Source organism: Pseudoxanthomonas sp. SGT-18, assembly GCF_003931645.1.
Classification (GTDB): domain Bacteria; phylum Pseudomonadota; class Gammaproteobacteria; order Xanthomonadales; family Xanthomonadaceae; genus Pseudoxanthomonas.
In genome coordinates this window covers 1-53,413 of the sequence record NZ_RRYJ01000011.1, presented here as the reverse complement: position 1 = coordinate 53,413, position 53,413 = coordinate 1, and the positions used below count along the sequence as shown (strand labels likewise).

56 protein-coding genes and 1 riboswitch (1 of these 57 cut by a window edge) are annotated in these 53,413 nt (G+C 71.5%); of the genes, 25 read left to right on the top strand and 31 right to left on the bottom strand.

From position 1 onward, the window contains the following. Nucleotides 1-605, bottom strand: the 5' portion of a protein-coding gene (locus EIM47_RS13860) for a spermine synthase (protein ID WP_028914894.1). The gene continues 157 nt to the left of window position 1, outside the view; the window shows 605 of its 762 coding nt (coding positions 1-605); it begins with the start codon at nt 603-605; the stop codon falls past the left edge of the window. 391 nt (nt 606-996) lie between these two features. Between EIM47_RS13860 and mgtE the strand changes: the two genes are divergently transcribed. From mgtE to EIM47_RS13840, 4 genes are all read left to right on the top strand, one after another. After that, the gene (mgtE, locus tag EIM47_RS13855; RefSeq protein WP_125077240.1) at nt 997-2,370 is read left to right on the top strand and encodes a magnesium transporter; all 1,374 of its coding nucleotides are present in this window, start codon (nt 997-999) and stop codon (nt 2,368-2,370) included. 216 nt (nt 2,371-2,586) lie between these two features. Next, nucleotides 2,587-3,933, top strand: coding sequence for an MATE family efflux transporter (locus EIM47_RS13850; protein WP_125077239.1), 1,347 nt, complete (start codon nt 2,587-2,589; stop codon nt 3,931-3,933). 428 nt (nt 3,934-4,361) lie between these two features. Next, nucleotides 4,362-4,595, top strand: a complete 234-nt coding sequence (locus EIM47_RS13845; protein WP_028914891.1) for a hypothetical protein — start codon at nt 4,362-4,364, stop codon at nt 4,593-4,595. Beyond that, nucleotides 4,592-6,109 carry an MFS transporter gene (locus EIM47_RS13840; protein WP_276312196.1) on the top strand — a complete coding sequence of 506 codons (1,518 nt, stop codon included), beginning with the start codon at nt 4,592-4,594 and terminating at the stop codon, nt 6,107-6,109. The genes EIM47_RS13845 and EIM47_RS13840 overlap by 4 nt, the downstream gene beginning before the upstream one ends. Before the next feature lie 63 nt (nt 6,110-6,172). Here EIM47_RS13840 and EIM47_RS13835 read toward each other — a convergent pair whose 3' ends face one another. Next, the gene (locus EIM47_RS13835; protein WP_125077237.1) at nt 6,173-7,054 is read right to left on the bottom strand and encodes an MBL fold metallo-hydrolase; all 882 of its coding nucleotides are present in this window, start codon (nt 7,052-7,054) and stop codon (nt 6,173-6,175) included. 178 nt (nt 7,055-7,232) lie between these two features. Here EIM47_RS13835 and EIM47_RS15840 point away from each other — a divergent pair, with 178 nt between their 5' ends. Next, nucleotides 7,233-7,541 carry a hypothetical protein gene (locus EIM47_RS15840; RefSeq protein WP_199728406.1) on the top strand — a complete coding sequence of 103 codons (309 nt, stop codon included), beginning with the start codon at nt 7,233-7,235 and terminating at the stop codon, nt 7,539-7,541. 395 nt (nt 7,542-7,936) lie between these two features. Here the strand turns inward: EIM47_RS15840 and EIM47_RS13825 are convergent, their stop codons facing one another. Together EIM47_RS13825 and EIM47_RS13820 are read right to left on the bottom strand one after the other, a co-directional pair. Beyond that, a complete protein-coding gene (locus EIM47_RS13825) occupies nt 7,937-8,563 on the bottom strand; it encodes a DUF4142 domain-containing protein (protein ID WP_125077236.1) in 627 nt (208 codons plus the stop codon). A gap of 107 nt (nt 8,564-8,670) precedes the next feature. After that, on the bottom strand, nt 8,671-9,174 hold the full coding sequence (locus EIM47_RS13820; protein WP_019398622.1) for a ferritin-like domain-containing protein: 504 nt from the start codon (nt 9,172-9,174) through the stop codon (nt 8,671-8,673). A 251-nt stretch (nt 9,175-9,425) separates the two neighbouring features. Between EIM47_RS13820 and EIM47_RS13815 the strand changes: the two genes are divergently transcribed. Continuing rightward, the gene (locus EIM47_RS13815; protein WP_240626246.1) at nt 9,426-9,944 is read left to right on the top strand and encodes a hypothetical protein; all 519 of its coding nucleotides are present in this window, start codon (nt 9,426-9,428) and stop codon (nt 9,942-9,944) included. Nucleotides 9,945-10,032: 88 nt separating this feature from the next. Here EIM47_RS13815 and EIM47_RS15705 read toward each other — a convergent pair whose 3' ends face one another. Then, nucleotides 10,033-10,191, bottom strand: a complete 159-nt coding sequence (locus EIM47_RS15705; protein ID WP_156810452.1) for a hypothetical protein — start codon at nt 10,189-10,191, stop codon at nt 10,033-10,035. Nucleotides 10,192-10,464: 273 nt separating this feature from the next. Here EIM47_RS15705 and lexA point away from each other — a divergent pair, with 273 nt between their 5' ends. From lexA to EIM47_RS13785, 6 genes are all read left to right on the top strand, one after another. Then, nucleotides 10,465-11,103, top strand: a complete 639-nt coding sequence (gene lexA, locus EIM47_RS13810) for a transcriptional repressor LexA (RefSeq protein ID WP_037034608.1) — start codon at nt 10,465-10,467, stop codon at nt 11,101-11,103. A 1-nt stretch (nt 11,104) separates the two neighbouring features. After that, nucleotides 11,105-11,713: a translesion DNA synthesis-associated protein ImuA gene (imuA, locus tag EIM47_RS13805; RefSeq protein ID WP_019398626.1), complete on the top strand. Its 609-nt coding sequence runs from the start codon at nt 11,105-11,107 to the stop codon at nt 11,711-11,713. A gap of 81 nt (nt 11,714-11,794) precedes the next feature. Continuing rightward, nucleotides 11,795-13,216: a DNA polymerase Y family protein gene (locus tag EIM47_RS13800; protein ID WP_125077234.1), complete on the top strand. Its 1,422-nt coding sequence runs from the start codon at nt 11,795-11,797 to the stop codon at nt 13,214-13,216. Beyond that, complete coding sequence (locus tag EIM47_RS13795) at nt 13,213-16,494, top strand: error-prone DNA polymerase (RefSeq protein ID WP_164514619.1); 3,282 nt, start codon at nt 13,213-13,215, stop codon at nt 16,492-16,494. Before EIM47_RS13800 ends, EIM47_RS13795 begins: the two co-directional genes overlap by 4 nt. Before the next feature lie 29 nt (nt 16,495-16,523). Further along, nucleotides 16,524-17,225, top strand: a complete 702-nt coding sequence (locus EIM47_RS13790) for an alpha-ketoglutarate-dependent dioxygenase AlkB (RefSeq protein ID WP_240626245.1) — start codon at nt 16,524-16,526, stop codon at nt 17,223-17,225. Nucleotides 17,226-17,254: 29 nt separating this feature from the next. After that, complete coding sequence (locus EIM47_RS13785) at nt 17,255-17,893, top strand: GIY-YIG nuclease family protein (RefSeq protein WP_125077271.1); 639 nt, start codon at nt 17,255-17,257, stop codon at nt 17,891-17,893. A 328-nt stretch (nt 17,894-18,221) separates the two neighbouring features. On the opposite strand, the gene EIM47_RS13780 is transcribed toward EIM47_RS13785, so the two are convergent. Beyond that, entirely contained in the window at nt 18,222-18,854 is a 633-nt protein-coding gene (locus EIM47_RS13780; protein WP_125077233.1) for a HupB, read from the bottom strand. Between the two features lie 213 nt (nt 18,855-19,067). Further along, nucleotides 19,068-19,622, bottom strand: a complete 555-nt coding sequence (locus tag EIM47_RS13775; protein ID WP_125077232.1) for an outer membrane beta-barrel protein — start codon at nt 19,620-19,622, stop codon at nt 19,068-19,070. Nucleotides 19,623-19,907: 285 nt separating this feature from the next. Between EIM47_RS13775 and EIM47_RS13770 the strand changes: the two genes are divergently transcribed. Further along, nucleotides 19,908-20,120: a hypothetical protein gene (locus EIM47_RS13770; protein ID WP_019399438.1), complete on the top strand. Its 213-nt coding sequence runs from the start codon at nt 19,908-19,910 to the stop codon at nt 20,118-20,120. Nucleotides 20,121-20,181: 61 nt separating this feature from the next. Here EIM47_RS13770 and gcvP read toward each other — a convergent pair whose 3' ends face one another. Then, nucleotides 20,182-23,046, bottom strand: a complete 2,865-nt coding sequence (gcvP, locus tag EIM47_RS13765) for an aminomethyl-transferring glycine dehydrogenase (RefSeq protein ID WP_125077231.1) — start codon at nt 23,044-23,046, stop codon at nt 20,182-20,184. A gap of 50 nt (nt 23,047-23,096) precedes the next feature. Continuing rightward, nucleotides 23,097-23,218: riboswitch (glycine riboswitch) on the bottom strand. A gap of 233 nt (nt 23,219-23,451) precedes the next feature. Here gcvP and EIM47_RS13760 point away from each other — a divergent pair. The 3 genes from EIM47_RS13760 to EIM47_RS13750 are packed head-to-tail and all read left to right on the top strand — an operon-like array spanning nt 23,452 to nt 26,064. Next, entirely contained in the window at nt 23,452-24,339 is an 888-nt protein-coding gene (locus tag EIM47_RS13760; protein ID WP_125077230.1) for a hypothetical protein, read from the top strand. Next, nucleotides 24,336-25,586, top strand: a complete 1,251-nt coding sequence (locus EIM47_RS13755) for a multidrug effflux MFS transporter (RefSeq protein ID WP_125077229.1) — start codon at nt 24,336-24,338, stop codon at nt 25,584-25,586. The genes EIM47_RS13760 and EIM47_RS13755 overlap by 4 nt, the downstream gene beginning before the upstream one ends. Nucleotides 25,587-25,614: 28 nt before the next feature. Further along, on the top strand, nt 25,615-26,064 hold the full coding sequence (locus tag EIM47_RS13750) for a hypothetical protein (protein ID WP_125077228.1): 450 nt from the start codon (nt 25,615-25,617) through the stop codon (nt 26,062-26,064). Nucleotides 26,065-26,135: 71 nt separating this feature from the next. On the opposite strand, the gene EIM47_RS13745 is transcribed toward EIM47_RS13750, so the two are convergent. The 4 genes from EIM47_RS13745 to EIM47_RS13730 form a co-directional block, all read right to left on the bottom strand. Next, complete coding sequence (locus EIM47_RS13745) at nt 26,136-28,145, bottom strand: M2 family metallopeptidase (protein ID WP_019399443.1); 2,010 nt, start codon at nt 28,143-28,145, stop codon at nt 26,136-26,138. Nucleotides 28,146-28,328: 183 nt separating this feature from the next. Then, entirely contained in the window at nt 28,329-29,990 is a 1,662-nt protein-coding gene (locus EIM47_RS13740; RefSeq protein ID WP_125077227.1) for a phosphoethanolamine--lipid A transferase, read from the bottom strand. Continuing rightward, complete coding sequence (locus EIM47_RS13735) at nt 29,987-30,745, bottom strand: phosphatase PAP2 family protein (protein WP_125077226.1); 759 nt, start codon at nt 30,743-30,745, stop codon at nt 29,987-29,989. Before EIM47_RS13735 ends, EIM47_RS13740 begins: the two co-directional genes overlap by 4 nt. Nucleotides 30,746-30,865: 120 nt before the next feature. Further along, on the bottom strand, nt 30,866-32,587 hold the full coding sequence (locus EIM47_RS13730; protein WP_125077225.1) for a glycosyltransferase family 39 protein: 1,722 nt from the start codon (nt 32,585-32,587) through the stop codon (nt 30,866-30,868). 133 nt (nt 32,588-32,720) lie between these two features. Here EIM47_RS13730 and EIM47_RS13725 point away from each other — a divergent pair, with 133 nt between their 5' ends. Both EIM47_RS13725 and EIM47_RS13720 read left to right on the top strand, forming a co-directional pair. After that, entirely contained in the window at nt 32,721-33,422 is a 702-nt protein-coding gene (locus tag EIM47_RS13725) for a response regulator transcription factor (protein WP_125077224.1), read from the top strand. Between the two features lie 75 nt (nt 33,423-33,497). Next, complete coding sequence (locus tag EIM47_RS13720) at nt 33,498-34,808, top strand: HAMP domain-containing sensor histidine kinase (RefSeq protein WP_125077223.1); 1,311 nt, start codon at nt 33,498-33,500, stop codon at nt 34,806-34,808. A gap of 85 nt (nt 34,809-34,893) precedes the next feature. On the opposite strand, the gene EIM47_RS13715 is transcribed toward EIM47_RS13720, so the two are convergent. The 5 genes from EIM47_RS13715 to EIM47_RS13695 all read right to left on the bottom strand — a co-directional run bounded on the left by EIM47_RS13715 (nt 34,894) and on the right by EIM47_RS13695 (nt 37,921). Continuing rightward, nucleotides 34,894-35,367 carry a hypothetical protein gene (locus EIM47_RS13715; RefSeq protein WP_125077222.1) on the bottom strand — a complete coding sequence of 158 codons (474 nt, stop codon included), beginning with the start codon at nt 35,365-35,367 and terminating at the stop codon, nt 34,894-34,896. A gap of 47 nt (nt 35,368-35,414) precedes the next feature. Continuing rightward, nucleotides 35,415-35,672 carry a cell division topological specificity factor MinE gene (minE, locus tag EIM47_RS13710; protein ID WP_019399450.1) on the bottom strand — a complete coding sequence of 86 codons (258 nt, stop codon included), beginning with the start codon at nt 35,670-35,672 and terminating at the stop codon, nt 35,415-35,417. Between the two features lie 2 nt (nt 35,673-35,674). Next, nucleotides 35,675-36,484 carry a septum site-determining protein MinD gene (minD, locus tag EIM47_RS13705; RefSeq protein ID WP_019399451.1) on the bottom strand — a complete coding sequence of 270 codons (810 nt, stop codon included), beginning with the start codon at nt 36,482-36,484 and terminating at the stop codon, nt 35,675-35,677. Between the two features lie 71 nt (nt 36,485-36,555). After that, entirely contained in the window at nt 36,556-37,320 is a 765-nt protein-coding gene (gene minC, locus EIM47_RS13700; protein WP_205948729.1) for a septum site-determining protein MinC, read from the bottom strand. A 7-nt stretch (nt 37,321-37,327) separates the two neighbouring features. Beyond that, nucleotides 37,328-37,921, bottom strand: a complete 594-nt coding sequence (locus tag EIM47_RS13695; protein WP_019399453.1) for a GNAT family N-acetyltransferase — start codon at nt 37,919-37,921, stop codon at nt 37,328-37,330. 136 nt (nt 37,922-38,057) lie between these two features. Between EIM47_RS13695 and EIM47_RS13690 the strand changes: the two genes are divergently transcribed. The 5 genes from EIM47_RS13690 to EIM47_RS13670 all read left to right on the top strand — a co-directional run bounded on the left by EIM47_RS13690 (nt 38,058) and on the right by EIM47_RS13670 (nt 42,537). After that, entirely contained in the window at nt 38,058-39,257 is a 1,200-nt protein-coding gene (locus EIM47_RS13690; protein ID WP_019399454.1) for a sensor histidine kinase, read from the top strand. Beyond that, nucleotides 39,254-39,895: a response regulator transcription factor gene (locus EIM47_RS13685; protein ID WP_019399455.1), complete on the top strand. Its 642-nt coding sequence runs from the start codon at nt 39,254-39,256 to the stop codon at nt 39,893-39,895. Before EIM47_RS13690 ends, EIM47_RS13685 begins: the two co-directional genes overlap by 4 nt. A gap of 335 nt (nt 39,896-40,230) precedes the next feature. Further along, on the top strand, nt 40,231-41,400 hold the full coding sequence (locus tag EIM47_RS13680) for a polyketide cyclase (RefSeq protein ID WP_026010699.1): 1,170 nt from the start codon (nt 40,231-40,233) through the stop codon (nt 41,398-41,400). Between the two features lie 80 nt (nt 41,401-41,480). Further along, a complete protein-coding gene (locus EIM47_RS13675; protein ID WP_051403659.1) occupies nt 41,481-41,852 on the top strand; it encodes a DUF423 domain-containing protein in 372 nt (123 codons plus the stop codon). Nucleotides 41,853-41,856: 4 nt separating this feature from the next. Continuing rightward, complete coding sequence (locus tag EIM47_RS13670) at nt 41,857-42,537, top strand: DNA-3-methyladenine glycosylase (protein ID WP_125077220.1); 681 nt, start codon at nt 41,857-41,859, stop codon at nt 42,535-42,537. Nucleotides 42,538-42,541: 4 nt separating this feature from the next. On the opposite strand, the gene EIM47_RS13665 is transcribed toward EIM47_RS13670, so the two are convergent. The 7 genes from EIM47_RS13665 to EIM47_RS13635 all read right to left on the bottom strand — a co-directional run bounded on the left by EIM47_RS13665 (nt 42,542) and on the right by EIM47_RS13635 (nt 46,370). Next, nucleotides 42,542-43,081, bottom strand: coding sequence for a cytochrome b/b6 domain-containing protein (locus EIM47_RS13665; protein WP_050992215.1), 540 nt, complete (start codon nt 43,079-43,081; stop codon nt 42,542-42,544). Nucleotides 43,082-43,166: 85 nt separating this feature from the next. Further along, nucleotides 43,167-43,988 (bottom strand): M15 family metallopeptidase, encoded by an 822-nt coding sequence (locus EIM47_RS13660; protein ID WP_125077219.1) that lies wholly within the window; start codon nt 43,986-43,988, stop codon nt 43,167-43,169. A 49-nt stretch (nt 43,989-44,037) separates the two neighbouring features. Next, entirely contained in the window at nt 44,038-44,610 is a 573-nt protein-coding gene (locus EIM47_RS13655) for a hypothetical protein (protein WP_125077218.1), read from the bottom strand. Nucleotides 44,611-44,841: 231 nt separating this feature from the next. Beyond that, the gene (locus EIM47_RS13650; RefSeq protein ID WP_019399463.1) at nt 44,842-45,027 is read right to left on the bottom strand and encodes a DUF4177 domain-containing protein; all 186 of its coding nucleotides are present in this window, start codon (nt 45,025-45,027) and stop codon (nt 44,842-44,844) included. Next, nucleotides 45,024-45,212 (bottom strand): Arc family DNA-binding protein, encoded by a 189-nt coding sequence (locus EIM47_RS13645; RefSeq protein WP_125077217.1) that lies wholly within the window; start codon nt 45,210-45,212, stop codon nt 45,024-45,026. Before EIM47_RS13645 ends, EIM47_RS13650 begins: the two co-directional genes overlap by 4 nt. After that, the gene (locus tag EIM47_RS13640) at nt 45,209-45,484 is read right to left on the bottom strand and encodes a hypothetical protein (RefSeq protein WP_019399465.1); all 276 of its coding nucleotides are present in this window, start codon (nt 45,482-45,484) and stop codon (nt 45,209-45,211) included. Before EIM47_RS13640 ends, EIM47_RS13645 begins: the two co-directional genes overlap by 4 nt. Before the next feature lie 10 nt (nt 45,485-45,494). Beyond that, the gene (locus EIM47_RS13635) at nt 45,495-46,370 is read right to left on the bottom strand and encodes an SPFH domain-containing protein (RefSeq protein WP_019399466.1); all 876 of its coding nucleotides are present in this window, start codon (nt 46,368-46,370) and stop codon (nt 45,495-45,497) included. Between the two features lie 128 nt (nt 46,371-46,498). Between EIM47_RS13635 and purT the strand changes: the two genes are divergently transcribed. Continuing rightward, complete coding sequence (purT, locus tag EIM47_RS13630) at nt 46,499-47,683, top strand: formate-dependent phosphoribosylglycinamide formyltransferase (protein ID WP_125077216.1); 1,185 nt, start codon at nt 46,499-46,501, stop codon at nt 47,681-47,683. 15 nt (nt 47,684-47,698) lie between these two features. On the opposite strand, the gene EIM47_RS13625 is transcribed toward purT, so the two are convergent. Genes EIM47_RS13625 through EIM47_RS13595 form a run of 7 tightly spaced genes read right to left on the bottom strand, consistent with a single transcriptional unit; the run spans nt 47,699 to nt 52,689 of the window. After that, a complete protein-coding gene (locus EIM47_RS13625; RefSeq protein ID WP_125077215.1) occupies nt 47,699-48,349 on the bottom strand; it encodes a hypothetical protein in 651 nt (216 codons plus the stop codon). Further along, nucleotides 48,346-48,969, bottom strand: a complete 624-nt coding sequence (locus tag EIM47_RS13620) for a hypothetical protein (protein WP_125077214.1) — start codon at nt 48,967-48,969, stop codon at nt 48,346-48,348. Before EIM47_RS13620 ends, EIM47_RS13625 begins: the two co-directional genes overlap by 4 nt. A 2-nt stretch (nt 48,970-48,971) precedes the next feature. Next, nucleotides 48,972-49,724: a PhnD/SsuA/transferrin family substrate-binding protein gene (locus EIM47_RS13615; RefSeq protein ID WP_019399470.1), complete on the bottom strand. Its 753-nt coding sequence runs from the start codon at nt 49,722-49,724 to the stop codon at nt 48,972-48,974. Further along, entirely contained in the window at nt 49,721-50,224 is a 504-nt protein-coding gene (locus EIM47_RS13610; protein ID WP_240626244.1) for a PAS domain-containing protein, read from the bottom strand. The genes EIM47_RS13615 and EIM47_RS13610 overlap by 4 nt, the downstream gene beginning before the upstream one ends. Before the next feature lie 9 nt (nt 50,225-50,233). After that, nucleotides 50,234-50,623: a roadblock/LC7 domain-containing protein gene (locus EIM47_RS13605; RefSeq protein WP_051403657.1), complete on the bottom strand. Its 390-nt coding sequence runs from the start codon at nt 50,621-50,623 to the stop codon at nt 50,234-50,236. 46 nt (nt 50,624-50,669) lie between these two features. Then, nucleotides 50,670-51,884 carry an endonuclease/exonuclease/phosphatase family protein gene (locus tag EIM47_RS13600; protein ID WP_125077213.1) on the bottom strand — a complete coding sequence of 405 codons (1,215 nt, stop codon included), beginning with the start codon at nt 51,882-51,884 and terminating at the stop codon, nt 50,670-50,672. A 28-nt stretch (nt 51,885-51,912) separates the two neighbouring features. Continuing rightward, on the bottom strand, nt 51,913-52,689 hold the full coding sequence (locus EIM47_RS13595; protein WP_205948728.1) for an arginyltransferase: 777 nt from the start codon (nt 52,687-52,689) through the stop codon (nt 51,913-51,915). A 137-nt stretch (nt 52,690-52,826) separates the two neighbouring features. Here EIM47_RS13595 and EIM47_RS13590 point away from each other — a divergent pair, with 137 nt between their 5' ends. Next, on the top strand, nt 52,827-53,399 hold the full coding sequence (locus tag EIM47_RS13590; RefSeq protein ID WP_125077212.1) for an EF-hand domain-containing protein: 573 nt from the start codon (nt 52,827-52,829) through the stop codon (nt 53,397-53,399). Nucleotides 53,400-53,413 lie beyond the last annotated feature (14 nt).

Below are 53,413 nucleotides of genomic sequence, written 5' to 3'. Positions count from 1 at the left end.
TGGCCGCAGCACTGCATGCTCAGCACGCCGCCGGGGCGCAGGGCGCGCGCGATGTGGCCGATGATGCCGGTGATGAATTCGGCGCGGGACTGGCCCTCGCGCACCGGGTCCATGGTCAGGTCGTAGACCACGGCATCCAGGTCGCGTGCCTGCGCGATCCAGGCGAAGGCATCGCCGGTGACGATGCGCGCGTGCGGGCTGTCGAAGGCGTCGCCGCACAGCGCCGGCAGGTGCTGGCGGCAGAGCTCCATGACCCGCGGGTCGATCTCGACCATGGTCAGCTCGGACGGCAGCGCGTCCAGCGGTTCGAGGGTGCGGATCAGCTCGGCAAGCACGCCGCCGTCGCCGCCGCCGAGGATGGCGACGCGTTCCAGGCGCGGATGGGCCAGCAGCGGGCTGGTCATGGCGACGCCGTAGGCGACGTCGGATTCGGAGATCTGGAGGTCGCCGTCGAGGAAGAGCTGGCCCCCGAAGCGCGGGTGGCGGGTGACGACGACGTGCTGCAGGCCGGTGTGCTCGTCGGCGAGCAGGTGGTTGGAAGCGGCCGGTGCAACCGGCGGGAGATGCAGGCGGAGACCGGCGCGGTGGCCGTTGGATGGAATCAATCCGGGTTCCTCCTGTTGCGGTGGATGGACCCCCATGCTGGTCAATCCGGGCGGAGGGTTCAAGTTCCGCTCCATCGCGGCCGCATCGCGCGGGGCGGGGCGGTAACCACGATGGCGGGACGATCCGTCGCATCCGTGGCCCGTTGACCACATCCGATGCACGGGAGCAGACTGCGCGCCGCCGGTGGCGGCACGCCGCCGGTGCGTCGTTCCGCGACGCTTTCGCGCAGGCGCCGCACGTGGCATGCAGGCGCCTTTCGGAGTCCAGATACCAATGTCCAGCGACAGTCATCCCGGCCCCGGGCCGCTGACGGTGCTGGCGACCGCCTGAGCGATCGGGACTGGTTCGCCGCCGCTGCCGCCGGCCCGTGGCCGAAACGAGGCGAACCCGATGAAGAACCCGATCCTGCTGCGGCAGCCCGGCGCGGCGGCCGTCACCCTCGCTGCACCCCTGGCCGCGCTCGACACCGCCGATGCGGTGGAGCATCCCAACAGCATGGACCGCGACGATGCGGCGGCGGTGCTCGCGGCGCTGCCGGTGCCACGCGCGGTGGAACTCCTGGAGCAGCCCGAGCTGCGCGACGCCAGCGTGCTGGTGGCGCGGCAGGACTTGGCGCTGGCGGCCGGCTGGCTCGGGCAGATGGCCCATGATCGCGCCACCGACATCTTCCAGGGCCTGGACGCGAAGCACCGCGACCAGCTGCTGTGGCGGCTGGATCCGGACACCCGCGATGCGATCCGCAAGCTGCTGCGCTACCCGCCCAACACCGCCGGTGCGCTGATGACCACCGAGTTCGCGGCAGTGCCGGCGGACTGGACCGTCGGCCGCACCCTGCAATACGTGCGCGAGGTCGAGCGCAGCCGCGAGACCGTCTACGCCATCTACCTGCTCGATCCGCGGGAACAGACCCTGGTGCAGGTGGTGACCATGCGCCGCCTGATCACCGGCGAGCCGGACGCGCCGATCCTGCAGGTGGCCCAGGCCACGCCGCCGGTCGCGGTGGACGCGCAGATGGACCAGGAGGAGGTGGCGCGCCTGATCCGGCGCCACGACCTGCTGGCGATCCCGGTGGTGGACGCGCGCGGGCACGTGCTGGGCATCGTCACCGTGGACGACGTGCTCGATGCGCTGATCGCCGAGTCCACCGAGGACGTGCACAAGTTCGGCGGCATGGAGGCGCTGGACAAGCCGTACATGCGCATCGGCTTCGGCGAGATGATCCGCAAGCGCGCCGGCTGGCTGGGCGTGCTGTTCCTGGGCGAGATGCTGACCGCCAGCGCGATGCAGCACTTCGAGGACCAGCTGGCGCGGGCGGTGGTGCTGACCCTGTTCATCCCGCTGATCATGAGCTCCGGCGGCAACTCCGGCTCGCAGGCCACCTCGCTGCTGATCCGCGCGCTGGCGTTGCGCGAATTGCGCCTGGGCGACTGGTGGAAGGTGGCCCTGCGCGAGATCCCCACCGGCGCGGTGCTGGGCGCCATCCTCGGCCTGCTGGCGATCGCGCGCATTGCCGTGTGGCAGTACGCCGGGCTGTACGACTACGGCCCGCACTGGGGGATGGTGGCGCTGACCATCGCCGCGGCGCTGGTCGGGATCGTGGGCTTCGGCTCGCTGTCCGGCTCGATGCTGCCGTTCGTGCTGCAGCGCCTGGGCTTCGACCCGGCCAGCGCCTCTGCGCCGTTCGTGGCCACGCTGGTCGACGTCACCGGGCTGGTGATCTATTTCAGCATCGCCGCGCTGATCCTGGGCGGCACGCTGCTGTAGCCCCGGCTGTCCCCGGAGCCCCGTGCCCCGCGTAGCCCTGGCAGGCCGCAGGCCGCATCCACGACCCCGCGCGCTGGAAGCCGCGCCATTGCAGCCGTCGATGGCCCGGCTTCCTGCCGCCTTGCTTGCCACCCGGAGCCACCGGGTCACGACCCAAGGACGGGACGACGCTAGGGACGCGTCCGGGCTGCGCCCGCCATCCGGCATCATTCGCGCATGTCCGCATCCGAAGCTTCCGGCTCCACGCCGCTGACCCGCGCCGCCATCGCCCGCAAGGCCTGGCCGATCATCCTGGCCAATGCCTCGGTGCCCCTGCTGGGGCTGGTCGATACCGCGGTGATCGGCCGCTACGGCAGCACTGCCGATCTCGGTGCGTTGGCGCTGGGGGCGCTGCTGTTCAATTTCGTCTACTGGAGCTTCGGGTTCCTGCGCATGGCCACCACCGGTTTCGTGGCGCAGGCCGCCGGGGCCGGGGACGAGGCCGAGGTGCGCGCGGCGCTGGCGCGGCCGCTGCTGATGGGCGCGGGCCTGGGCGTGGCGATCTGGCTGCTGCAGTGGCCGCTGGTGGCGGGCTACTTCGCGTTGATGGATGCGAGCGCGGCGGTCGCGGGTACCGGCGCGGACTACTTCGCCGCGCGGGTATGGGGCGCGCCGGCGGCGCTGGCGCTGTATGCGTTGTGCGGCGCGCTGGTGGGGCTCGGACGCAGCCGCACGCTGCTGGCGGTGCAGCTGCTGCTCAATGGGCTAAACGCCGCATTGGACGTCTACCTGGCCGGCGTGCTCGACCTCGGCGCACGCGGCATCGGTTACGGCACGGCCATCGCCGAGTGGACCACCTGCCTGGTCGCCGCGGTGGTGGTGTGGCGGATGCTGCGGGCCCGCCATCGCGACGGCGAGCCGTTCCTGCCCTGGGCACGCATCGGCGACCGCGCACGGCTGCGGCGGACGCTGGCGGCCAACGGCGACATCATGGTCCGCACCCTGTGCCTGCTGGCCGGCTTCGGCTGGTTCGCGCGCCAGGGCGCGGCGCTGGGCGATGCGACCCTGGCGGCCAACCACCTGCTGTTGCAGCTGGTGTCGTTCAGCGCGTTCTTCCTCGATGGCTTCGCCTACGTGGCCGAAGCGCAGGTGGGGCATGCGGTGGGCGCGCGCGATCGGGCCCGCTTCCGGCGGGCGGTGCGGTTGAGCAGCGAGCTGGCGGTGGCGACGGCGGCAATGCTGGCCGCGATCCTGTGGCTCGGGGGTGGGGCTATGGTGCGGCTGCTGACCACGCTGCCGGACGTGGCGGCGGTGGCGCTGGCACATCTGCCGTGGGTGGCGCTGTACGTACTGCTATCGGTGGCGGCGTTCCAGCTGGATGGGGTGTTCATCGGCGCCACGCGTACCCGGCAGATGCGCAATGCCGCGCTGCTGTCGGTGGCGGTGTTCCTGCTGGCGGCGTGGCCGGCGGCGGCATGGTGGGGTAACCACGGGCTGTGGGCGGCGTTCGTGGTGTTCGTCGTCGCGCGGGCGCTGGCGTTGGTTCCGTATTACCGGGGGCTCGATTCGGAATTGGGCGCGTAGCCCGGATAAGGCCGCAGGCCGCATCCGGGGCCGTCGCATTGGTATAGCTGCGGTAGCGGATGGCAATCCCCGGGTGCGCTTCGCTTACCCGGGCTACAAGCGTGCGTCGTTCTCGTGAGTGCGACCGGGTACGCCATCTTCGCGATGGATACAGCCTTGGTAACCGGCCCTCTCCCCCGTCCCCCTTCCCCAGTGGGAGAAGGGACGGGGCTGGGTTTGATCCGCGCCCATGGGCGCGGGTGTTTGAGGGGACTGCCAGACCGGCTCGCCGACGCCATCAGCGGCGTTCTTCGCGCCGGTGCCGGGCCAACATGCCCTCTCACCCGGTGGGGAGAGGGCGCCAGGCAGCGGCATCATCGAATGGTGATTGCACTGCGCGCCGCTCACGCGCCTGGCTGTAGCCTCGTTGCCACACACGAGGACAGACCATGAGCACGAACAACCACCAGGATCCGGCGAAGGATCCGAACGAATCCAACGACGGCGCGCAGTCCAACCGCACCACGCCGCCGGATGCGGGGCAGGGCGAGTCGCTGCCGGAGGCCCCGGCCAGCGATCCGCAGGCAGGCATCGACCGCGAGGTCGGCGACCTGGAGGACCCGGACGCGGAGGACGACGGCGCGCTGCCGGGCCGCGCCGGTGGAGGACTGGCCGGCGGCTGATCAAGCCCCTCCCCGCAGGGCCGGCCGCGTGCCATTCACGTGGCGCCGGCCACAATGACGGGCCGCTCCGATCCCGCAGGCCCGTGAGTCCGCAGCGCCGCCTACCGCTTATCGTCGCCACCGCCCTGTTCATCGAGAACATGGATTCGACGGCGATCTCCACTTCGCTGCCGCAGATCGCGGCCGACGTGGGCACCGAGCCGGTGGCGCTGAAGCTGGCCCTGACCACCTACATGCTGGCGCTGGCCGTGTTCATCCCGGTCAGCGGCTGGGTCGCCGACCGCTTCGGCGCGCGCCGCATCTTCGTCGGTGCGATCGCCGTGTTCCTGGTCGGCTCGCTGTGCTGCGCCGCCAGCGACGGGCTCGGCAGCCTGGTGGCGGGCCGCTTCGTGCAGGGCGTGGGCGGGGCGATGATGGTGCCGGTGGGCCGCCTGGTCCTGCTGCGCAGCATCGAGAAGGCCGAGCTGGTGCGCGCGCTGAGCTGGCTGACGGTGCCGGCGATGCTGGGCCCGATCCTCGGCCCGGTGCTGGGCGGCGCGATCACCACCTACGCGCACTGGCGTTTCATCTTCCTGATCAACATCCCGATGGGATTGCTGGGGATGTGGCTGGCCTGGCGCTTCGTGCCGGAGCTGCGGCAGCCGGTCGGGCCGATGGACTGGCGTGGCTTCCTGCTGTCGGCCGGCGGGCTGGGGCTGGCGATGTTCGGGCTGTCGGCGATCGGCCGCGGGCTGGTGCCGGGGGCGGCGATCGCGCTGGTGGTGCTGGTCGGCTTCGCCCTGGTGTTCGCCTACGTGCGGCATGCGCGCACCCACCCGCATCCGCTGCTGTGCCTGGACCTGCTGCGCTATCCGACCTACCGCGCCGGCGTGCTGGGCGGCTCGCTGTTCCGCATCGGCATCGGCGCCACGCCGTTCCTGCTGCCGCTGATGCTGCAGCTGGGCTTCGGCCTGGATCCGCTGCAGTCGGGCCTGATCACCTTCACTTCCACCGCCGGGGCGATGTTCATGAAGGTGGTGGCGCCGCGCATCCTGCACCAGTTCGGATTCCGCCCGGTGCTGGTGTGGAACGGCCTGCTGGCCTCGGCGCTGCTGGCCGGCTTCGGCCTGTTCCGCGCCGATACGCCGTACTGGCTGATGGTCTCGGTGCTGCTGGCCAGTGGCTGCTTCCGCTCGCTGCAGTTCACCAGCATCAATGCCATCGCCTATGCCGAGATCGGCCAGGAGCGCATGAGCCAGGCCAGCAGCCTGGCCGCGGTGGCGCAGCAGGTGTCGTTGGCGCTGGGCGTGACCATCGGCGGCTATGCGCTGAGCGTGGCCGGACGGGCCACCGGCGGCGGCGATGGCGATCCGCTGGCCTTCCTGTTCGCCTTCCTCACCGTGGGCGTGATCTCGGCGATCTCGGTGTTCGAGATGCGCAAGCTGGCGCCCGATGCGGGCGCCGAAATGGCGGGCCGCGCCGAGGCCGGCCACGAGGTTACCGAGCCGAAGGTAGAGGCGCGGCCGCAGGCCTAGTCCATCCACGCAAGGCCACGTGCGCGCCGTGCCCGGCCGCCCAGGCCTGCCCGGGGACATGCATCAGCCTGCCGCCTCGACCGGGCCGGTACCGGCGCCGACCCGCGGATCGCCCAGGCGGCGGCCGGCCAGCGCCTCGAACTGGATCGGGTCGTGCGAGCAGAACAGGGTGAGCTGCGGCTCGCGCAGCGCCAGTTCGCGCAGGCGTTCGCGGCTGTGCAGGCGTGCCCGCCGGTCCTTCTCCATCATCCACTGGTAGAAGCGCAGGCCCGGCGTGCAGCGGGGCTCGGCGTGCATCTCGCGGGCGTCGAAGTAGGCGTCGCCGGCCAGCAGCAGCCAGTCGTGGTCGCCGCGGATGGCCACGCCCGCATGGCCGTGGGTATGGCCGGGCAGGTGCACCATCAGGATCTCCGGTGGCAGGCCGCGCAGCGCGGACACGGCCTCCAGTCCCATCCACGCCTCGGTGCGCGCATCGTCATAGGCGAGCCAGCGCCCGCGCGAGCCCCACTGCTGCGGGCGGAAGCGCTGCCGGTCCAGCCAGGTGCGCTGGCGCGCGGCGGCTTCCTCCTCGATCGCGCGCAGGTGCACGGTGGCGTTGGGGAAGTCGTCCAGGCCGCCGGCATGGTCGAAGTCCAGGTGGGTAAGCACGATGTCGGTGACGTCCGCGGGGGCGTAGCCGAGCGCCTGGAGCTGGCGTGCCGCGGTCATTTCCGCGCGCAGGTCGGGGGCGAGCAGGCCCAGGAAGAACGCGCTGAGGCGGTCGCGGGGATGCGCTACGTCGCGCAGGCCCAGCCCGGTGTCCACCAGGACCAGGCGGTTGCCGGCTTCCACCAGCAGGCAATGGCAGGCCAGGGAAGCGCGGGTGAACACGCCGCGGGTGCGGCCGTCCATCAGGTGTCCGCCCAGCGGACAGGTGGAGATGCAATTGAGGTGGTGGACCTTCATGGCGACTCCGCTTGGCGTTGCAGGCTGGAAGCGTGCAACGCCGACGTGGTGGCCGTTGCGATCCGCGCCGGGGAGATGGCTGCACCAACTGCATTTGCTCATGGCCTGGCGTGATCCCGGGATCACGCGCGGGCGGTTGCCACCCGCGCAAAAGGAAAGGGCCCCGCTTGGGGGCCCCTTGGCACTGGAGAGCCGGCCGGGATCAGCGCTGCTGGCCGCGGTGCTGCTGGTCCTGCTGGTTCTGGCGACCCTGCTGGTCGTGCTGCTGCTGTTGCTGCTGGTTCTGCCGACCCCGCTGCTGGTCGTCCTGCTGCTGCTGGTTCTGGCGCTCCTGCTGGTCCTGCTGCTGTTGCTGGCCCTGCTGGTCCTGGCGGCGCTGCTGGTCCTGCTGGTTCTGGTTCTGCTGGTTGGCCATTTTTGCGCTTCCTTCTTCGAGGCCATGGCGGAGTGCCACGGTCCGACGACAGTGTCCGCATGCATGCGTTAGCAAGGCGCCCAGTGCGCGGTGAACGCTGCTTTACGAAATCCCCGATCGATCGCGCCGGAAGCTTGCAAAACAGCAGGTTGCGCGCACTGGCGCGGAGTTGCGCGTTATTGCCGTGCGTTATCGGCTTATGCGTTGGAATGTGGCTGGTGTATCCGCGTGCAGGGGGATGAACCGGACAGCGTTGCCGGTGCGTGCGCGGGTGGTTCGGGGATTCCCGGCCGACCACGCACCGGCGGTGTTGCTTGTCGCGCGCTTGGGGCGGGAGGGCCACGGGCGCTGGGGTGTCGACGGTGGTGTCGACGGACCCGGAAGCGGCCATCAGCCTGGTCCGACCACGCAAAAAAAAGCCGCGGCGCCAGGCGCCGCGGCGTGGTTTGCGAAACGGCGGGTGCTTCTTACTGGCCTGCCGTGCCCGATTGCAGGGCGCGGGCCTGCTCCAGGTGCTGGGCCACGTGGTCGCGGGTAAGGCTCAGGTGCTGGCGCACCTCCTCGCGCTCGGCGGCCGGGATCAGCTTCTGGTCCAGGGCCTCCAGCGCTTCGGTGTGGCCCTTCACCATCGCGTCGACGTAGGCCTTGCGGTAAGCCTCGCCGTCGAGGTCGTCGAGCGTGTCGCGTTCCTGTTCGCCCTTCTGGCGCTGGGCCTGGGCATCCTGCGACTGCTCGTCCGGGCCCAGGGCGCTGGTCTGGGTGCGGTTCTGGGTGTGCTGGTCGATCATCAGCCGCGCATAGTCGGCGGTGGCGCCGGTCACGCCCTTGGCCAGGGCCTGTTCGCCGGCGGCGATCTCGTGCTCGTTGATGGCGTTGAGCACCCCCAGCGCGCTGGCCTCGGCGGGGCTGGTGGCCTGGTCGTCGCCCATGGCCGGGTCGACGGTCGCGCCCGGCGGCTGCGCCGCCGGATCGGCGGCCGAGGTGTCCGGCACGCCCGCGTCCATCTCACCGTCGCGGTTGCGGTCGCCGCAGGCGGCGAGGCCGGCGATGGCGAGCGCGAGCAGGGCGGGGGTGGCGATGCGTTTGATGTTCATGCGGTCTCCGTTGCGGGGGAGGAGGGGCCGGACGCCGGCCGGGAGAGTGGCCGGCGTCCGGCTGACCACGGCGAAAGGAGCATCGCAGGCGCCGTGGCCGGGGACGGTCAGGCGGCGCGCTGCTGCGCCGCGGCCTGGTTGCCGCCCTGCTCGGCCAGCAGGGTCAGCTTCTCGTCGGTGGCCTTTTCTTCCTCGAGGGTCTCGAGGATCAGCGGCAGGGCTTCCTTGTAGCCGAGCTGCTTGGCCAGCGCGGCAAGGGTGCCGTAGGCGGCGATCTCGTAGTGCTCGACCTTCTGCGCGCCGCCGATCAGGGCTGCGTCGCGCAGCGGGCCGGCCTCGATCGAATCGATGACTTCCTTGCCTTCCTCGACCAGGCCTTCCATGGCCGCGCACTTGATGCGCTTGAGGCGGATGTCCAGCAGTTCGACGATCTGGTCGATGCGCTCGATCTGGCCCTGGGTTTCCTCCAGGTGCAGGCGGAAGCCTTCGGCCAGTTCCGGGTTGTCGGCGGCGCGCGCCAGGCGCGGCAGGGCCTTGGTCAGCTGCTTCTCGGCGCTGTAGATGTCCGACAGCTCGTGGATGAAAAGCTCTTCGATGTTCTTCACCGCCATGACGGATGCTCCTTCGTCTGCGGCCGGATGGGATGGGTGGAATGGGTGCACGCCGGCCATGCGCAACGTGGACCATGGTGGACGGGTGGGCATTGGCTGCAGGTCCAATGCCGGTGAAATCGATGTTCAGCAGGCGTGGCGTGCGTTTCATCGCGCTTGCACGCCTCCTTCATCGCGCCATGCGCGGCGCCGCGGTTCCATGGGACATGCGGCATCGGCCGCGTCGCCCAACGAGGAGGATCCACATGCGCATGCCTGTTTCCCCAGGGCCGTGGGCCATCGGCCTGCTGGCCGCGATCTCGCTGGCGGCCTGCGGCTACCAGGCCGCGGCACCGGAGGAGAACGGTGCCAACACCACCGGCGAACGCGGCGCCGGCGCGGCGCTCGAGCGCGATCCGGCGCCGGACGCTTCGCCCTCGCCGGAGGGCAGCGGCCGGGTGGTGCAGCTGGCGATCGAACAGGAGCCGGCGCCGCACCTGGTCGATGCCAGCGGTGCCTCGCTGTACTACCTGGAAGGCAACGTCGACGGCACCAAGTGCGACCAGGCCTGCGAGGGCGTGTGGCCGCCGGTGCTCGGCAAGGGCCAGCTGCAGGCGACCGACGGCGCCGGGGCCGGCACCACGGTGGGCAGCCTGCAGCGGGCCGACGGGGTTCAGGTCACCTGGCGCGGCCAGCCGCTGTACCGCTATGCCGGCGATCAGGGTGCGCAGCGCTCGGCCGGCGATGGCGTGGTCGACGAATGGGGCCACTGGCAGCTGGCCCGGCCCTGACCACGGCGGCCGGCGGGCGGGGCCTGCCGGCCGCGAGCGGGCAAGAAAAAAGCCGGCACAGGGCCGGCTTCGTGGAAAGCGCGCTGGGCTAGCCGAGGGGGAGGTGGGCCGGCTCGCCATCGCGGCGGGGGAGTGCCGGCAGCGGCGAGGGGTCGGGTACGTACTGCTGCAGCAGTTCCGGCAGATGGCGTTCGAGCCGGTCCAGGTCGAGTGCGTCAGCGTGTTCCGAAGCAAGCATCTGGGACATCTCCTTTCCGGCGGCCTTGCGGCACGCCGCTCCTGCCGTGTCGCGTCGGGGGAAGGTCCGGACATCGCCGGGAGCGCCCGCTAGCGTCCTTGCGGCGGGCGGTGTCCGGCGAGTGGACACGCGTCCGAATCTGCCTGCCCAAATGTTCAGATCGTGTGGAAAAACAGGGGGTTGGACATGACAAATGCGTAAATTGTGCTGCGCTGCACAAAAGTTCAGGGCCTCTTGGCGGCTCTCACCCCCTGAGACGCGGAAGGTGTACAAATGTACACCATGAGCCAGAACGACTTTCCCTCCCTGCCACCCCAGCGCGCCGCCGTGCTGGACTTCCTGCGTCGCGAACTGGCCGCGGGGCGGGCGCCCAGCCTGGCGGAGATCGCCGATGAGTTCGGCTTTTCCTCGCGCAATGCCGCGCAGAAGCATGTCCAGGCGCTGGTCGCCGATGGCCTGCTGGAGCAGGTACCGGGCCGCAAGCGCGGGCTGCGGCTGCCTGGCGGCGGGGCGGACCTGCTGCCGCTGCCGGTGCTGGGCCGGGTGGCGGCCGGCCTGCCGATCAGCGCCGAGGGCGTGGCCCGGCTGGGCCCGGTGGGCGAGGGCGGGGAGGCGCTGTGGCTGGACCGGCGCCTGTTCTCGCCGCGGCCGGACTACCTGCTGCGGGTGCAGGGCGATTCGATGATCGAAGACGGGATCCTCGACGGTGACCTGGTCGGCGTGCACCGCACCCCCGAGGCCCGCGACGGCCAGACCGTGGTGGCACGGGTGGATGGCGAGCTGACCATCAAGCGCCTGCAGCGCGGGGCGGACCGGATCCGCCTGCTGCCGCGCAATCCGGCCCATGCCCCGATCGAGGTGCATCCGGGCCAGGACTTCGCCATCGAAGGCGTGTACTGCGGCCTGGTGCGAAGGGGTTGAGATGGCCCAGGTCGTTGCCATCGACAGCCTGCTGGCCGCGCGCACGCTGTGGCATGCCGGGCGCAGCGCCCGGCTTCCGGCCGACGGCGAGCCGAGCGGGCACGCGGCGCTGGACGCGCGCCTGCCGCATGGCGGCTGGCCGCGGCGCGCGCTGACCGAGCTGCTGCTGCCGGCCAACGGCGTGGGCGAACTGGCGCTGCTGCTGCCGACCATCGCGCGCATGACTGCCGCCGGCGGCACCGTTGTGCTGGTCGCGCCACCGTTCATTCCCTATGCCCCGGCCTGGCAGGCCGCCGGCGTGGACCTGGCCGGGCTGCACGTGGTCGATGCCTCCCCGCGCGATGCGCTGTGGGCGCAGGAGCAGTGCCTGCGCAGCGGCGCCTGCGCGGCGGTGCTGGGCTGGCCGCCGGGTGGCGACGACCGTGCCCTGCGCCGGTTGCAGGTGGCTGCCGACAGTGGTGACTGCTGCGGCTTCGTCCTGCGCGACCGCCGCCATGCCGCCAATGCCTCGCCCGCGGCGCTGCGGCTGCTGCTGGAGGATGGCGGCTGGCGGGTACTCAAGTGCCGGGGCGGGCAGCCGCCCTCGGGGCTGGTGCAGCTGGCGCACTGACATGCCCTTGCATGTCGTCCAACTGCCGTGGAATCCGGCCGGCCTTCCCGTCCCCGGGTGCCGGCACGGGGAGGGCGGCTGATGCTCTGGGCCTGCATCCTGCTGCCGCAGCTGGCGCTGGACGCGGTGCTGCGCCGCCATCCCGAACCGGAGGCGCCGCTGGCCCTGGTCGGCGGTCCGGCGCAGCTGCGCAGCCTGCATGCGGTCAACGCCGCCGCGGCGGCAGCGGGGCTGGTGCCGGGCATGCGCCTGGCCGCCGCGCACGCGCTGCTGCCGCAGTTCGCGATGGTCGATTACGACCCCGCGGCCGAGGCGCGCGTGCACCGCTTCCTCGCCGCCTGGGCCTACCGCCACAGCTCGCTGGTCAGCGCCCAGTGGAACTCGGCCATCGTGCTGGAGGCGCGCGCCAGCTTCCGCCTGTTCGGACCCTGGCCGCGGTTCGAGCGGCGCCTGCGTGGCGAACTGGAACAGCTGGGCTTCCGCCATCGCATCGCCCTGGCCCCGACCCCGCGCGCGGCGCGGGTGCTGGCGGGCCTGCGCGATGGCATGGCGGTGATGGATGCAGCGGCCTTGCCGGCATTGCTCGACCGTGTCCCGGTGCGACGCGCGGTGCTGCCCGGTGACGCCGGCACGCGGCTGCAGCGCATGGGCATCCGCACCCTGGGCCAGCTGCGCGCGCTGCCATCGGATGCGCTGCGCCGCCGCTTCGGCCAGGCGCTGCTGGAACACCTGCAGAAGCTCTATGGCGAAGCCGACGATCCGCTGGAGTGCTACCAGCCGCCGGAGCATTTCGACGAACGCGTCGAGCTGGGCTACGAGGTCGAGACCCATACCGCGCTGCTGTTCCCGCTGCGGCGCCTGGTCGGCGACCTGTGCACCTACCTGTCGATCCGCGACGGCGGCGTGCAGCGTTTCGTGCTGCGGCTGGAACACGAGCAGGGCCATACCGACGTGGAGGTGGGCCTGCTGGCACCGGAGCGCAGCGCATCCATGCTGTTCGAGCTGGCGCGCGGGCGCCTGGAGCGGGTGGAGATCGAGCGCCCGGTGGTGGGCATGCGCCTGCTGGCGCGGCACCTGCCGCCGTTCGTGCCGGCGATGCAGGACCTGTTCGCGCAACGCGCGCAGCAGGCGCTGGACTGGCCGCAGCTGCGCGAGCGCCTGCGTGCGCGCCTGGGCGACGAGTCGGTGTACCGGGTGGCGCCGCAGGGCGATCCGCGTCCCGAGCGCGCCTGGTGCCGGGTGACCGGCGACGAGGCGAAGGTGCCTGCCGCGCCGCCGCGTCCACCACGGCCCACCTGGCTGCTGCCCGAACCGGTGCCGCTGCACGATCCGCGCCTGCAGGTGCTGTCCGGCCCGGAGCGGCTGGAAAGCGGCTGGTGGGACGGGGGCGACGTGCGCCGCGACTACTACGTGGTGCGCACCGGGCGCGGCCAGCGTGCCTGGGCGTTCCGTGCCGCCGGCGCGCGCGAGGGCGGCTGGATGCTGCACGGGTGGTTCGCATGAGCTGGGACGACGCCATCGACGGCGTGGACCGGGAAACCCCTGGCGCCCGCGTGCCGCGCTTCCGCCAGGTCGCCTGGCGCCTGGCCCGGCGCGAGGCCGGCGCGCTGGAGGCGGCCAACGACGACGCGCCGGTCGCCGAAGACGGCCTGCCGGCCTATGCCGAGCTGCACTGCCTGTCCGAGTTCTCGTTCCTGCGCGGCGCCTCCAGTGCCGAGGACCTGTTCGCGCGCGCGGCGCAGTGCGGCTACGAGGCGCTGGCGATCACCGACGAATGCTCGCTGGCCGGCATCGTCCGTGCCTGGGAGGCAGCGCGCGCCACCGGGGTGAAGCTCATCGTGGGCAGCGAGTTCGCGCTGGACTGCGGCCTGCGCTGCGTGCTGCTGGTGCAGTCGCGCGCCGGCTATACGCGCCTGTGCGAGCTGATCACCACCGGTCGGCGCAATTCGGCCAAGGGCAGCTACCGGCTCTCGCGCGCCGACGTGGAGCGGGTGGTGCGCATGCCGCCGCCGGGCGTGGAAGCCGGGGAGGTGGCAGGCGAGGGCTGCGGCCTGTTCGCGCTGTGGTTGCCGGGCGCCGAACCCGATCCGGCGCAGGGGCGCTGGCTGCGCCTGCTGTTTGGCGAGCGCGCGTACCTGGCGGTGGAGCTGCACCGCGAGCAGGACGATGCCGCGCGCCTGGCCCGGCTGCAGGAACTGGCGGCACGGCTGCAGATGACGGCGGTGGCGGCGGGCGACGTGCACATGGACGTGCGCCGGCGCCGGGTGCTGCAGGACACGCTGACCGCGATCCGCCACAACCTCACCCTGGCCGAATGCGCCGACCGGCTGTTCCGCAACGGCGAGCGCCACCTGCGCACGCGCCGCGCGCTGGCGGCGATCTATCCGGCGCCGCTGCTGCAGGCTTCGGTGGAACTGGCGCGGCGCTGCCACTTCGACCTCAAGGAAGCCGGCTACGTCTATCCGAAGGAACTGGTGCCGCCGGGGCATACCCCGACCAGCTGGCTGCGCCAGCTTACGGAAGAGGGCATGCGCCGGCGCTGGCCGGAGGGCGTGCCGCCGAAGGTGGCCGCGCAGATCGAGGAGGAACTGGCGCTGATCGCCGAGCTCAAGTACGAGGCGTTCTTCCTCACCGTGGAGGACATCGTCCGTTACGCCCGCGGCAAGGGCATCCTCTGCCAGGGCCGCGGCTCCTCGGCCAACTCGGCGGTGTGCTTTGCCCTGGGCATCACCGCGGTGGATCCGGCGCAGACCCGCCTGCTGGTCTCGCGCTTCCTGTCCAAGGCACGCGACGAGCCGCCGGACATCGACGTGGACTTCGAGCACGAGCGCCGCGAGGAAGTGCTGCAGTACGTGTATGGCAAGTACGGGCGGCGGCGCGCGGCGCTGGCGGCCACGGTGATCCGCTACCGCGGCAAGAGCGCGGTGCGCGACGTGGCCAAGGCCTTCGGCCTGCCCCCGGACCAGATCGGCCTGCTGGCCGAATGCTTCGGCTGGGGCAATGGTGCCGCGCCGATGCGCCAGCGCCTGTCCGAGGCCGGGTTCGATCCGGACAACCCGCTCATCAACAAGGTGCTGGCGCTGGCGGCGATGCTGGAAGGCATGCCGCGCCACCTGTCCCAGCACGTGGGCGGTTTCGTGATCTCCGACGCGCCGCTGTCGACCGTGGTGCCGGTGGAGAACGCGGCCATGGCCGACCGCACCATCATCCAGTGGGACAAGGATGACCTGGAGACGATGGGCATGCTCAAGGTCGACTGCCTGGCGCTGGGCATGCTCACCTGCATCCGCAAGGCCTTCGACCTGGTGGAGTGGTACCGCGGCGTGCGCCTGGACATGGCCACCCTGCCGCGCGAGGACCCGGCCACCTACGAAATGCTGCAGGCCGCCGACAGCGTGGGCGTGTTCCAGGTCGAATCGCGCGCGCAGATGGCGATGCTGCCGCGGCTGCGGCCGAAGACGTTCTACGACCTGGTGGTGCAGGTGGCGATCGTGCGCCCCGGGCCGATCCAGGGCGGCATGGTCCATCCCTACCTGCGCCGGCGCATGGGCAAGGAGCCGGTTAGCTATCCCTCCGAGGGGGTAAAGCAGATCCTCGGCAACACCCTGGGCATCCCGCTGTTCCAGGAGCAGGTGATGGAGCTGGTGATCCATGCCGGCTACACGCCGGAGGAGGCCGACCACCTGCGCCGCTCGATGGCGGCCTGGGGGCGGGGCGGCGACATGGAGCCGCACCGCCTGAAGATCCGCCGGCTGATGGAAGGCAAGGGTTACGGCAGCGGGTTCATCGACCAGCTGTTCGAGCAGATCAAGGGCTTCGGTTCCTACGGCTTCCCGCAGAGCCATGCGGCCTCGTTCGCCAAGCTGGTCTATGTCAGCGCCTGGCTCAAGCGCCACGAGCCGGCGGTCTTCGCCTGCGCCCTGCTCAACTCGCAGCCGATGGGCTTCTACTCGCCCAGCCAGATCGTGCAGGACGCGCGGCGCGGCCGCGGTGGACGCGAGGGAGTGGAGGTGCGGCCGGTGGACGTGGCCTGCAGCAGCTGGGATTCGACCCTGGAGCCGCTGGGCGAGGGCAGGCAGCCGGCGATCCGGCTGGGCCTGCGGCTGGTGGCGGGCCTGTCGGAAAGCGCGGCGCAGGCGATCGTCGATGCGCGGCGCTGGCGTCCCTTCAGCGACGTGGCCGACCTGTGCCGGCGTGCGGGACTGGATGCGAGGGCGCGCCAGGCCCTGGCCGAAGCGGGCGCGCTCGATGGCCTGGCCGGCCACCGCAATGCCGCGCGCTGGGCGGTGGCCGGGATCGAGCCGAAACGGCCGCTGCTGGATACCAGCCCGGATGAAACCCGCATCGAACTGCCGGCGCCGCGCCTGGGCGAGGAGCTGCTGGCCGATTACCGCAGCACCGGCCTGAGCCTGCGCGCGCATCCGATGGCGCTGCTGCGCGCGCAGATGGTGCAGCGGCGGATCCTGGGCGTGCGCGAGCTGCGGCAGCGCCGCCATGGCAGCGGCGTGCACGTGGCCGGCCTGGTCACCCAGCGGCAGCGGCCGGCCACGGCCAAGGGCACGATCTTCGTCACCCTCGAGGACGAGCACGGCATGGTCAACGTGATCGTGTGGCCGGACCTGGCCGTGCGCCAGCGCAAGCCGCTGCTGCAGTCGCGGCTGATGGCCGTGCGCGGACGCTGGGAACGGGTGGACGGCGTGGAGCACCTGATCGCCGCCCACCTGGAGGACCTGAGCCACCTGCTGGGCGGGATGCAGGTCGAATCCCGCGATTTCCACTGATCAACCGCGCATTGCGCAAGGAGGGCGACATGGACCTGTTCGACAACGGACCGCAGACCCTGGTGGAGGACGCCGAGGGCGGTATCCGCTACTGGGCGGAGTTCCTGCCGCCTGCGCTGGCCCGGGAATGGTTCGAGGCGCTGCGCGACGGCTGCCGCTGGCAGTCCGCGCGCAGGCCGATGTACGACCGCGTGGTCGACGTGCCGCGGTTGATGGCCTGGTATGCGCTGGACGAAGTGCCTGGAGGGCTGCCCCTGGGCCAGATGCTGGAACGGGTGAGGGCGGTGGTGCCCGGCGGCTACACCAGCGTGGGCCTGAACTTCTATCGCGACGGCAACGACAGCGTGGCCATGCACAACGACAAGCTGCACCAGCTGGTGCCGGGACAACCGCTGGCGCTGGTCTCGCTCGGCAGCGCCCGGCGCATGAACATCCGTGCCAAGGCCGGTGGCCGCGCGCTGGGCATCGACCTGGAGCCGGGCAGCCTGCTGGTGATGAGCCACGCCAGCCAGACCACCCACGAGCACGGCATCCCCAAGACCGTGCGCCCGGTGCCGCCGCGCATGAGCGTGGTGTTCCGCGCGCGGCCGCAGGTGACGCGGGCGCGGGACCCCTGGCAGATGCACGCGCCGGAAGCGGAGGGTACGCAGGCAAGCGCGGATGCGCGCGACCGCGCGCCCGGGGCGCGGCAGCCGCCGGTGCGGGGCGCGGCACCGGAGAAGATGGCATGAGCCGCCGGCGCATGGGCGAGGCGGCCGCGATGTCTCCGGCGTTTGCGGAAACCGTGGCGATCGACGGCCGCTGCTTCGCCTACGTGTTCCCCTGCGCCTGGGAGGACCACTGCAAGATCGGCTTCTCCGCCGATCCGCTGGGGCGGATCGCGGCGCTGCACCCGCGCTGGTTCGGGTTCTTCGACCTGGAAGGCGGGATGCTGGTGGAGGCCGAGTCCATCCGTGACGCGCGCGACCTTGAGCTGGAGCTGCGCGCAGGACTGGGCGGGTACAACGCGCCGGCGCCACTGGCGATCCGGGTTCCGGCTGGCGGGCATACCGAGTGGTTCCGCGGCGTGTCGGCGCTGCTGGCCGAGCGCGTGGCGACCCTGGGCGCGCGTGGCTATCGCACGTATCGACTGGGCGACTGGCTACAGGCGGCGCTGCAACAACGCGCGGACCGACTGCACGAGTGGACCCTGGTGCAGCTATCGGTGGACGAGCTGGAAGGCCTGGCCGGTCCCACGCCGGCGCAGCAGCGGGTACGTGATGCGCTGGATGCGTGCAGCGCGCTGGGCGTCGGGCTGGAGCCGCGGCTGGCTCCGTCCGTCCTGGCCTGGTATCGCGGGCCGGGTTGCGGCTCGCGCGCAGTGGCTGGCAGCCAAGCTGCCGGGGGCGGCGACATCTGATTCCCCTCACGTCACCCCGGCGGAAGCCGGAGCGACGGGTGTTCCGCTCTCCCTTCGGGTGGCAGGACATGCTCGCGCGCCTCCGGCGCGCATGTCCTCGCCGCTTCCCGTGGAGACGGCCGGGGCGCGAGCGGGGGCGGAGGAAAGGGACGGGCGCCGAGGCCGTTGCCGGGCGTAGCGAGGCTGGTGTCTTGGCGCGGGTGGTTCGGGTGTCCATCCCGGATGCGGCCTTTGGCCTTATCCGGGCTACGTGTCGTAGCCCGGGTAAGCGAAGCGCACCCGGGTTCCCTTCCCCCCACCCCTCCCCCGGAAGGGAGGGGCCTGGTGCTCAGCGGGCTGGCTTTTTCGCGGTCCGGCGCGTGGATTTCTTCGTAGCCTTCCGGGTGGGAGACTTGCGCGCGCCGGTCCTGGCTGCGGCCTTTTTCGTAGCGGACCTCTTCGCGGCCTTCTTCGCTGCCGTCTTCTTCGCGGGGCTGCTCTTGCGCGTGGTGGTCTTCTTTGTCGCCTTCTTCGCCGCGCCCTTGCGGGGGGGCAACTTCCGGGCCGCGGTCTTGCGTGCGGTCTTCTTTGCAGCGGTCTTCCGGGCGGTCTTCTTCGCGGGGCTCTTGCGCGCAGCGGCGGTCTTCTTCGCCGCTTTCTTCGTCGCCTTCCGGGCCGTGGATTTTGCTGCGCTGCTCCGGCTGGCGGTCTTCTTCGTGGCCTTCTTCGACGTCTTCCGCGCGCTACCTGTCGCCTTCTTCGCCGTTGCCTTCTTCGTCGCGGATTTCTTCGCGGACTTGCGGGCGGCGGATTTCCTGCCCGAGCCGGACTGCTTGCCGCCGCCGTCCTGCTTGTTGACGGTGGCCCAGGCGATGCGCTCGGCGGTGTCCTCGCTGCGGCCGCGCTCCTTCTCGCTGTCCTCGATGTGCTCGGCCTGGCGCTTCTGCTTGTCGGTATAGCTGGACTTGTCACCACGTGGCATTGGCTTGCTCCTGCGATGCACCGGTGCGTGCGGCCACAGGAAAACGCCATCGGGGTAAGGCATCCGTGAAATGCACGGGCTTCGTTGCAACGCATCGCCGGGCGATCGGCGGCGATGCGCCCGCCGGTCACCGCCATCCGCGCAAAGGAAAGCCCCGCATCGCGGGGCTTCCCGTGGCTGCTCCCGGCGCGCCGCGCGGCGCGCGATCCTTGCTCAGCGGAAGCGGATCTCGCCGGCGAAGGTGATGGTGTCCACGTCCACGTTGACGCCGTTGGATTCGGCGCGGCGGCGGTCGTAGTTCAGGCCCAGGCCCCAGCGGCGGCTGAAGTCGTAGCCGGCACTGATGCCGTAGTACGGCTTGGTCGAGCTCTCGTCGTCGACGATGTCGAAGCGGTCCTCGCGCAGCTGCAGGGTGACGCGCGCCAGGCCGGCGCGGGCGCCGACGAAGAAGTCGGTTTCCTGCGGGCCGAAGTGCTTCTTGGCGACGATGCCGGCGCCGACGGTGACCAGGTCCAGGTCGTAGTCGCGGCCCAGGTACTCGGTGTACAGCGAGCCGACGTGGCCCTCGACGGCGAGGTTCGGGGTGAACCAGTAGCCGCCGCCGACCAGCAGCGCGATGTCGTGGTCGCTGCCGCGGAAGTAGCGGCCGTAGCTGACTTCGATGTCGCTGTTGCCGGCTTCGGCGCGGACGAAGGGCTGGCCGGCGAGGGCCTCGGTCGACAGGGTGCCAAGGGCCAGGGCCGCAGCCAGGGCCAGGATGTTCTTCATGTATGACCTTCCAGTGGTTTTCTCGGTATGCCCGTCCGGGCGGCGCGCACTTTGGCCGGCAGGTCCAGCAGTGTCAGGAATTTGTCAAAGGTTCGGGCGCAGGGGCGCCCAAGCTGCGAAAATGAGGTGCCCAGACCAGCGCGTCGTGGCGGCAGCGGCCGCCAGCGGCTGGCACGTTCCGGAAAGGAGGTCCGGGCGGTCCTGCCAGGCGCGGGCTTCCCCCATCCGTGTTCGAGATTTGTCGTGTCAAACCCCCCGAAAGAGCGCCGCCGGTCCAACGCTCCCGTGGACCCGCAGCAGCTGGTCGCCGGCCTCACCCCCGGACAGCAGGCGACCGTGGAAACCATGCGCCATTTCCACTGGGAACTGCGCTTCGTGCGCCGCCCGCTGTTCCAGCCGCCGATCCCGTTCCTGTTCGACCGCGACGGCAAGCGCTACGTGGTCCTGCGCGAGGACGGCAGCATCGACGAGCATCCGGACCTGCCGCTGCGCGACTGAGCCGCGCAAAAAGAAGGCCCCGCCGTAGCGGGGCCTTCTGGCGGCAACGCGGGCGCCCGGATCAGGCGCCGGCTTCTTCCTTGTACGCGTCCACCGGGATGCAGGCGCAGAACACGTTCTTGTCGCCGTAGACGTTGTCCACGCGCGAGACCGGCGGCCAGTACTTCTGCTTCTTCAACGACGGCAGCGGGAACGCGGCCAGCTCGCGCGGGTAGGCGTGCTTCCACTCGCTGGCCGACACCTGCTGCGCGGTGTGCGGGGCGTGCTTGAGCGGGTTGTCCTCGCGGTCCAGGCGGCCGTCCTCGATCGCGCGGATCTCCTCGCGGATCTGGATCATGGCGTCGATGAAGCGGTCCAGCTCCTGCTTGGACTCGCTCTCGGTCGGTTCGACCATCAGCGTGCCGGCGACCGGGAAGCTCAGGGTCGGGGCGTGGAAGCCGAAGTCGACCAGGCGCTTGGCGATGTCCTCGGCGCCGATGCCGGTGGCCTTCTCCAGCGGGCGGATGTCGAGGATGCACTCGTGCGCGACCAGGCCGTTGCGGCCGGTGTAGAGCGTCCTGTAGTGCGGGGCCAGCCTCTTCGAGATGTAGTTGGCGTTGAGCAGGGCCACCTGGGTGGCCTTGCGCAGGCCGGCGGCGCCCATCATCGCGATGTACATCCAGCTGATCGGCAGGATCGAGGCGCTGCCGAAGCTGGCCGCGCTGACCATGCCGACCTTGCCGTCGCCGCCGAGCGTGCGCGGCAGGAACGGCGCCAGGTGCGCCTTCACCGCGCACGGGCCCACGCCCGGGCCGCCGCCGCCGTGCGGGATGCAGAAGGTCTTGTGCAGGTTCAGGTGGGAGACGTCCGAACCCCACTTGCCCGGCTTGGCCAGGCCGACCAGGGCGTTCATGTTGGCGCCGTCGGTGTACACCTGGCCGCCGTGGGCGTGGATGATCTGGCAGATCTCGACCACGTCCTCCTCGAACACGCCGTGGGTGGACGGGTAGGTGATCATGATCGCGGCCAGGTTGGCCGAGTGCTGTTCGGCGCGGGCGCGCAGGTCCTCCAGGTCGATGTTGCCGTTGGCGTCGCACTTGACCACCACGACCTTCATGCCGGCCATCTGCGCCGAGGCCGGGTTGGTGCCGTGCGCCGACTCGGGGATCAGGCACATGTTGCGGTGGCCCTCGCCGCGGCTGGCGTGGTAGGCGCGGATCGCCAGCAGGCCGCTGTACTCGCCCTGGGCGCCGGAGTTGGGCTGGAAGCTCACCGCGTCGTAGCCGGTGCACTCGGCCAGCATCGCCTCCAGCTCGGACACCAGCTGGGCGTAGCCCTCGGCCTGGTCGGCCGGGGCCAGCGGGTGGACCTGGCTGAACTCCGGCCAGGTGATCGGGATCATCTCCGAGGTGGCGTTGAGCTTCATGGTGCACGAACCCAGCGGGATCATCGTGCGGTCCATGGCCAGGTCCTTGTCCGACAGCGAGCGCATGTAGCGCAGCAGCTCATGCTCGCTGTGGTAGGTGTTGAACACCGGGTGCTGCAGGAACGGGCTGGTGCGCAGCAGCTCGGCCGGTAGCGCGTCCGGGGTGGCGGCGTCCAGCGCGTCGATGGCGATGCTGGCGCCGAACAGGCCGGCCAGGGCGGCCAGGTCGGCGCGGGTGGTGGTCTCGTCCAGGCTGATGCCCACCGCCTCGCTGTCGATCTGGCGCAGGTTGATGCCGGCCTCGCGGGCGCGGGCCAGGATCGCGCCGGCGTCCACGCCCTTCACGTGCAGGGTGTCGAAGAAGCGCCCGCCGACCTCGATCCCGGCATTGCGCAGGGCCGCGGCCAGGATCGCGGCCATGCGATGGGTGCGGCGGGCGATCCGGGTGAGGCCCTCGGGGCCGTGGTACACGGCGTACATCGAGGCCATCACCGCCAGCAGCACCTGCGCGGTGCAGATGTTGGAAGTGGCCTTCTCGCGGCGGATGTGCTGCTCGCGGGTCTGCAGGGTCAGGCGGTAGGCCGGGTTGCCCTCGGTGTCCACCGACACGCCGATCAGGCGGCCGGGCATGGAGCGCTTGAACGCGTCGCGGCAGGCCATGAACGCCGCGTGCGGGCCGCCGAAGCCGAACGGCACGCCGAAGCGCTGCGAGTTGCCGACCACGATGTCCGCGCCCCATTCGCCCGGGGCGGCGATCAGGGTCAGGGCCAGCAGGTCGGTGGCCACCGCGACCAGGCCGCCGCGCGCGTGCACGGCCTCGGCCAGGGCATGATGGTCGCCGATGTGGCCGAAGGTGTCCGGATACTGCAGCAGCACGCCGAAGCACTCGGCGTCCATCGCCTCCTCCGGGGTGCCCACGCGCAGGGTGATGCCCAGCGGCTCGGCGCGGGTGCGCAGCACTTCCAGGGTCTGCGGATGCACGGCGTCGTGCACGAAGAAGGTGTCCGACTTCGACTTGCCGGCGCGCTTGGCCAGGGTCATGGCCTCGGCGGCGGCGGTGGCCTCGTCCAGCAGGGAGGCGTTGGCGATCTCCATGCCGGTCAGGTCGGCGCACATCTGCTGGAAGTTCACCAGCGCTTCCATGCGGCCCTGCGAGATCTCGGCCTGGTAGGGCGTGTAGGCGGTGTACCAGGCGGGGTTCTCGAGGATGTTGCGCAGGATCACCGCCGGGGTGTGGGTGCCGTAATAGCCCTGGCCGATGAAGCTGCGGAAGACCTTGTTCTTCCTGGCGATGGCGCGGATCCGGGCCAGCGCCTCCTCCTCGGTCAGGCTGCCGCCCAGGGCCAGCGGCTCGGCGGACTTGATCCCGGCCGGGACGATGGCGTCGGTCAGGGCCTCCAGCGAGTCGTGGCCGACGGCCTGGAGCATGGTGGCGATTTCGGCGTCGTTGGGGCCGATGTGGCGGCCGACGAAGGCGTCGTGCTGCTCGAGTTCGCGCAGGGAGGAAGCGTGCTGGGACATGGAGAGCGGTCCGGACAGGGCAGGAATGGAGGCCGCGCACGGGCGCGGCGGGGTGCCCCTCTGTCCTTTTGCCTGAGAGTTTGGAAGCCGCGCGGACGAGGTCGCGTGCTTCGTGCCCCTTCGGCGCCGGCGCTGGCGCTCTCGCGTGGCCGGTCTCTCCAGAGTGTTTGCAGCGGCGGTGGTATCGGGCCTGAGCGATTACGGGCGTTTGCGCCTTCGGCAGCCGGCCGGGGCCGGCTTCTCCCACCAGGTACAGCGTGGCGATTATACCGTGGCCGCGGCGGCGGGCAGGCCGGGGGCGGCGGCACCCGGGGGCAGCCGGACAGGGCAAGCCCGCCAGCGCCGCCGGGTGCAGCGGGGATGGGCGCTTGGCTTACCATGGCCATCCTTTCGGGACCGCGGCCCATGACCTCCGATCCGGACCACGCCACTGCAGCAGCGACCATCGCCATTCCGGAGCCGGCCGCGGTAGCCGCGGCGGCGGAAACCGCGCCCGCGGGCGGTGCCATGGGGCCAGCCGCACCCAGCGCGATCGACCGCCTGGTGCGCCTGCTCAAGCGCGAGCCGGTGCTGGTGGTGTCGCTGGTCTATGCGCTGGTGTCGGCCATGGGCATGTGGTCGCACTACTGGTTCTACCGCCGCCTCGACTTCCCGATCCTGGAATACCTGCAGGGCGCCGACCTGTTCGTGATCGGCCTGCGCCGGCCGGACTACTTCCTGGTGGTGCTGGCGGTGCTGGCCTTCGTGCGGGTCAGCCTGGTCCCGGTGCGCTGGGCCGCGCGCAATCCGGAGCGCGCACGCGCGCTGGCGGCGCGCCACCCGTGGATCCGCTGGGTGTTCCTGTTCCCGGACGACAGGAAGCGCTGGCTGGTGTCCGGGCTGTCGTTCGAGACCCAGCTGGTGCTGTTCGGCCTGGTGCTATCGCTGCAGTACCTGCTGGTGTGGAGCGTGCTCAATGCCAACCGGGTGGTGGAGGGCCGCTCGGACCTGCCGCAGGTGCGCCTGACCCTGGCCGGGGCCGACGCTCCGGTCCCCGGGCAGGCGCGGCTGCTGGGCACCACCAGCGCCTACGTGCTGGTGTGGTGGCCCGGGCCGAAGCAGGTGGAAGTGTTCCCGGTGGCCAACCTGGCCCGGATCGAGCAGGTGCGCGCGCCGGAAGGCGGGCAGCCGGCGCATGATGCCGAGCTGCCCGCGGACGCGGCGCCCGGCGCCGAAGCCGCGGATGCCGGGGCGGCTGCGCCCGCGGCCGCCGATGCGATCCAGCCGGCCCGGGAAGGTGGCCCGTCCCGATGAGCGCACGCAGTACCCGGACCCTGACCCTGCTGCTGGCCGGCCTGGCGATGTTCGGGCCTTTCTCGATCGACACCATCTTCCCGGCCTTCCCGCAGATGGCCGCGCAGTTCGGCGCGGACAAGGTGGCGATCCAGCAGACCATCAGCGTCTACCTGATCTCCTACGCGCTGATGAGCGTGGTGCATGGTCCGCTGTCGGACGCACTGGGACGGCGGCGGGTGATCCTGGCCGGCCTGGTGGTGTTCACCCTGGCCTCGGCCGGCTGCGCGCTGTCGCGCGACCTGCCCACGCTGCTGGCGTTCCGCGCGCTGCAGGGGCTGTCGGCCGGAGTCGGCCTGATCGTCGGCCGCGCGGTGATCCGCGACGTGCTGCAGGGCGACGACGCGCAGCGGCTGATGAGCCAGGTCTCGGTGATCTTCGGCATCGCCCCGGCGATCGCGCCGATCATCGGCGGCTGGATGCTGGGTGCCGGGCGCTGGCCGCTGATCTTCTGGTTCCTGGCCGCGTTCGGCCTGATGCTGCTGGCGAGCGTGGGCCGCTGGCTGCCGGAGACCCATCCGCCGGAACTGCGCCTGCCGCTGCAGCCGCGGCGGCTGCTGCGCGACTACGCGGCGATCGGCGCCAACCCGCGTTTCCAGCGCCTGGCCGCGGCCGGTGCGCTGAACTTCGCCGGCATGTTCCTGTACATCGCCTCGGCGCCGGCATTCCTGATGGACCTGCTTGGCCTGGGCGAGCGCGAGTTCGCCTGGCTGTTCATCCCCACCATCGGCGGCATGACCCTGGGCGCGTTCCTGTCCGGGCGCCTGGCCGGGCGCTGGCCGCCGGGCCGGCAGGTGGGCGCGGGCTTCGCCTGCTCGGCCACCGCCGCCGCGCTCAACGTGGCCTACAACGTGCTGGCGCCGCCGATCGCGGTGCCGTGGGCGGTGCTGCCGATGAGCCTGTTCGCCTTCGGCGTGGCCCTGGTGTTCCCGGTGCTGACCCTGGCGATCCTGGACATGTACCCGCGCCAGCGCGGCGCCGCCTCCTCGCTGCAGGCGTTCTTCCAGCTGGTGCTCAACTCGCTGGTCGCCGGCCTGCTGTCGCCGCTGCTGAGCCACCACGGCCTGCACCTGGCGCTGGGCATGGCCGCGTTCGTGGCCGGCGGCTGGGCGATCTGGCGCTGGGAGTCCAGCGTCGCCCGGCGCGCGCGGCCGCCTGCCTCCCCGCCGCCCTCCGGCCCGATGATCGAGCCGGGCGAGCAGCTCTGACCTTCCTTCCTTCCCCCCGGAGATCCCGATGTCCATCCAGTCCAAGGCCCGCCGTGACGCGCGCAAGCGCAAGGCCGAACGCGAGCGCAACCGCGCCCGGGCCGGGCGCCCGCCGATCGAACCGCATGCCGAGCTGCGCGACCGCGACGGCAACCTGCTGGCCGGCGTGGTGCGGCAGGGCGGGGTCTGGGTGCTGGGCATGGACGGGCGCATCGCCGGCAGCAGCGACAGCGCCGCGCAGATGCTGATGCTCATGCGCCGCGCCCAGCGCCTGCACGAGGAGCAGGGCGTGCCGGTGAAGCTGGTGTACTCGGACGTGCTGCGCGACGAGGCGGCGCTGGAGGCGGCGGCCAACGGCAAATCGCCGGAGGAGTACGAGCAGCAGCTGGAGGCGGAGATGGCCTCGGCGCGCCCGGTCGATGGCGAGGACGAGGGCGAGCGGCAGGAACCGGATACCTCCGGCCCGGCGCTGCACTGAGTCCCGCCCGCCGCAAAGGCAAGGGCCGGCTTGCGCCGGCCCTTGCTGTTTGCAGCTTCCGTCGGCCCGCCTCAGGCGTCCTTGGCCGGGGTCGCGGCCGCGGGCGCCGCCTGCGCCGCCGGCGCCTGCCAGCCGCAGGACTTGCCCTGGTTCTGCTGCTGCAGCCATTCCTGCAGCGGGGCGAAGTACTCCAGCACCGCGCCGCCGTCGATCCGCTCGCTGCCGGTCAGCTCCTTGAGCGTGGCCTGCCACGGCTGGCTGGCGCCGCGCGCCAGCATGGCGCGGAACTTCTCGCCGGCGGCCTCGCTGCCGTGGAAGCTGCATTCGTACAGCGGGCCGGTGTGGCCGGCGGCCTCGCACAGCGACTTGTAGAACTGGAACTGCAGCAGGTGCGCCAGGAAATAGCGGGTGTACGGGGTATTGCCCGGCACGTGGTACTTGGCACCCGGGTCGAAGAACTCCTCGCCGCGCGGCTGCACCGGGGCCACGCCCTGGTAGCGCGCCTTCAGCTCCCACCAGGCCTGGTTGTAGCGGTCCGGGGTGATCGAGCCGTCGAACACGCCCCAGCGCCAGCGGTCGATCATCAGCCCGAACGGCAGGAACGAGACCTTGGCCAGGGCCATGCGCATCTGGGTGTTGATCAGCGCCTCGTGGCTCTGCGCCTGGCCCTGGACCAGGCCGATCGACTCCAGGTACTTCGGCGTCATCGCCAGCACGATGGTGTCGCCGATGGCCTCGTGGAAGCCGTCGTTGGCGCCGTTCTGGAACAGCGGCGGCTGCGGGTTGTAGGCCAGGTCGTAATAGATGTGGCCCAGCTCGTGGTAGATGGTGGTGAAGTCTTCCTCGTTGGGCTTGATGCACATCTTGGTGCGCACGTCCGGCGACTTGCCGTCAGCGCCGCCCATGTTCATGTCCCAGGCGCTGGCGTGGCAGACCACGTCGCGGTCCAGCGGCTTGATGAACTGGCTCTTCTCCCAGTAGCTCTCCGGCAGCCGGGGCATGCCCAGGGAGACGTAGAAGTCCTGGGCGCGCTCGGTCATCGCCTTGGCCATGGCCAGCTGTGCCTCGCGCTCGGCCTCGAAGCGCTCGCGCGGGCCGGGGCTGGGGCCGCGGCGGTGCAGGGCGGCGCTGAGCAGCTGCTGGTACTGGCGCTCCAGGGCGGCGGTGATGTCCAGGTCGCCCACGCCCTTGTACGGCTGCAGCATGTCCCAGAGGTTGCCCCAGTCCTGCTGCCACATGTTGCCCATCAGGTGCGCCGGCAGCAGGCCCTCGCCGACCACGCCGCGTTCCACGCCGTAGGTCTGCTGCAGCTTGTCGCGGGTGTAGCAGTGCAGCTGCTCGTACAGCGGGCGCACCTGCTCCCACAGGCGGTCGGTCTCGGCGGAGAAGGCGTCCGGCTCCATGTCGTAGCCGCTGCGCCACATCGCGCCGGTGTCGGCGTAGCCCAGTTCGCGGGCGCCCTCGTTGACCAGCTCGACGAAGCGGACGTAGTCCTCGCGCATCGGTTGGGCGATCGAGTGCCAGCCGGCCCAGGCGTCGAGCTGGGCGTCGTAGTCGCGGCTGGAGCGCAGCACGTCCTCCAGCTCGCCCAGCTGGCGGCACTTCCTGGCCGCGCCTTCGCCGCTGCAGTAGGTGCCGGCGCCGTAGGCGCCTTCCATCTTCGCCGCGATCCGGGTCAGCTCGGCCAGCTTCTCCGGGTCGCGCGGGGCGGGCATGGCGGTGGCCTGCTTGAGCAGGTTGAGGGCGCGCCGGCTGTCGTCGGACATCGGCTGGCCCTCGAACTTCTTCGCTTCCTCGATCCAGGCATTGAGCTGGGCCAGGGCGCGCTCGTTGGCCTTGGCCGCCACCAGCTGGCTGTCGTCGTTGATGTAGGTCGAGGACAGCCACTGCGCGGAAGTGAGCTCCGGATAGGCGGCCTTGAACTCGGCGTTGATGCGCGCGACGAACTGGTCGGCGGTCTCGCCGTTCTCGGCCCGGGCGGCGGGCTTTTCCTGTTCCGGGCTGGGCGTCTTGCGGCAGGCCGACAGCGACAGCAGGCCGGCGGCCACGGCGATGGCCAGCAGCAGGGGGCGATGGTTCACGAGGGGTCCCTTTGCGTGAGTGCGACCGGCGAAGGCTAGAGGCCCGGGATGGCACTGGCAAGGCGCGGCGCGGGGACCCGTCTTCTCCCCTCGGGGGAAGCGGCCCCGAAGGGACGGACGAGGGGCGGACGGGGCCCCCGGGACATCGCCGCCCTCAACCCCACTCCATGGGGCGAGGCGGGCTTACTGGCCGCTGGCGCAGCCGGCGAACAGGTCGCGCGAGCGATCGTAGACGGAGGTCCTCACCTGCATGAGGCCCAGCACCGAGTGGAACAAGTTGTCCTGGTCGGCGCGCCCGTTCGCACGCTGGCGCAGGCACTTCAGGTCGAGCCCGCGGTCCTGCGCGAATTCCGGCGAAAACCACATCACCATGGGCACGCGGGTCTGCTCGGCCGGCGCGATCGCGTAGGGCACGCCATGCAGGTAGAGGCCTTTCTCGCCGAGCGACTCGCCGTGGTCGGAGAGATAGATCATGGCGGTGTCGTAGTCGGGCAGGGCGCGCAGCGTGCCGATCGCGCGGTCCAGAAAATGGTCGGTGTACAGGACCGTGTTGTCGTAGGTGTTGACGATCTGCTCGCGGCTGCAGTTGCCCAGCTCGGCGGTGTCGCAGGTCGGCGCGAAGCGCCGGAACTGCGCCGGGTAGCGCTGGAAGTAGGCCGGGCCGTGGCTGCCGAGCTGGTGCAGCACCACCACGCGGTCGCCCGGCCTGGCGCGCACCTGCGCGGCGAGGTCGTCGAGCAGGATCTCGTCCATGCAGCGCCCGTCCTTGCACAGCCCGGGCTTCTTCGCGTCGTCGAGCTGCTGGATCTGCAGGCCTTCGCACACGCCCTTGCAGCCGGACTGGTTGTCGCGCCACAGCGTGGCGATGCCGGCGTGTTCGAGCACGTGCAGGAGCGACTGGTGGGCGCGGATCTTCGCTTCGTCGTAATCGTGGCGGCCGAACGGCGAGAACATGCACGGCACCGAGACCTCCGTGCTGGTGCCGCACGAGTGCATGTCGGGGAAGTTGATCACCCCGGTCTGCGCCAACTTGGGCGTGGTCTGGCGCGCATAGCCGTTGAGGCCCCAGTTCTGCGCGCGCATGGTCTCGCCCAGCACGATCAGCAGCAGGCGCGGGCGGCTGCCCGGCGCGCGCGGGGTCGCCATCGCATCGTGCTCGATCGGCAGCTTCGGCTTGTGCTTGATCGGCGAGTCGGTCTTGAGGACCTGCATGAGCGCGACCAGGTAGTTGACCGGCGTGGCCAGGTAGCGCACCTCGCGATGGTTGCGCATCAACGCCGACAGGCCCTGGAACGACAGCATCGAACCGGCGGCGCCGACCGCCGCGATGGCCGCCAGGAACAGCAGGCGCACGCCGAGCGCGCGGCTCCAGCTGCGGCGGCGCAGCCGCACCCGCCACAGCACGGCGATCGGGAGCGCCGCGTAGAACAGCAATGGCCACAGCAGCGCGGGCGTGAGCAGCTCGCGCGATTCCTTGTGGTCGGTGTTGAGCACGTTGCGCAGCATGTCCGCGTCCAGGTAGACGCTGTAGCTGTTCATGTAGTGCGTGGCGAACGCGGTGGTGACGAACAGCAGCGTCAGCAGCGGCTTGGCGTTCCAGCGCCACACCAGCAGGCCGAACAGCAGCGCGTGCACGGAGACCAGCAGGAAGAACAGCGACGCGGCGAAGCCGATGTCGCCGGGATGCGTCGCGAGCGACGCATGCCAGAACATGCGGTTGCAGGCGAGCGCGAAGAATACGCTGCTGCCCAGCACCAGCGTTTCCACCGACACTTCGGGTCGGTGCGTCCAGTCGAGCGCGCGCAGGCGCGAGAGCACGCCGCTGCGGGGCAACGAGAGGCTCATGCGGTTTCTCCCGCCGCGCCGGCCGCGGCGCTGCGCGCCCGCGGGCGCAACAGCCACAGGTACAAGCCGAGCGACACGCCCCAGCAGACCGCCAGGGCCCACAGGTCGTGGGAGAGGAAGTGCGCGCCGCGCAGTTGCTGGGAAACGCCGAACAGCAACCCGGCGCCGAGACCGATCGCCAGCCCGGCCTTGCGCCAGCGCGGGCGGACCGCCAGCGCGGCGAAGTACAGCGCGACCCAGGCATAGCCGCCGCTGGCATGCCCGGCCGGGAAGCAGCCCGACGCCGGAACGCCCTGGCGCGATTCGAACAGCCCGTAGAAGGCGTGGGTGCCGCCGTAGCTGGCCAGGTCCCACGGGCAGTCCATGTGCGTGGCTCCCTTCAGCAACGATACCGCCGCGGTCGAAAGCCCCACCGCCAGCACCACGTACAACGCCGGGCGCGACCAGGCGTTCCAGCGCGGCGAGCGCCGCGCATACAGGCCGAAGACCAACAGCGCCAGCGCCGCGGCGGTGCTGGCCTGCTTGCCGCCGCGATGCACGAGCTTGGCGGTGAACCAATGGTCCTTGAGCAGCCAGTGCCCGCCTTCGGCGTGATAGATCTGCGTGGCCAGCCATTGGTCGACGCCGCCGGCCGTCAGCAGCGCGCTCAGCGCCAGCACCGCCGCCAGCGGAATCCACAGGTGGGTGGCGACGAAGCGGCTGTACGGACGGAGAACGGGGAAGGCATCCGTGGCGGATGCAGGCATCAGGTTCATCGGGCGCCAACGGGCAAAAGGCCGTTTCCGGCAATGGCGGGCATGATCCGGGCCGGTTTGTCGGAAAGCGGTCGGACAACCGTTGCCCAGCGCTTAACCTCAGACAACGTCCCCGGCGGTTCAGTTGCCGTTGTCGTCGCCCGCGCCGGCCTGGTCTTTCGCGGGCGTCACGCAGCCCGGCTTCAGTGCACTGCCCGGCACCAGTTGCCAGGCATTGCGGTTGGACTCGCCGATGTCGATCGCCTGCGCGCGGTCCACGCAGGGGCTCATCGCGTCGCGCAGCACGAACAGCCAGCGCCGCTGCGGCGCCTGCGCCACCCAGTCCGCGGCGCGTGCCCATTGCACGTCCCAGGGCTGCTTGAAGCCGAAGTCCACCGCCGGCCGGTCCGCCTGCAGCAGGTTCTGCTCGCGCCAGGCGATCATCCCCAGTTCCGCGCCGGGGCCGATGCGCTCGCCCACGCGCTGCATCAGGCCGGCCGCCGAGCTGTAGGGATCGAGCGCCACCATCAGGCCCAGGCCATGGATCGTCCACAGCAGCGCCGTGGTGGCGACCACCAGCGCGCCGGCGCGTCGCAGCCGCGCCCAGGCCGCGAGCAGCAGGACAGGGATGGCGAAGGCGAGCAGCCAGGCGCCGAACACCTGCATCGCCGCCGGGTCGATAGCGCGCTTGAGCGCGCCCCGCATCGCCCATCCGGCCTGCATGCACAGGCCGGCGCCGACCGCCAGCGCGGCCAGCGCCAGCAGCCAGACATAACCGGCCAGGACCCAGCGGGTCGCGCGCCTGCGCAGCAATCCGGGCAGCAGCGGCGCGGCAGCCACGGCCAGCGCCGGCAGCATCGGGAAGATGTAGACCTCGCGCTTGCCGGGGCTCGCGCTGAAGAACGCCAGCACCAGCACGCTCCAGCCGAGCAGCAGCCAATGGCGCGGATCGCCGCGCCGCAGGCGCCGCCGCCAGGCCGGCAGCAGTTGCGGCAGCAGCAGGCAGCCCGGCAGCCACAACGTGGCGATCACCTGCAGGTAGTACCAGGCCGGCTGCACGTGGTGCCAGGCCGCGGTGTAGCGCGTGCCGGTCTGCTTGAACAGCAATTCGTGCGCATAGGCGCGCAGGCTGGGGTCGGGAGCCTGCCATAGGGCGATCGCCAATGGCAGCAGCCACACCGCCGTGCCGGCGACGAAGGCCGGGACCGCGCCCAGCCATGCCGGCCATGCGCCACGCACCGCGTCCGCGCGATGCCGGTGGCGCCAGGCCGCCCACGGCAGCAGCACCAGCAGCGGCAGGAAACCCACGCCCTTGGTCACCGTGCCCAGCCCGGCGGCGAACGCGCCCAGCGCCCAGGCCGGCCAGTCGGGGCCGCGCAGCAGGTGCCGCAACAGTCCCCACAGCGACAGCGTGGTCATCGCCACCAGCACCATGTCGATCTGCGCGCGCTTGGCCAGCACCCCGAACTGCAAGGTGGCGAACAGCGCCAGCACCGCGTAGTGCGCCACGCGCCGGTTCCAAAGCCGGCGCGCCAGGTCCCAGGTCAGCCACAGGGTCGCCAGCGCCGCGAGCAGCGAAGGCAGCAGGAAGGCGACGCGCCAGTCGCGCACCAGTTCGAACGCGCCGGCCTGCATCCACATGAACACCGGCGGCTTTTCCGCGTACAACTCGCTGCCCCGGTGCGGCAACAGCCACCGCCCGCTCTGCACCATCGCGCGCGCGGCGAGCACGAAGCGGGGTTCGTCCGGCGGGTTAGGCTGGCGCAGCCCCAGCCCGGCCAGCAGGGAGAGCACGATCGCCAGCAGCGCGGCGCGGTAGGCCCAACGCCGCCGCCGCTCCAGGGGTGTGATGGAAGTCTGCACGTTGGAATGCGGGCAAAACGGGCGCAGACTATGCCGCGGCGAGCGTGGGAAGTTTGTCGGAACCTGCCGTTTCGACGCGCTTCCGACATCGCCCGGCTACGATGCACGACCACATCTTTCCCGGAGACCGACGATGCGGCTGCTCGTCATCGAGGACAACCGCAATCTGGTGGCCAACCTGTTCGACTATTTCGAGGCGCGCGGCCATACCCTGGATGCCGCGCCGGACGGCATCACCGGCCTGCACCTGGCCACCACGCAGCCCTACGACGCCATCGTGCTGGACTGGATGATGCCGCGCATGGACGGCCCGGAAGTGCTGCGCCGGCTGCGCGAGGAACACCTGTCCGAACTGCCGGTGATCATGCTGACCGCGCGCGACGAGCTGCCCGACAAGATCGCCGGCTTCCGCGCCGGCGCCGACGACTATCTCACCAAGCCGTTCGCGCTGCCCGAGCTGGAAGTCCGGCTGGAAGCGCTGCTGGTGCGCGCGCAGGGGCGTGGCCGCAGCAAGATGCTGACGGTCGGCGACCTGAAGCTGGACCTGGCGACGCTGGAGGCCAGCCGCGCCGGCAAGCCGCTGCACCTGTATCCCGCCTGCCGCAAGCTGCTGCAGGTGCTGATGCAGGCCAGTCCGGCCGTGGTCACCCGCGAGAAGCTCGAACAGGCCCTTTGGGGCGACGAGCCGCCGGACGGCGACATGCTGCGCTCCCACATCTACGACCTGCGGCGCAGCGTGGATGGCCCGTTCGAGGAGAAGCTGATCCACACCCTGCCGCGCGTCGGCTACCGGCTCGGCCCCGCCGGGCACCAGGAACGCCTGCATGCCGAATAGCCCGCGTCGCGCCCTGAACCGCAAGCGCGGGGCCCCGCCGGCGCGGCGCCGCATCCCGGACGGCGCGCGCCTTCCATGAAGCCGGGCGGGATACGTTCCAGGCTGGGCGGGCTGCGCGCGCGCGTCACGCTGTGGCTGGTGATCTACGCCGCGCTGATCTCGCTCGCGGTGTTCATCCATGGCTTCATCGTCAACGAGCAGGCCGAGCAGCTGACCTGGCGCTCGCTGCTCAAGTCGGAGTTGGCCCACTTCGTCCAGCGCAGCGCCGAGGATCCGCACTACCACTGGACCGACACCGAGACCGTGCAGCTGTACGGCGACGACGACGACTCGCCGGCGCCGCCGGAGTTCGCCCGCTTCGGCCCGGGCATCCACGACGGCATCGGGTACCAGGGGCGCGACAAGGTGCTGATGGTGCAGGACGTCAACGGCCGGCGGCTGGTGCTGGCGCTGGACATCACCCAGTTGCAGGCGCACGAGAACAACCTGGGGTTGTGGATGCTGGTCTCCAACATCATCGCGATCGTGCTGCTCGGCATCCTCGTGGCCTGGGGCCTGGGGCGGGTGGTGCAGCCCCTGGCCGACATGGCCAAGCGCATCCACGCGCTGCGCCCGGACCGGCCCGGCCAGCACATCGACGTGGTGAAGGGCGCCAGCCACGAGCAGGTGGTGATCGCCGAGGCGCTCAACGACTACCTGCAACGCAACGACACCTTCGTCGAGCGCGAGCGCGCCTTCATCGACAGCACCAGCCACGAGCTGCGCACGCCGATCGCGGTGATCCGCGGCGCCAGCGAGCTGGCCCTGGACCAGCCGGACACGCCGCCGGCGGTGCGCCACCAGTTGCTGCGCATCCGCCAGACCGCCGAGTCGGTCGAGCAGCTGGTCACGCTGCTGCTGGTGCTGGCGAAGGACCCCAGGCGACTGGAGAAGAGCAGCGACTACGTGAACCTGGACGAGCTGCTGCCGGACATCCTCGACGACCATCGCCACCTGTGCGCGGACAAGGACCTCGGCCTGCAACTGGTCGAGCTGGCGCGCTGCGAGCTGTTCGCGCCGGTGGCGATCATGCAGGTCGCGATCGGCAACCTGCTGCGCAACGCCATCGAGAACAGCGACCGCGGCGTGATCCGCGTGTCCCTGCTGGCGCCGGCGACGGTGCGGATCGAGGATCCCGGGCACGGCATGAGCCCGGAAGAGATCGCCGCGATCTACCGCCGGATCGCGCGCGGCGACCCGCGGCAGGGCAGCGGCATCGGCCTGGACCTGCTGGGCCGCCTGTGCGAGCACCTGGGCTGGAAGCTGCAACTGGACTCGGAGACCGGGCAGGGCACCGTGGCCACGCTGGACATGAGCGGCTCGCTGGCCAAGAGCCGGGATTCGTGATTGGGGATTCGGGATTGGCAAGAGCGTAGGCCCACGCCGCTCCTACAAATCCCCAATCCCGAATCCCGAATCCCGAATCCCGGCCTTAAAGCAACAGCCCGCGCGCGGTCAGCCAGGCGCGTGCATCCTCGGCATCTTGCTCGAACCACGCCCTCGTCGACCCAAGCCGGTACGTATAACCCCACGCATCCATGTCGGCCATCAGGCGGTCGCTGCCCACGCCGGGCAGGCGTCCGGCCAGGACGATCTGCAGGTAGCAGGTGGCGTCTTCTTCCTCGACCGAGTCGGTCGCGTCGGTATGCACCGCCGCGCGCCTGTCGGGCGGCAGCACGATCAGGTGGCAGGCCTCGTGCAGCATTGAGTGCACGGGGGTATCGCCGCGCACGTACACGGTCGGGCCGATGATGCCGGCCTCCGGTTCGCCCCAGTAGCTGCCGGGGATCGGTTCGCCGTCGGGCACGGCGACCAGCTCCAGCCCGTGGCGGGCCAGCAGGGCGGCGGCATCGGCGAAGGCGACGTCGCGCAGGCGCAGGACGTCGCGGTCGGGGGAGGGTTGCATGGAATGGGGAACGGCGGCCGCCGGAGCGGCCGTCTGCCTGGGTCGGATCAGCCCTGCTGGCCTTCCGGCAGGGCCACGGAGATGTCGAGCACGTCGTGGTCGCCGTCCTTGATCAGGTCGACCTTGACGGCGTCCACGTCCACGTTGACGTACTTCTTGATGACGTCCAGCAGTTCCCGCCGCAGCAGCGGCAGGTAGTCCGGGGCGCCCCGGCTGCTGCGCTCCTGGGCAATGATGATCTGCAGGCGGTTCTTGGCCGTCTCCGCAGTGTTCTTCTTGGCCCGCAGGAAGTCGAACAGCGCCATGGTCAGCCTCCGAACAGCTTGCTGAAGAAGCCCTTCTTCTCCAGGGTGGTGAAGCGCATCGGGCGGTCTTCGCCCAGCAGGCGCGCGACGGCGTCCTCGTAGGCCTGGCCGGCCTCGGACTCGGTCTCCAGGATCACCGGCTCGCCCTTGTTGGAGGCGTTGAGCACGTCGGTGGACTCGGGGATCACGCCGATGGCCTTCAGCCCCAGCACCTCCTCCACGTCGGCGATGCTGAGCATCTCGCCGGCGCCCACGCGGGCCGGGCTGTAGCGGGTCAGCAGCAGGTGCGCCGGCAGCGGCTGGCCGGACTCGGCGCGGCGGGTCTTGGAGTCGAGCAGGCCGATGATGCGGTCGGAGTCGCGCACCGAGGACACTTCCGGGTTCACCACGACCACCGCCTTGTCGGCGAAGTACATGGCCAGGAACGCGCCCTTCTCGATGCCGGCCGGCGAGTCGCAGATGATGTATTCGAAGCCGTCGGCGGCCAGGTCCTTGAGCACCTTCTCGACGCCTTCCTTGGTCAGCGCGTCCTTGTCGCGGGTCTGCGAGGCGGCCAGCACGTAGAGGTTGTCGAAGCGCTTGTCCTTGATCAGGGCCTGCTTGAGCGTGGCCTCGCCATGGACGACGTTGACGAAGTCGTAGACCACGCGCCGCTCGCAACCCATGATCAGGTCCAGGTTGCGCAGGCCGACGTCGAAGTCGACCACGGCGGTCTTGTGCCCGCGCCGGGCCAGGCCGATGGCGATGCTGGCGCTGGAGGTGGTCTTGCCGACGCCGCCCTTGCCGGAAGTGACTACGATGATTTCAGCCAATGGAAGATCTCCTTGGAGACGCGTGCAGGGGAGGCGCTGGCGGCGGCATGGCGGCCGCCGGCCGGCGCGGATCAGTCGAGGGCGGCCAGCTTCAGCTGTCCGTCTTCAAGCCAGACCTGCACGGCCTTGCCGCGCAGGTTCTCGGGGATATCGTCCAGCACCTTGTAGTGGCCGGCAATGGCCACCAGCTCGGCCTGGAAGTCGCGGCAGAAGATGCGCGCGTCGGTGTTGCCCTTGGCGCCGGCCAGGGCGCGGCCGCGCAGGCTGCCGTAGACATGGATCGAGCCGTCGGCGATGACCTCGGCGCCGGCGCCGACCGTGGTCAGCACGGTCAGGTCGCAGTCCTCGGCGTACAGCTGCTGGCCCGAGCGCACCGCGCTCTTCTGCATGCGGCCCGGCAGGCGCGGGCGTGCCGGGGCGGCGGCGCGCGGCGGCGGGGCCGGTTCGCGTGGCGGAGGGGGCGGCGGGGGCGGGGCCGCGGCGGCGGGCGCCGAGGGCTCGTACTGGGCACGGAACTTGGCCAGCACCGGCAGGCCCAGGGCCTCGGCCAGGGCGTCGTTCTCGCGGGTGCCGTAGGCCAGCGCCACCGGCAGCACGCCGGCCTGGCGCAGGCCCTCGATCAGGGCCCGGGCGGTGTCCACGTCCGGGGTATGCACCAGCCCGCCGAAGTCGACGATCACCGCCGCGCGGCCGAACAGCTTGGGCGCGCGCTGCACGCGCTGGCGCATCTCGCCGACCAGGCGTTCCACGTCCAGGGTGCGGACCCGCAGGTTGGCGACGCCCACCTGGCCGATCTTCAGCTCGCCGGCCTGCTCGTAACTCGTCGTCGCGCTCACCGCCACCTCAGGTCCCCGTCGCACGGTTGTCGCCGGCGGGGCGGCGCGGGCGACCCACCCAGGGCAGGTCCGGCAGGTCGTCGCCATAGGTCTCGCGGACCCAGGCGTAGCTGCACAGTTCCTTGATCATCATGCTGGCGCGCACGTCCACGTCGGGCATCACGTTCTGCCCGGCCTCGTGGAAGCCGAAGCTGCCGTGGAACAGCAGGGCCGGGTCGGCGCCGTGGTCCAGGAACACCTCGCAGCACAGCAGCGGATAGCGCAGCTCGGCGTAGCTCTGCACGTCGGCGTAGAAGGCGCGGCCGACGCCACCGCCGCGGCGGCGGCTGGCCACCACGATGCGGTCGATGTAGAAGAAGTGCGGGTAGCGCTGCTTGAACCAGGCGAAGTTGCAGCTGTCGTGCTGGCTGCCGCTGCCGAACCCGACCAGGAAGCCGGCCAGGTTGCCGTCGCGCTCGGCCACCCGGAAGTACTCGGCGGTGTCGTAGAAGCTGCGTACCCGGGCCGCGTCCAGCGGCAGGATGGCCGACCCGGCGTTGTTGTTCAGGGCCAGGATCGAGTCCAGCTCGTGTTCGCGCACGTCGCGGATGACGATGGACATCAGGAATGGAACCTTGCAGATAGGCGGACCGGCCATGCCGGCAATGCGCCCGGATTATCGCATGGGGTCGCCGGGCCCGGCGAGGGCATGACTTCCGGGGCAGCGGACCGGGGGGCCCGGCCCGTAAGATGCGGCCATGTTCGGACCGATCAGCCACACCCGCCTGCTGCGCTACGCCGGCCTGTTCACCTGGGGCATGGTGGGCGTGCCGCTGGTCTATTCCCAGTACGTGCCGGCCTACGGCGCGGAGGAGCAGACCATGGGCCGGGTGGGGGCCGGCTTGCTGTTCGCCTCCTACCTGGGCTTCGGCGCCTGCTACTGGTGGCTGACCCGCGGCCTGGGCCGGGCGCGGCCGGCCTGGCACGACCGCGGCCTGCTGCTGGTGCTGACCCTGTTCGCGCTGGCGGTGAGCTACTTCAACGGCTCGGGCCTGGGCAGCATCCTGCTGATGGTCGCCGCGGGGGTGATCCCGTGGCTGCTGCCGGCCGGCTCGGGCGTGCTGTTGCTGCTGCTGAGCCAGCTGGCGGTGCTGCCGATCTACTACGGCGTGTTCCGGATGCCGCTGTTCGAGGCGCTGATGCAGTCGCTGCTGTACGGCGGCTTCTCCATGTTCATCTACGTGACCAGCCTGGTGGCGCGGCAGCAGGCCGAGGCCCGGGAGGAGCAGCGCCGGCTCAACGCCGAACTGCGCGCCACCCGCGCCCTGCTGGCCGAGAGTGCCCGGGTCAACGAACGCACCCGGATCTCGCGCGAGCTGCACGACCTGCTGGGGCACCACCTGACCGCGCTGAGCCTGAACCTGGAAGTGGCCAGCCACATGACCGAGGGCCGCGCCCAGGAGCACGTCAGGCAGGCCAATACCCTGGCCCGGCTGCTGCTGACCGACGTGCGCGAGGCGGTCAGCCAGCTGCGCGACGCCAGCGGCGGCATCGACCTGTCCGCGGCGCTGCGGCCGCTGGCCGACCACGTGCCCTCGCTGGACGTGGAGCTGGACATCCAGGCCCCGCTGCCGATCGACGATCCCGAGCGCGCCCACGTGGTCCTGCGCTGCACCCAGGAAATCATCACCAACGCGGTGCGGCACGCCGCCGGGGCGGACCGGCTGGCGATCCGGGTATGGCGCGAGGACGCCACCATCCGCCTGGAGGCGCGCGACAATGGCGAGGGCGCCGAGGGCCTGGTCCCCGGCAACGGCCTGCGCGGCATGCACGAGCGGGTGCAGCAGTGCGGCGGGACCCTCGACATCCAGACCCGGAAGGGCGCCGGCTTCGTCCTGCGCCTGTCCATCCCTGCATCAGCCCCGGCGCGGCCGGCGATCGAAGGAGCGTTGCCATGATCAGAGTGTGCCTGGTCGACGACCAGACCCTGGTGCGCCAAGGCATCAAGTCCCTGCTGGCCCTGGACGGCGGCATCGAGGTGGTCGCCGAGGCCGCCGACGGGCGCCAGGCGGTGGAGATGATCCCGAAGGTCGCCCCGGACGTGGTGCTGATGGACATGCGCATGCCGGTGATGTCCGGGCTGGAGGCGCTGCAGACCCTGTCCCAGGCCGGGCAGCTGCCACCGACCATCATCCTGACCACCTTCGACGACGACCAGCTGGTGCTGGCCGGGCTCAAGGCCGGCGCCCGCGGCTACCTGCTCAAGGACGTGTCGCTGGAGCAGCTGGTGGGGGCGATCCAGACCGTGGCCAGCGGCGGCTCGCTGGTGCAGCCGGCGGTGACCCAGCGCCTGCTCTCGGGCCTGGAGCACATGCGCAACGACTTCGTCAGCCTGGACCGCCCGGACCCGCTGACCGACCGCGAGACCGAGATCCTGCGGCTGATGGCCTCCGGCTTCTCCAACAAGGAGATCGCCAATTCGCTGGGCGTGGCCGAGGGCACGATCAAGAACCACGTGTCCAACATCCTCAGCAAGCTCGGCGTGCGCGACCGCACCCGGGCGGTGCTCAAGGCCTTCGAGCTGCAGCTGGTCTGAGCGCGCTGCCCGGCGCGTGCGTGCCTGGCAGCGCCGCGTGCGCAACCGGGTGCTGGCGCCGGTCGTCGGTGGCGCGGCCCGGCCGCCACGGTCCTGTCATCCTTCCCCACGCTGGCGTATGGGTTTTTTGCGGAGGTCCTGGAATGCCCTGCCGGCATCGCGGCCGGGAGGGCCGGAATCCTTGTGCCGTGGGCGTTTGCGCCGGGCGCTGATGTAAGAATTCCGTTCAATCGCGCTCCGGTGCATGCATTCGGCTGCGCGCACGCCAAGAACCCTGTTACGATTCGCGGCTCGCATCGCAAATACGCCGTGGAATCGGCCCCGGAGACTCCTGAATGACCCGTCTTATCGAGTTCCTGATCGCATTGGGGATCGTGGCCGGCCTGGCCCTGCTGGTCGGTGTCGTACTTCCCGACCACCGCCACATCACCGAAAGCGTGGAGACCAACCGCAAGATGACCATCGTGTACGACACGGTGAACAATCTGCGCCGCTTCAGGGACTGGAATACGCTGGTTCTGCGTGATCCGAAGATCCAGCTGAAGACCTCCGGCCCCGAGTCCGGCGTCGGCGCCCGCCTGGACTTCGTCTCCAGCGACGACCGCATCGGCACCGGCAGCTGGGAGATCGTCGAGAGCATCCCGAACGAGAAGGTCGTCATCAAGGTCGAGGACGCCACCGCCGGCCACGACAAGACCGTGCAGTTCCTGCTGGAGCCGACCGGCAAGAACAACCGCAACGTCAAGATCACCCAGACCTACGACGTCGAGTACGGCTGGAACCTGGTCGCCCGCTACGCCGGCCTGTACGTCAACCGCCACGTCGGCGACGACATGAAGATGGGCCTGGCGCGCATGTCCAACATGCTGGCCTCGGTGCCGAACTTCGACTACCGCGCCGACGGCGTCACCCTGCGCGACCTGTCCGTGGTCGAGGTCCCGGCCGAGGACCTGCTGGTGGTCAACGCCGGCAACGTCGACCGCAGCAACGACGCGATCAAGCAGTCGATCAAGAACAACCAGGAGTGGATCAAGCGCACCATGGAGGCCAACAACCTGGAGGCCGCCGGTCCCGTGCGCATCGTGACCACCGACTTCGGCCAGGAGAAGTACGCGTTCGACGTGGCCATCCCGGTCCGCCGCAAGGGTTCGGCCCCGGCCGAGGCCCCGGCCGCCGCCGAGGGCGAGGAGGTCGACGAGGCCGCCGCCAAGGCCGCCCAGGACGCCGCCTTCGCCAAGCCGGTCGCCGCCTCCGGCGAGCCGCTGCAGGTCAAGATCCCGGACGGCGCCCCGGTCGAGTACGTGCGCACCAAGGGCGGCCGCGCCGCGTTCGGCCAGTTCACCGGTTCGATGGCCGAGCTGGACGCGATCCGCAACTCGGTCCGTGCCTGGGCGACCACCCACGGCTACGAGGTCACCGACCGTCCGTACGAGGTCTGGGAGGGCGGGGTCGACAAGGCCTTCACCCTCGAGGGCGAGTACGACGTCTACTGGCACGTCAAGTAATACCGCCGCGGCCGGCCCGGCCGGCCCAGGCACCCCGGAAAGCGCCGCGAAAGCGGCGCTTTTCGTTTAGGCTGCCGCGCATGGAGGAAACCGCCATGAACCCGACTTCGCGCGCGCCGGCCGCCGCCGGCGCGCTGCTGGCGGCGCTGGCGATCGGCCTGTCGGCCTACGCCGCCCATGGCCTGGACGACGGCCACGCCCGTTCCAACCTGCAGACCGCCTGCCTGTACGCCTTCGGCCACGGCATCGCCCTGGCCGCGCTGTGGCCGCGTGCCGCCGGCCGCCTCGCCCGGGGCGCGTTGCTGGCGCTGCTGCTGGGTACGCTGCTGTTCTGCGGCAGCCTCGCCGGCGGCGCCCTGGCCGGCTGGCCGACGCGACTGGCGCCGGCCGGCGGCACGCTGATGATGCTGGGCTGGCTGGGCTGGGCGGTATCCGCCCTGCGCGGGCGCTGAGGCCATGCCGCGCCACGCCCGCGGGTTCGACGTGCAGGCCGCCTGGGACCACCTGGTCCGGCGCGACCGCAGGCTGGGCGCGTGGATGCACCGGATCGGGCCGCTGCCGCCGGAGGCCGGCTGGCGCCGCCGCTTCGACCCGGTCGATGCGCTGGCGCGGGCGATCCTCTACCAGCAGCTGTCCGGCAAGGCCGCCGCGACCATCGTCGGCCGGGTGGAGGCGGCAATCGGCAGCAAGCGCCTGCACCACGACACCCTGGGCCGGGTCGACGACGCCACCCTGCGCGCCTGCGGCGTGTCCGGCAACAAGACCCTGGCCCTGCGCGACCTGGCCGCGCGCGAGGCCCGCGGCGAGATCCCCGACCTGCGGCGCATGGCCTGGATGGACGAGGACCAGATCGTCCAGGCCCTAGTGCCGGTGCGCGGCATCGGCCGCTGGACGGTGGAGATGATGCTGATGTTCCGCCTCGGCCGGCCGGACGTGCTGCCGGTGGACGACCTGGGCGTGCGCAAGGGCGCGCAGATCGTCGATGGCCTGGAGCTGCCGCCGACGCCGCGGCAGCTGGCCGAGCGCGGCCAGGCCTGGGGCCCGTACCGCACCTACGCCAGCCTGTACCTGTGGCGGATCGCCGACGGCGCCGGCACCGACCCCGCCACGCCGCGCACCAACCGCTCCCAGGACTGAGGCCTCAGCCGCGCAGCGACATCCGCACCAGGGTGTCGTCGTGGCGCACGTGGTGGTGGTAGATCGCCGCGGCCGCGTGCAGGCCGACCAGCCAGTAGCCGGCGGTGGCGATGCCTTCGTGCCAGGCCTCCAGCTGCCCGCCCAGTTCCGGGCCCGGCTCGAACAGCACCGGCAGCGACCAGCCGCCGAGCGACGGCGCCACGCCGTGGGCGTTGAGCACCAGGTAGCCCAGCACCGGCATGGCCAGCATCAGCGCGTACAGCGCCAGCGCGACCAGCCTGGCCAGCAGCAGCTGCCACCGCGGCGGCTCGGGCAGGATCGGCGGGGTGGTGCCGGTGGCGCGCAGGCCCAGCCGCACCCAGGTCAGGCAGAACACCGCCAGGCCGAGGAAGTAGTGCGAGGTCTTCATCAGGTCGCGCGGCACGCTGCCCCTTGGGAAGAGGCCGCGCAGCTCCATGGTCGCGTAGACCGCGGCCAGCAGCACCAGGGTCAGCCAGTGCAGGGCGATGAGCGAGGGACGGTAACGGGAGCTCTGGATGGCCATGGGGTGCCTGCTGGACCGGGACAGGCGTGCAGTGTCGGCAGCTTCGCCCGCGCCGGCCTTGATCAGGCGCAAGCGCGCCGTTGCCTTAGCGGTGCGGGTGGAAGCGCCAGTGCCAGGGCTCGTAGACGATGCCGTGCGGGTTGTCGCGCGGATAGCTCATGCGGAACCCGAAGCCGCCCGCATGCGCCTGCAGCCAGGCGAAGGCGGCGGTGGCCTCGAACGACTCCTCCGCCGGCGGCTCGCCGGGCGTGCCGATGTCCAGCGCGCTGCCGGCGTGGTGCTCGCTGTAACCGGGCGCGGCGTTGACCGTGAGGACCTGCGCCACGGTCTGCCCGCGCGCCAGCTTGCGCTCGAAGATGCCCAGCTGGTAGTCGTGGCTGCGGTAGCCGGAGATGGATTCCAGCACCACGCCGTCGGCCGCGGCGGCGCGGCGCATCGCCAGCCAGGCGCGGGCCGCGTCCGGCAGCAGCCACAGCGGCCGCTGCCAGCGGTCGCGGCCGGCGAAGGCCAGCCATTCCGGTTCGGCCAGCGGTGCCAGCCCGGTGCGCGCCTCGTAGGCGGCGGCGTCGATCCCCAGCGCGGCCAGGCGTTGCTGCAGCCGCTCCAGTGGCAGCGGTTGCGGCGCCGGCAGCGGGCCGCGAGCCGGGTGCGCCTCGGCCGCGGCCAGCGCGTCCAGCGCCTCGTCGATGCCCGGCTCGCGTGCCAGCCGCGGCACCAGTGCCAGCACGCCGTCGGCGCGCACGGTGGCCAGGTAGCGGCCGTCGCGCTTGCGCCGCAGCACGGTATGGGCCTGGGCCAGGGCGCGGGCGTCGGCATTGCCGCGCGCGCGCAGCAGGCCGGCCGGCCACAGTTCGATCTGCCCGGTGTTGACCAGGCGTGTGCGCAGGGGCTGGGGAGGCAGGTGCATGGGGTGCAAGCCTAGGCCGGCAGGCGCGGTGCCGCCAGCCCGCGCGCCGCTAGCGCGGCGCCGGAATCCCGGCGGCGGCCGCCAGCTGCTCCAGCAGGTCGCGCGGCCGCTCCGGGGTCAGCAGCAGGTAGCGGCCATCGTGGCGCGGCAGCAGCAGCACCTTCTCGCGCCGGGTCAGCAGGCAGAAGGCGCGGGCGCGGTTGCGCAGCAGGTAGTGGCCGGCGCGGAAGCCGGGCAGGCCCAGGCCCCACAGGCGCACGCGCGGGCTGAAGTCCGGGTGTGCGTCCAGGTCCACGAGCCGGGCGCGCGCCAGGTCCAGCTGCGCCACCGCGACCTTGTGCGGGAACAGGCCGGCGGCGTTCACCGACAGCACGCCATCGGCCAGGCGGATGCGGCGCACGTGCAGCAGGATGAAGGGCCCGGCGAAGGCCAGGGCCATGGCGGACATCATCACCAGCCAGGCTGGCACCGGGTTGCCGGGGGTCGGGCGCAGCAGGGTCTCGTGGCGCAGGGCGAACACCAGCGCCACCATCCCCGCCCACAGCACGGGCAGCAGCCACAGCGCGGGGGCGGGCGGCGCGGGGACTTCGAATTCGTGGGCGGAAATGCCGGGACGGGCCATGCTCAGGCGTGCCTCCGAAGGCCATGCGGGACCGCGCGCCGGGGCGTGTGCGCGCGGCGTTCCAGGGGATGCAGGGTGGTGGCGGACAGCGTGGGTGCGTGCATGCGTGGCTCCTTCAGGACCGCGGCAGCGCCGGCCCGGCGCCCAGGGCCAGGCCAGGCGCGCGGCGTGGCGGCATGGCGGTGGCTGTGGCGTCCGGGCAGGCGGGCCAGGTGGGCATGGGGCTCGTCCTCAGGCCGGGCGCTTGAACACCAGGGTGGGCGAGGGCAGGCTCGGGGTGGAGTGGACCACGTTCACCAGCTCCCAGCCCAGGCGGCCGTGGCGGTCCAGTTCCTCCTGCAGTTGCTCGACCTTGTAGCTGCCCAGCAGCGAGGTCTTGACCTCGACGACCAGGTACCGCCATTGCGTGGTGCTCATTGCTCTTCCTCCTCCGCCTCCGGGCGGGTATCCGGTCTGGGCAGGCGCCCGGCCTTGCGCAGCGCCTCGCGCAGCACGTATTCGATCTGTGCGTTGAGGCTGCGCAGCTCGTCGTCGGCCCAGCGCTGGGTCGCGGCGAGCACTTCCGCGCTGATCCGCAGCTGGAAGGCCTTGCGCTCGGTCATCGGCGGGGGCGTCCGCGGCGCGCGTGCAGGATGGTGGAGATCGCCAGCGCGTTGACCGCCAGGGCCATGGCCACGGCCACCGCGGTGACCGCGCCGCGGCTGCCGCCGGCGAAGTACAGGCCGACGGCGCCGCACAGGATGGCCAGGGCGATCAGCGCCCAGCGCAGGGCCAGGCCGCGCGCGTGTTCGTCGTCGTAGCGTGCGTACCAGGTGGCCACGCCCAGCGCGGGCAGGCCGGTGATGGCGACGACCAGGGCGGCGAGCGCGTCCATTCCGTCCACCTCAGTACAGGGAGCCGGCGTTGACGATCGGCTGGGTGCCGCGGTCGCCGCACAGCACCACCAGCAGGTTGCTGACCATCTGCGCCTTGCGTTCCTCGTCCAGCTGGACGACGTCGTTCTTCTGCAGCTCGGCCAGGGCCATCTCGACCATGCCCACCGCGCCGGCCACGATCCGGGTGCGGGCGGCGATCACCGCGTTGGCCTGCTGCCGCTGCAGCATGGCCTGGGCGATCTCCGGGGCGTAGGCCAGGTGGCTGATGCGTGCCTCGATCACCTCCACGCCGGCCCGGCCCAGGCGCTCGGCGATCTGCGCCTGCAGGTGCTCGGAGATCTCCTGCGGGTGGCTGCGCAGGGCGATCTGGCCGTCGTCGTGCTGGTCGTAGGGGTAGCTGGAGGCCATCGCCCGCAGCGCCGCCTCGGACTGGATGTGGACGAAGCTCTCGTAGTCGTCGACGTTGAACACCGCCTCGGAGGCGTCGACCACCTGCCACACGATCACCGCGGCGATCTCGATCGGGCTGCCGTCCAGGTCGTTGACCTTGAGCTTGCCGCTCTCGAAGTTGCGCACGCGCTGGCTGACCTTGCGCTTGGAATAGAAGGGGTTGTTCCAGCGCAGGCCGGCTTCCTTGACCGTGCCCACGTACTTGCCGAACAGGCTCAGCACCGCGGCCTGGTTGGGCTGGATCGAATAGAGCCCGATGAACGCCAGCAGGGCCAACAGCAGGGTGGCGGCCGCGCCGGCCAGGCGCGCCACGTCCGGGGCGCCGTCGCCGGCGCCGATGCCGGTGAAGAACAGCCAGGCCGTGGCCGCGGAAAGGGCGAGGGCCGCCAGCAGGACGGGGATGCCGGGCAGGGAATGGATCGGACGCTCTTTCATGGGTGCTCTCCAGGTGACGCCTTAATCTGATATCAAAACGATATCAATCGTCAAGAGGGCTTCCGGGAGGGGGCGGCCGCCGCGGCGGCGGCTACACTGGCCGCCCTTTCACCACCTGCCGCACCGCCATGGTCCGTATCGGAACCCCGCTGACCCCCCATGCCACCCGCGTCCTGCTGCTCGGCTCGGGCGAACTGGGCAAGGAGGTGGCGATCGAGCTGCAGCGCCTGGGTGCGGAGGTGGTGGCCGCCGACCGCTACGCCGATGCGCCGGCCATGCAGGTCGCCCACCGCAGCCACGTGCTGGACATGCTCGATACCTTCGCCCTGCGCGAGCTGATCGCGAAGGAGGAGCCGGACCTGGTGGTGCCGGAGATCGAGGCGATCCACACCGAGACCCTGGTCCAGCTGGAGGCCGAGGGGCTCAAGGTGATCCCGACCGCGCGCGCGGCGCGCCTGACCATGGACCGCGAGGGCATCCGCCGCCTTGCGGCCGAGACCCTGGGCCTGCCGACCTCGCCGTACCGCTTCGTCGACACCCTGGAGGAGTACCGCGCGGCGGTGGAGGCAATCGGCCTGCCGTGCGTGGTCAAGCCGGTGATGTCGTCCTCGGGCAAGGGCCAGAGCATCGTGCGCGAGGCCGCGCAGGTGGAGGCGGCCTGGGAGTACGCGCAGACCGGTGGCCGCGCCGGCGCCGGCCGCTGCATCGTCGAGGGTTTCGTCGACTTCGACTACGAGATCACCCTGCTGACCGTGCGCCATGCCGGCGGCACCAGCTTCTGCGAGCCGATCGGCCACCTGCAGAAGGACGGCGACTACCGCGAGAGCTGGCAGCCACAGCCGATGTCGCCGCGCGCGCTGGAGCGCGCCCAGGCCATCGCCCGCGCCATCACCGACGACCTCGGCGGCTGGGGCGTGTTCGGCGTGGAGTTGTTCGTCAAGGGCGACGAGGTGTGGTTCTCGGAGGTGTCGCCGCGCCCGCACGACACCGGCCTGGTGACCCTGGTCTCGCAGGAGCTGAGCGAGTTCGCGCTGCATGCGCGCGCCATCCTCGGCCTGCCGGTGCCGGTGATCCGCCAGAACGGCCCCAGCGCCTCCTGCGCGCTGCTGGCCAGCGGCCATGGCGTGCCGGTGTTTTCCGGGATCGACGCGGCGCTGGCGGCGCCGGACACCGCGCTGCGCTTGTTCGGCAAGCCGCGGGTGGAAGGCCAGCGCCGGGTCGGCGTCACCCTGGCGCGTGGCGCCGACATCGAACAGGCACGCGCGACGGCGCGCGATGCCGCCGCGGCGATCGGGATCGAACTGCTGCCCTGAGGGGGCAGCAGCGGTTCAGAGCGGCGCGGCGAAGCGGGCGCCGGCCAGGCGGATGCTCCACACCAGCTCGACCATTGCCAGGTTGTTGAGCAGCGGCTCGCCCGCCAGCACCAGCCAGTAGCCGCTGCCGTCGATCCACAGCGGGACGAAGGACCATTCCGGCAACAGCATGTCCGGGTCGTTGTGGAACGCGACCCGCTGCGCGCCGGGCCAGCCGCGGCGGGCCTGGCGGGCGACGAACGAGGAATAGTCCGCCGCCGCCGCGCTGAGGGTCTCGGCCAGGTCCTGGTCCAGGCCGGAATGGCCCAGGCAGAAGCCGCTGTCGGACGCCAGCACCGCGCGGCGCTCGCCGGACAGCGGCGCGATCACGTGCTGGGCGAAGTCGCCCAGGCGCACGTCCGGCGCCGGCACCTGCCGGCGCAGCAGCTGCACCCACTGCTTCTCCTGCAGCTGTTGCAGCATGCGCCCGTTGCGGTCGTGCTCCTGGCGCCAGCGCGCCAGTTCCATCGCCTGCGGGGCGGACAGCAATGCCTGCACCGCGCGCTGCGCCGGGCCCGGTTCGGGCGTGGAGAAGCCGTGCAGTGCGCCGCGCGGGGTCGGCAGCAGCCACTTGGCGGCGTCGGCAGGGATGTCTTGGGACGCGGGCTCGACCAGTTCCAGGCTCATGGGCTTCCCTTGCGTGAGGTGGGCGCCTCGGCGCGGTCGCCGATGGCCGCGTGCTGTTCCAGCCAGTCGGCGACCCGCTCCCAGCGGTCGCCCACGGCGATCTCGTGCCGCCGCAGGTCGCGGCTGGCGAGCATGAAGGCGTACTTGTCCTGGCAGGAGACGCAATGGTCCAGGAACTCGTGCTCGACGCGCGCCGCGTGCAGCGGCTCGCCGTCCAGCAGCGCCTCGACCACCTGCGCCGCCAGCCGCCGCGAATGGTCCGGGCTGGCGCGGCGCACCCGCGCCGGGACGTCGGCCGAGGGCTGGGCGAACACGCTCCAGCGGGTGGCCAGTGCGGTGATGGCCGGCAGCACGTGGCCGTGCGCGTGGCGGCCGAAGGCCTCGGCCACGTACGGCGCCAGGCGGCCGGAGGCCAGGTGCAGCGCGGCCTGGCGCAGGGCGGTGTCGGCCCGTGGCAGGGCCACGAACAGGTCGGCCAGCGCGCCCTGCACCGGTTCGGTGTCGCCCAGCTGCAGCGCCGCCTGCAGCCGCGCCAGGTGGGCGGCGGTGTCCTGCGGCGCGCGGGCGACGGCGCGGGTGCGTTCGCGGAACTCGCGGCGTGCGTCGAGGGTGGCGGCCATGCTCAGTCCAGCAGGGTGTCCATCAGGTCGATCATGAACTCGGCGTCCTCGCGCTCCATGGCCTCGAACCCGGCCGGCAGGCCCAGCGCCTGCAGCACCTCGGCGTCGCCGGGGCGGGACGGGTCGACCGCCAGCAGCGCCGCGGCCAGCGGCTGCAGGTCGTCGCCCACGCGCGGATGCGCCAGCAGCACGTGGCTGATGTCGCGCAGCTTGCTTTCCACCAGCACCTTCAGCTGCCCGCGGGTGATGCGGGCCAGGGCGTGGTAGGCCGAGGCCAGGAAGAAGCCGGCGTCGACCTGCCCGGACAGGGTCATGCGCGCGGCCGCCTGGTGGCTGTTGGCCGGCACCCACTGGATGTCGCGTTCGGTGAGGTCGGCCGGCTCCAGCAGGCGCAGGCCGATCAGGCGCACGTCGCGGTTGTCGGTCACCGCGATCCGGCAGCCCGGGCGCAGTTCCTCCACCACCGACACCGGCGAGCCGGCCGCGGTGGCGATCACCATCTCGTTGGAATGCGCGGCCGGGCGGGCGAAAGCCTGGTAGCCCTGGCCGCGGATCATCGCGGTGGCGTCGAACGGGTTGGCGTAGACCAGGTCGGCCAGGCCGTCGCCCAGCATCTGCGCCTGCTCGCGCGCGTCGGCCGGCATCAGCAGGTGCAGGCGGGTGCCGGAGCGGTGCTGCAGCAGGGTGGCGAGCATGTACCAGCCGGGGAAGTTCTCCGGCGCGAAATCGGGGGCGACCAGCAGGTTGAGGGTCATGCGGTGACCCCCGCGGCTTCCTGCTCCAGCCACTGCCGGTACAGCGGCAGCACCTCGGCGATGGCGCGGCGCGAGGGCTTGCGCCGCACCGAGGTGTAGCCGACCACCTGGCCGTGGCGCACGTTGGGCAGTGCGGTGGCGTAGACCCAGTAGTGCTTGCCGTCCTTGCGCAGGTTCTTGACGTAGCCGTGCCACTTGCGCCCGGCCTTGAGCGTGTCCCACAGGTCGGCGAACGCGGCGCGCGGCATGTCCGGGTGGCGCAGGATGCTGTGCGGGGCGCCGATCAGCTCCTCGCGGCTGTAGCCGCTGAGTTCGACGAAGGCCTCGTTGGCATGGGTGATCACCCCGTCCAGGTCGGTGCGCGAGACGATCAGGCGCCCGTCCGGGTAGGGCACTTCCTCGTCCGTCCAGTACACGGTGCGGCGGGTGCCGTCGTGGCAGGTGTGCACGGCCTGCAGGTGCGGGCCGGCGGGCGGGGTCATGTCCGGCAGGCGGCTCATCGCGGCCCCTCAGACGATGCGGCCGAGGGCCTGGGCGGCCCGCTTGATGTCCAGGAACGCCAGGCCGAGCTTGACCTCGGCGCGAGTGAGCACGGTCAGCACCGCCTCCTCGCCGGCGGCGGTCATGATCACGTAGCCGTCCTCGCCCTGGACCAGGACCCGCTCCAGGCGGCCGCGGCCGAGTTCGCGCGCGGTGCGCTCGCCCAGCGACAGCAGGGCCGCGGACATGGCGCCGATGCGGTCCTCGTCCATGCTCTGCGGCATGGCCGCGTCGATCAGCAGGCCGTCGATGGAAATGAGCGCGGAGGCCTCGATGTCGGCACTGGAGCTGGTGAGGTCTTCCAGGGTCTGCCGGATCTGCGCGGCGCGCGGGTTGTGCTGGAGAGGGATGGCGTTCATGGCGCGGATTCCAGCACGCGCCCCCGACCCCCCGTTTTGATCAGGATCAATCGCCGGCGGTTGTCCGACCAACGGTCAGGTCGACCCAGACCAGGTGGTGGTCGCTGCCGTCGGCAATGGCCGCCGCCGGCTCGTGCGAGGCCGGCCAGAACACCCCGCTGCCGCGCACCTGGAAGCCGGTGGACGGGATCACGTAGTCCAGCCGCATCGCGCCCGAGCGCGGGCCGAAGTCGCCGGTCACGTGCTCCGGCGCGCCGCGCCGGAGCAGCCCGGCCGCGGCATAGGCGCGCGCCTTCTCCGCGCCGCCGGCCGAGGCGGGCGGGTCCATGCGCAGCACGCGCGGGTGCCCGAGCAGGCCGAGGATGGCGTCGTGGTGGCCGTCGCCGTCGACCGGGTCGTTGTTGAGGTCGCCGGCGATGACGAAGCGCTCGCCCGCGGGCAGGCCGCCGCAGCGGCCGGCGTCGTCGCACAGCCAGGACAGGTCGCCGCCGGAGATGTAGTGCTGCCACAGCCGGATCTCGTCGGCATTGCGCGCGCCGTTGCGGTCCTCCGGGCCGTCGAACACCGGCGGGGTCGGGTGCGAGACCAGGAAGTGCACGGTGCCCTGCGGGGTGTGCACCGGCAGGTCCCAGTGCGACTTGGACGACAGCCGCAGCTGCGTCCACACCGCGTCTTCGTACCACGGCTGGCCGCTGGCCGGGTCGATCGGGCGACGGGCATCGGGCATCGCGCTCCAGCGCAGCAGCTGGAAGGTGCGCGCGTTGCCGGCGTCGATCGGATGGCGCGACAGCACCAGCATGCCGTACTGCCCCGGGTGCAGGCCGAAGCCCCAGGCGTCGTTGCCGCGCTGCCGTCCCTCGCCGCCGATCGTGCCGTCGCGGTCCAGGTCCAGGCCGCTGGGCACGCCGGTGTTGACCGGCGCCAGGTAGCGGTAGGGGTAATGCAGCGGCTCGCCGCCGCCGGGCTGGGCCTGCTCCAGGTAGGCGCGCTGGAACAGGTCCGCGGCGCGGCCGTCGGCGTCGTAGTCGAACTCGTTGATCAGCACCAGGTCCGGGCGCACCTGCTGCAGCACCGCGGCGACCTTGCGCGCGCCGGCGTCGCCCGCCTGCAGCCGCGCGATCACGCCGCCGGCTTCGTCGTCATAGAGGGAGACGTTGTAGGTGGCCACGCGCAGCGTGGCGTCGTTGCCGGGGGCGGGCGTGGACGAGGCGCAGGCGCTCAGCATCGCCAGCAGCGGAAGGATCGGGAACAGGGTGCGCATGCGCGGATTCTCGCACGGCGCATGCGCATCAGTACGGGAATTCCCGCCAGCCGCGCCCGTCGAACGCCTCCAGCGGGCGGAAGCGGCGCTTGTAGTCCATCTTGGCGTGGCCGTCGATCCAGTAGCCCAGGTACAGGTGGGCCAGGCCCTCGCGCTGCGCCCATTCCAGCTGGCGCAGGATCGCCAGCGTGCCCAGGCCGCGCGCGGCCTCCTCCGGCTCGTAGAAGGTGTAGACCGCCGACAGCCCGTGCGGGGCGCGGTCGGTCACCGCCACCGCCAGCAGCCGGCCGGGTCCGCTGCTGCCCGGCGCCGGCGGTTCGCGCAGCTCCAGGAAGCGGGTGTCCGACCAGGCGCCGACCAGGAACTGGTCGAACTCGGCGGTGCCGTGGTCGTCCATGCCGCCGTCGCGGTGCCGCGCCAGCAGGTAGCGGTGGTAGAGGTCGAAGTGCTCGTCGGTGCGGCGCGCCGGCACGATCCGCGCGCTGATGTCGGCATTGCGGCGCAGGCAGCGGCGCTGGCTGCGGTCCGGCTGGAACCGCTGCACCGGGATGCGCACCGCCACGCAGGCGCGGCAGGCGGCGCAGGAGGGGCGGTAGACGATGTCGCCCGAGCGGCGGAAGCCCCATTCCAGCGCCTGCGGATAGACCAGCCCCAGGCGCGGGTCGCGCGGGTCCAGCACCAGGTCGCGGGCCTCGCGCTCGGGCCAGTAGCCACAGGGATGGCTGCCGGTCTGGTACAGGCGCAGGTCATCGGCGGGGGAGGTGTCGTGGCCCATGGCGATGCGGTCGGCGGATGCGCCCAGCATAGCGCCGCCATCCGCGCCGGGCCGGCGCTCCAGCCCGGCTGGTGGCTGAACGGGTCCGCCCGCGGGGTCAACGGGGGCCGGGCAGCGGCGTTTTCCCCGTCGTGGCCATCACGTCACGCACGACTGGAGACAAACACGTGAACAAGACCCCTTACCTGATCGCAGCCACGCTGCTGGCCATCACCGCCGGTGCCGCCCTGGCCCAGGAAACCGCGGCGCTTGCCGCCACGGGCAAGCCGCGCGCGGCGCTGGACGCCAACAAGGACGGCGTGATCGATCGCAGGGAGGCCGCGGCGCATCCGCGCCTGGCCGGGCGCTTCGACCAGCTGGACCGCAACAAGGACGGCAAGCTGCAGCGCGACGAGCTGCCGCGCATGAAGCACGGCCGCCACGGGGGCCGCGGCGGCCACGGCGGCTTTGGCTTCGGTTTCGCCGGCCCGGACGTGGATGCCGACAAGGACGGCCGCATCAGCAAGGCCGAGGCCCTGGCCGCGGCGACCGCTCGGTTCGAGCGCATGGACGCCAACAAGGACGGCTTCATCGACCAGGCCGACCGCGAGGCCTGGGCCAAGCAGCGCCGCGAGGCCTGGTTCAAGGCCGTGGATACCGACGGCGACGGCAAGCTGAGCCAGGCCGAGCTGGACGCGGCCAAGGCCAGGCGCGGTGCGCGCGCGGCCGGTGCCCCGGCACCGCAGCCTGCGGCGAAGTAAGAAGTAACAGGCGC

What these genes read in the sequence shown, in the direction of transcription:
- EIM47_RS13735 (WP_125077226.1), bottom strand. Translation starts at nt 30,745, where the DNA reads ATGAACCTGATGCCTGCATCCGCCACGGATGCCTTCCCCGTTCTCCGT.
- EIM47_RS13650 (WP_019399463.1), bottom strand. Translation starts at nt 45,027, where the DNA reads ATGAGCACCACGCAATGGCGGTACCTGGTCGTCGAGGTCAAGACCTCG.
- EIM47_RS13615 (WP_019399470.1), bottom strand. Translation starts at nt 49,724, where the DNA reads ATGACCCTCAACCTGCTGGTCGCCCCCGATTTCGCGCCGGAGAACTTC.
- imuA (WP_019398626.1), top strand. Translation starts at nt 11,105, where the DNA reads ATGGCCCAGGTCGTTGCCATCGACAGCCTGCTGGCCGCGCGCACGCTG.
- EIM47_RS13610 (WP_240626244.1), bottom strand. Translation starts at nt 50,224, where the DNA reads ATGAGCCGCCTGCCGGACATGACCCCGCCCGCCGGCCCGCACCTGCAG.
- EIM47_RS13740 (WP_125077227.1), bottom strand. Translation starts at nt 29,990, where the DNA reads ATGAGCCTCTCGTTGCCCCGCAGCGGCGTGCTCTCGCGCCTGCGCGCG.
- EIM47_RS13640 (WP_019399465.1), bottom strand. Translation starts at nt 45,484, where the DNA reads ATGGACGCGCTCGCCGCCCTGGTCGTCGCCATCACCGGCCTGCCCGCG.
- EIM47_RS13750 (WP_125077228.1), top strand. Translation starts at nt 25,615, where the DNA reads ATGTCCATCCAGTCCAAGGCCCGCCGTGACGCGCGCAAGCGCAAGGCC.
- EIM47_RS13675 (WP_051403659.1), top strand. Translation starts at nt 41,481, where the DNA reads ATGGAGGAAACCGCCATGAACCCGACTTCGCGCGCGCCGGCCGCCGCC.
- lexA (WP_037034608.1), top strand. Translation starts at nt 10,465, where the DNA reads ATGAGCCAGAACGACTTTCCCTCCCTGCCACCCCAGCGCGCCGCCGTG.
- gcvP (WP_125077231.1), bottom strand. Translation starts at nt 23,046, where the DNA reads ATGTCCCAGCACGCTTCCTCCCTGCGCGAACTCGAGCAGCACGACGCC.
- EIM47_RS13820 (WP_019398622.1), bottom strand. Translation starts at nt 9,174, where the DNA reads ATGGCGGTGAAGAACATCGAAGAGCTTTTCATCCACGAGCTGTCGGAC.
- EIM47_RS13665 (WP_050992215.1), bottom strand. Translation starts at nt 43,081, where the DNA reads ATGGCCATCCAGAGCTCCCGTTACCGTCCCTCGCTCATCGCCCTGCAC.
- EIM47_RS13595 (WP_205948728.1), bottom strand. Translation starts at nt 52,689, where the DNA reads ATGCTGGGCGCATCCGCCGACCGCATCGCCATGGGCCACGACACCTCC.
- mgtE (WP_125077240.1), top strand. Translation starts at nt 997, where the DNA reads ATGAAGAACCCGATCCTGCTGCGGCAGCCCGGCGCGGCGGCCGTCACC.
- purT (WP_125077216.1), top strand. Translation starts at nt 46,499, where the DNA reads ATGGTCCGTATCGGAACCCCGCTGACCCCCCATGCCACCCGCGTCCTG.
- EIM47_RS13600 (WP_125077213.1), bottom strand. Translation starts at nt 51,884, where the DNA reads ATGCGCACCCTGTTCCCGATCCTTCCGCTGCTGGCGATGCTGAGCGCC.
- EIM47_RS13715 (WP_125077222.1), bottom strand. Translation starts at nt 35,367, where the DNA reads ATGCAACCCTCCCCCGACCGCGACGTCCTGCGCCTGCGCGACGTCGCC.
- EIM47_RS13670 (WP_125077220.1), top strand. Translation starts at nt 41,857, where the DNA reads ATGCCGCGCCACGCCCGCGGGTTCGACGTGCAGGCCGCCTGGGACCAC.
- EIM47_RS13685 (WP_019399455.1), top strand. Translation starts at nt 39,254, where the DNA reads ATGATCAGAGTGTGCCTGGTCGACGACCAGACCCTGGTGCGCCAAGGC.
- EIM47_RS13605 (WP_051403657.1), bottom strand. Translation starts at nt 50,623, where the DNA reads ATGAACGCCATCCCTCTCCAGCACAACCCGCGCGCCGCGCAGATCCGG.
- EIM47_RS13780 (WP_125077233.1), bottom strand. Translation starts at nt 18,854, where the DNA reads ATGCCACGTGGTGACAAGTCCAGCTATACCGACAAGCAGAAGCGCCAG.
- EIM47_RS13645 (WP_125077217.1), bottom strand. Translation starts at nt 45,212, where the DNA reads ATGACCGAGCGCAAGGCCTTCCAGCTGCGGATCAGCGCGGAAGTGCTC.
- EIM47_RS13825 (WP_125077236.1), bottom strand. Translation starts at nt 8,563, where the DNA reads ATGAACATCAAACGCATCGCCACCCCCGCCCTGCTCGCGCTCGCCATC.
- EIM47_RS13760 (WP_125077230.1), top strand. Translation starts at nt 23,452, where the DNA reads ATGACCTCCGATCCGGACCACGCCACTGCAGCAGCGACCATCGCCATT.
- EIM47_RS13775 (WP_125077232.1), bottom strand. Translation starts at nt 19,622, where the DNA reads ATGAAGAACATCCTGGCCCTGGCTGCGGCCCTGGCCCTTGGCACCCTG.
- EIM47_RS13850 (WP_125077239.1), top strand. Translation starts at nt 2,587, where the DNA reads ATGTCCGCATCCGAAGCTTCCGGCTCCACGCCGCTGACCCGCGCCGCC.
- minE (WP_019399450.1), bottom strand. Translation starts at nt 35,672, where the DNA reads ATGGCGCTGTTCGACTTCCTGCGGGCCAAGAAGAACACTGCGGAGACG.
- EIM47_RS13790 (WP_240626245.1), top strand. Translation starts at nt 16,524, where the DNA reads ATGGACCTGTTCGACAACGGACCGCAGACCCTGGTGGAGGACGCCGAG.
- EIM47_RS13795 (WP_164514619.1), top strand. Translation starts at nt 13,213, where the DNA reads ATGAGCTGGGACGACGCCATCGACGGCGTGGACCGGGAAACCCCTGGC.
- EIM47_RS13655 (WP_125077218.1), bottom strand. Translation starts at nt 44,610, where the DNA reads ATGGCCCGTCCCGGCATTTCCGCCCACGAATTCGAAGTCCCCGCGCCG.
- EIM47_RS13725 (WP_125077224.1), top strand. Translation starts at nt 32,721, where the DNA reads ATGCGGCTGCTCGTCATCGAGGACAACCGCAATCTGGTGGCCAACCTG.
- EIM47_RS13690 (WP_019399454.1), top strand. Translation starts at nt 38,058, where the DNA reads ATGTTCGGACCGATCAGCCACACCCGCCTGCTGCGCTACGCCGGCCTG.
- EIM47_RS13845 (WP_028914891.1), top strand. Translation starts at nt 4,362, where the DNA reads ATGAGCACGAACAACCACCAGGATCCGGCGAAGGATCCGAACGAATCC.
- EIM47_RS13660 (WP_125077219.1), bottom strand. Translation starts at nt 43,988, where the DNA reads ATGCACCTGCCTCCCCAGCCCCTGCGCACACGCCTGGTCAACACCGGG.
- EIM47_RS15705 (WP_156810452.1), bottom strand. Translation starts at nt 10,191, where the DNA reads ATGTCCCAGATGCTTGCTTCGGAACACGCTGACGCACTCGACCTGGAC.
- EIM47_RS13680 (WP_026010699.1), top strand. Translation starts at nt 40,231, where the DNA reads ATGACCCGTCTTATCGAGTTCCTGATCGCATTGGGGATCGTGGCCGGC.
- EIM47_RS13635 (WP_019399466.1), bottom strand. Translation starts at nt 46,370, where the DNA reads ATGAAAGAGCGTCCGATCCATTCCCTGCCCGGCATCCCCGTCCTGCTG.
- EIM47_RS13720 (WP_125077223.1), top strand. Translation starts at nt 33,498, where the DNA reads ATGAAGCCGGGCGGGATACGTTCCAGGCTGGGCGGGCTGCGCGCGCGC.
- EIM47_RS13785 (WP_125077271.1), top strand. Translation starts at nt 17,255, where the DNA reads ATGTCTCCGGCGTTTGCGGAAACCGTGGCGATCGACGGCCGCTGCTTC.
- EIM47_RS13815 (WP_240626246.1), top strand. Translation starts at nt 9,426, where the DNA reads ATGCCTGTTTCCCCAGGGCCGTGGGCCATCGGCCTGCTGGCCGCGATC.
- EIM47_RS13695 (WP_019399453.1), bottom strand. Translation starts at nt 37,921, where the DNA reads ATGTCCATCGTCATCCGCGACGTGCGCGAACACGAGCTGGACTCGATC.
- EIM47_RS13835 (WP_125077237.1), bottom strand. Translation starts at nt 7,054, where the DNA reads ATGAAGGTCCACCACCTCAATTGCATCTCCACCTGTCCGCTGGGCGGA.
- EIM47_RS13625 (WP_125077215.1), bottom strand. Translation starts at nt 48,349, where the DNA reads ATGAGCCTGGAACTGGTCGAGCCCGCGTCCCAAGACATCCCTGCCGAC.
- EIM47_RS13755 (WP_125077229.1), top strand. Translation starts at nt 24,336, where the DNA reads ATGAGCGCACGCAGTACCCGGACCCTGACCCTGCTGCTGGCCGGCCTG.
- EIM47_RS13620 (WP_125077214.1), bottom strand. Translation starts at nt 48,969, where the DNA reads ATGGCCGCCACCCTCGACGCACGCCGCGAGTTCCGCGAACGCACCCGC.
- EIM47_RS13800 (WP_125077234.1), top strand. Translation starts at nt 11,795, where the DNA reads ATGCTCTGGGCCTGCATCCTGCTGCCGCAGCTGGCGCTGGACGCGGTG.